Below are 41,012 nucleotides of genomic sequence, written 5' to 3'. Positions count from 1 at the left end.
TTTAGCTATGTTTCTTATGTTAGTGGAAAATGAAGTCTGTTCACTACCCCACAGTTGTAACTACTTCCTGTTGTTCAATCAAAAGTCAGCGAATAAAGGAGTAAATCTTAATGCGTAGAATTTTAGCTATTTTGATGGAGAATGAACCCGGCTCATTATCACGTATTGTTGGGCTATTCTCTCAACGTGCTTTTAATATTGAAAGCTTAACGGTAGCCCCAACTGATGATAATAGTTTATCCCGTATGACCATTGCGACTAAGGGCGATGACAAGGTATTAGAGCAAATTGTTAAACAAGTTAATAAGCTTATTGATGTCATTAAAATCACTGACATTACCGACAGAAAACATATTGAACGTGAATTACTGCTAGTAAAAGTTGGTGCTATGAATGATAAAACTCGCACTGAAGTAAAACGCATAACGGATATCTTTCGTGGCAATATTATTGACCTTGGCAAGCAGGTTTATACCGTACAACTTACCGGTAATGCTGACAAGCTCAATGCCTTTATTGATGCCCTTAAAAATGAGACGGAAATTATTGAAACAGCTCGTTCAGGTTGTGTCGGTATGGCGCGTGGTGATAAAGCGCTCCGGGTATAACCGATAAAGTTATTCACTAAAAAGAGTCTTTCTGGCTAATGCGGCTCAATTAAGAACATGAACCGTGCAGCGATACTTAACGTCTGGGAAAATCCATTACTCCTTCATTGATAATGGATTTTTTATGACCTTGGCAGCTAAGCTGTAAGCCCCCACTTTATATAGGAAAACTAAACAACAAACGCACGGCGCTAAAGTTTTTGCTATAACGATAACTCAAGCCGAGTCTATCAATGCCCGCCCAAGAATAGCCGAGGGTTTTGGCAAATTTCAAAGTAAAACCTAATTCTATACTATTAGTTAGGCTAATATTTTTACCCTCATCAAGGGCCTGAGTGCGCGGCATGAAAAAATCAACTTCGCTAAAATACCAAAAAGCCGTGGCAAAAATTCTTGGCTGAAATTGATAACCTAATATTTGATATTGCACTGGCAACCCTGTGTCTAACCCTATTTGCAACGCGGCATAAGAGTCTTGGGCATCATAACCATTACCATCATAACGAGCAATATAAATTCTATTGGCCCAAATAGAGTCATACTTTTTTATTTCAAAATGATAGAGCGCAGAAACACCTGAAGAATGAATATTAACGCCTTTATTGGTGGTTAGGTTGCGGCCATAGCCGACATCAATATAGCTTTCTATCAGCAAGTTCTTACTGTATTGATAGTTAAAGGCTATGCCGGGAGTAAAGGTTATCGTGCCGACTTCATCGGGTAAATCTAGGTTAGGTAAGTCGGCAAAATCAAAGTCAAAAAAACCAATTGAAACCGGTAAGCGTAAGCCATAACTTAGCTTGCCCTTATGCCCAAGCTCATAGGAGAACGGCATACTGATCAAGCTAGCATTTTGCCCTGTGGTTCGATAGATACCACTGCCTAAATAATTAGCATAGGCATAATGCACTGGCTCTATTTCGTCAGCATTGACGAAGGAATTTGTGCAAAAAAATAGTATGATAAAGGTAAATAGTCTGACGTTCATAAATAATAATACGCTCAAAAGTAATGCCTAATACAGTAAAGATGCTAACCTGTAATGCGAATATAACTTAAATAGCGTTGATGAATATCACGCACATAATTTACTGGCTCTCGGCCTCTAACGTAGCCAAATCTGGCCTTTTGATAATACTGGCGGCGCTGCAGGAGTAACATAGCTTTTTCAACATTGTTAAACCACCGATCACTTCTTAAGCCGAGCTGTCTTGCCAGGCGCTGCGCATCTTTTACATGCCCATAACCCGCATTATAGGATGCCAAGGAGAAAAATATTTGCTCTTGTACCGGTAAGTCCTTAGAAAATCGGTCACGGGTCCAGTTTAAATATTGCACACCGGACGCTATGGCTTGCTCTGGGTCTTTTAAATCCTCGACACCAAGCTCTGCGGCAGTGCGAGGTAACATTTGCATTAAACCAAAAGCACCGGAGGCATTACTGGCGAGTGGATCAAAGCGGCTTTCTTGATACATTTGCGAGACAATCAGACGCCAATCGAAGTTATAGGGTTTGACATAAGAGCGGACAATATCATCATAGGGCGACAAGCTTGAACCTGATAGTAAACGGTGTTTTTTATGACTTTCTTTTGATTTTTTATTGTGAAAATACTTATTTTTGACGACATTGTAAAAAGTCCCGCGGTAGTATTTTCTAACAAACTCATTTAAATTGGCAAGTAATTGCGGATTGTTTTTCCTAACCAAATAGGCATAAGGCACATCTTCTTTAAACGTTAACGGAGTAATAATTTCTGTTCGAAAGCTGCTCTCAATAGCGATTAAATTACTATCGGCTATGGTTAAATCAATTTCTTTATCGGCCACCTGACTGATTAATATCTCTGTGGCGATATTTTCGTTGGCGATAACAATGTTAGCGCCAAAGTCTTGCGCTAATCTTTGCGCCGTTGTCCAAAAACTACTGCTTTTCCTTATGGTGATAGTGCGACCATTAAGATCAGCTAGCTCATTGATAGCTAAACTATCTTGATGAGCCACTAATTGTTCTTTTACCCGGTTATAACGAATACTAATGGCTAAGCCGGCTTGAGCTATTTTTTTTGTTCGTGCTTGTGTTCGAGACAGACCGGCAGCAATGATATCGCCTTTACCCTCGGCTAATAATGTCAGCATTTCGTCATAAGTATCGGCCACAACAATAACCAATTTCACCTTGTTGATATCAGCAAATTTACGCATCAATTCATATTCAAAACCGAGTAATTCACCACGCCATAAAAAATAGGTTTCCGGACTATTTCGTGTGATAACCCGTAAAGTAAGCTTGTCTTTTTTTAACTGATCAAAGTCAATTTTACGTTCTGGCTCAACTACCTGCATAACATGATGAACCGAGATAAAGTCATTTAATTCATGTAAAAAACTATCATTATCTAAATTAACCGCCCAAGCGAGAGTGATTGCTTTCGGTAGGATAAAGACACTTTGAATATCATCACGATATTGCTGCAATGTTTCTAAAGCAAAAACATCAATCAGGGTATATTTCATTGCTCCATCGACAATAGTGTCAGCCATTTCTTGTGAGCTGACTTTCTCCTCAACAATATTAATGTGCCAATGGGGGAACTGTTTACTGACACTGTCGATATAAGCTGAGCCGATAGGGAGAGTAATAGTAATATCGTCTTTGCTATTAAAGCTATCGTTACCCGCTTTAGCGATCACCACTTCTCTATCACGTAACAAGGGATAGGAAAAACTAAATTTTTCTAAACGTGTCGCGGTTATGGTTAAATGCCGAGGAATAATGTCAACGTCAAAAGTGGCTAGTTTGCTAAACATAGCGGCTAAGTTACTCACTCGCAGCCAGTTAATCTTTAAGCCGCGCTCATCGGCAAAACGCTGCAATAAGATAGAATGATAGGCACTGGTCGAGCCTGCGCGAGGTAATGCCGATTCTAACTGCCAATCAAGTTTTACCGCATTAATGTAACCTGAGGCTTTGATTTGGGACCAGGATCTAGCGCTTATACTTTTTTTTGCGACTTTTTGAGCCAGTAAGTTTAACTCATCTTTGCTAGCATTCGGGCTATCTTGGCTATTTAGCGCTGTTTTAGCATCTGCGGCTACTGAGGGCGGCTCTTGACAGCCGGCTAAGGCAAGTAGCAAAAAAACACCTAAAAATACTGATGCAGCTAACTGGTTATTCATTAAATAAGCCCTAATTAATGGAGTATAATTATTTATATAAGGTTAACAGATTTAACAAAAAAAAAGCCAGTAGTAAGTTTAAATAACTTACTACTGGCTTTAGGTAAAAAGAACTCAGCTCAATAACACTCAATACACAGTCAATGCGCGCAATTGCTTTACCCTACTTTGGCTTATGCTTTTAGCAATACGTTCAGGCTATTTACTGATTTTAGCCCAGGTATCTCGCAGACCAACCGTACGATTAAAAATTAGCGCCCCTGGCTCTTTAATATCATTATCTAAACAAAAATACCCCTGACGCTCAAACTGAACAGCAATTTCAGCTTTGGCATCCGCTAATGAAGGCTCAACTTTTACCCCGGTAATCTCGATTAGAGAATCAGGGTTAATTACCGCATGAAAGTCATCTTCTGCGGCTGGGTTTGCTACGGTAAATAATCTATCGTATAAACGCACCGTAGCATCAAGAGACTTAGCCGCATCAACCCAGTGAATTACCCCTTTAGGTTTAGTACCATCTGTTGGGTTTTTACCTAAAGTATCTTCATTGTAAGTACAGTAGACGGTAGTAACATTACCTTGATCATCTTTATCACAGCGTGTCGCTGTGACTACATAGGCGCCACGTAAACGTACCGCTTTATCAATAACCAAACGTTTATATTTCTTATTGGCTTCTTCTCTAAAGTCTTCTGCTTCTATGTAAAGTTCTTTGCTAAAAGGGACAATCCGTGTGCCCTGACTTTCATCACTGGGGTGATTTTTAACAACTAAGTCTTCGCTTTTATCCTCTGGGTAGTTTTCAATAACCAGTTTGATCGGAGCAAGTACAGCCATAGCACGTGAGGCATTATCATTTAAATCTTCACGGATACAAGCTTCTAAAACACTCATTTCAATGGTGTTTTCCATTTTAGTCACACCAATTCGCTTAGTAAACTCACGAATTGAAGCCGGGGTATAACCACGTCGTCGAAAACCTGCAATCGTTGGCATACGAGGATCATCCCAGCCTTCAACCAAGTTTTCTTCGACCAAGGTATTTAGCTTACGTTTACTCATCAGAGTATATTCAAGGTTTAAGCGAGAAAATTCGTATTGATGTGGCGTAGACGGTACGGAGACGTTTTCAATAACCCAATCGTATAAACGGCGGTTATCTTGAAACTCTAAGGTACAAATAGAATGGGTAATGCCTTCTATGGCATCTGACAAACAATGAGTGAAATCGTACATAGGATAAATGCACCACTTATCTCCCGTTTGATGATGATGAGCAAAACGTACTCGATAAATAATAGGGTCACGTAAACAGATAAAGCTTGAGCTCATGTCAATTTTAGCACGTAGTGCACATTCGCCTTCTTTGACTTCGCCATTTTTCATTTTGGCAAATAAAGCTAAATTGTCTGCGATAGACGTTTCACGGTAAGGACTATTTTTACCTGGTTTATTTAAAGTGCCGCGATATTCACGGGTTTCATCCGCAGTTAAGAAACACACATACGCTAAGCCTTTTTCAATAAGCTCAATGGCAAAACCATGTAACTGCTCAAAATAATTAGAGGAATAGCGAACCTCACCTGCCCACTCAAACCCTAACCACAGAACATCTTTTTGAATGGCATGCACATAATCAATATCTTCTTTTTCAGGGTTGGTATCATCAAAACGCAAATTACATTTTCCGTTATAATCTTGGGCGATACCAAAACTCAAACAAATAGCTTTTGCATGGCCAATATGTAAAAAGCCATTTGGCTCTGGTGGAAAGCGTGTTTGTACACTGGTGTGTTTACCGCTAGCCAAATCAGCATCAATGATATTACGAATAAAGTTTGTTGGGCGGTTTTCGGCATCCGACATGAAAATAAACCTCTGAAAAAAACGAATAGCAAGCAGACAAATTTACTGGTCTATTTACTATATAAAGTGCATTTTGCGCACCAAGATAGCCGCATTATAGCAAGTGTTTACTAGGGAGAATAGCGTTAGATAAGAGTATATTGCCTAGGGGCGGTAATATTCACCTGCTGATATTCTGTGGTACTAGGTGCCTATTAACTAGGTAGAAACGCCCTAAATATAGCCGAAATCCATACTGTTCTGAGCAAGATTAGTGGCTATATTAATGTGCATAAATCAAAAAACTTTCTACTTGCTCTTTTTCAATGGCAAGTAGTTTATCAATATGGTACTGCTCTATTTTTGTGCTTTTAGTCAAAGGTGCCTATTAACTAGGTAGAAACGCCCTAAATATAGCCAAAATCCATGCTGTTCTGAGCAAGGTTAGTGGCTATATTAATGTGCATAAATCAAAAAACTTTCTACTTGCTCTTTTTCAATGGCAAGTAGTTTATCAATATGGTACTGCTCTATTTTTGTGCTTTTAGTCAAAGGTGCCTATTAACTAGGTAGAAACGCCCTAAATATAGCCAAAATCCATGCTGTTCTGAGCAAGGTTAGTGGCTATATTAATGTGCATAAATCAAAAAACTTTCTACTTGCTCTTTTTCAATGGCAAGTAGTTTATCAATATGGTACTGCTCTATTTTTGTGCCATTAGTCAACATAGGATTTTTATCGGTATTAACAATATCCTGGGTTAACACCATGCCGACACGTAAATCACTACTATTTAATAAATACTCAACTCGCCCTTCCGTTGAATTTGGCTGTTCATCTAAAAGGGTCAAGTAGTGATCAAGCAACCTTGGGTCAAACATGGTTTTCGCTAATTCTTTAACACGATTTTTGGCCTGTACTGTTGTCATTTTAGCCGGTGATTGACGACCATTGACTAAATTATCGTACATTGAAACAATAGCAATAATACGCGAGCCTAACGGAATTTCGTCAGCCACTAAATGTTCAGGTGCAGTGCTGCCATTAAAGTTTTCCGGGATGTATTTTATGATGTCGGCAACAAACGAAAGCTCATCAACCTTATTGAGTAAATCATAACTTTTTTGATAAAAGCCACTGTAGAGATTTTTTTCATGTTGCGACATAGTATCAATAGGCTTTTTCAGCAAACTTTGCTCGAGTGCTAATTTTCCCGTTTCATACAACAAGCCAGCAATATAAATTTGAAACGTGGTGAGTTTATCACAAGATTGACTTTCTGCGATTAACCTAGCATGGGCGGCAACACGAAAATTATGGCGAGTAACATCTTGAGTATGCAAACAAATGGTTTCAGCATAAATATCAATAAAGGTCGAAAAAGTTTTTTTGAGCCGAACAAAACCATTAGCTTCTCGCGCGGAAACAAGCAGTAATTTTTTTTTGCTTTTATTGGTTTCTAATTCCAGAGAGCTATTAATAAGCGACAGCTCGGCATTTTTAGCCAAATTTATTTTTAATAACTGCTTAGTTTTCCTTTCATTTAAGTACAGTTCATAAGCACTTGTCAGCTCAGTGATCAATTCTTCATTATGCCATGGCTTTGAAAAATAATGACATATTTTCCCTTCATTAACGGCGGTTACCGTTAAATTAATATCGGCATGTCCGGTCAGTAAAAATCGCTTACAGTGAGGGTTTATATCAATAATTTTCCCTAAGAATGTCGCACCGTCCATAATCGGCATTCTCATATCGGTAAGTATGAGCGGAATATTAGGATTATCTTGGAAAAAGCCAATGGCTTCATTCGCATCTGAAAACAAATACAATTGAAAATGTTTACGTAACACACGGTTTAACGCGTTAAGCACTTCCTTTTCATCATCAAGTATTAGTAATGAAGGTTTGTCCATTTATTCTTCCCTAGCTGGTGAATACGGTTTTCAAACCGCTACCGTCTTTATCATAGCCTTAAAATTATAACTATAGTTTAAGCATTTTAAAAAAAGATGCAAATTGCAAATAACACCTATGATATTGCAAATATCTTCTATGATTAAAAGATAAACTTTTTTAATCGGGCATTTATTATGGAAAATGACAATAACACTTCCCCGCTACCAATTTTATTGCTTGTTGATGATGACATCAATATATTACAAGCATTAAAAAGAGCTTTACACAGTGTTCAGGCTACTATCATTGACTTTAACTCACCACTTGCCGCACTAGAGTATTGCCAAGTAAATCAGCCTGATGTCATTATTTCAGATCAACAAATGCCGGAAATGAATGGTTGCGAACTATTAGAGCATATTAAAAAACGCTGGCCTAACTCTCAGCGTATTATTTTATCTGCCTATCAAGACTTTGACCTTATCTCCGCTGCTTTTAGCTCTGGCGTGGTCGAAAAGTACATTTGTAAACCTTGGATAAATAAAGAACTAAAGTTTGTCGTCGATAAAGCCCTTAGTAGACAAAAAAATATTAGTGTGTCTGCTACTAATGACGGAAATGTACCCGTGACTGGCTTAATTAACTTTCACGGCATGGTTGCAGAAGATGAAAGCATGCATGAACTATTTGACAGTATTAGACATGCTTCAAGTACTAATGCGCCCATTTTTATTACCGGTGAAACAGGTACGGGTAAGGAGTTAGTTGCTAAAGCTTGTCATTATGAAAGTTACCATAAAGATCAACCGTTTATTGCGGTTAACTGCGCAAACTTCAGTGAAAACTTAATGGAATCGCAACTTTTTGGTCATACTAAAGGTGCCTTTACTGGCGCAATTTCCAATCAAGAAGGTTTATTTTCTGCCGCAAAGCAAGGCAGCTTGTTTTTAGATGAGATAACCACCTTATCAAAGCCGCTGCAAGCAAAACTGTTACGAGTAGTGCAAGAGCGGGAGTTTTCCCCGCTAGGCACAAATGAAGTAATAAAATTTCATGCGCAAATTATATCTGCCTCCTCGAACTCTATTGGACAATCGGTAATAAATGGCGATTTTAGAGAGGATTTATATTATCGCTTAAACGTTATTACCATGGCTTTACCTCCTTTAAGAGAACGAGGCGGTGACCTGGTCCATATCGCCAGCTTTTTTTTAAAAAAATACAACAAAGTAGAATATAAGCATTTTAAAAAATTCTCTCGTAATGCTATTCAAATTATCTGCTCTTATGACTGGCCGGGAAATATACGTCAATTAGAAAATGTAATTCATGGCATGGTGATCCTCAACAGTGGTGAGCAAATAACCTCCGAAATGATCATTAAGTCGTTATCAACGACGGTAAGGAGCTATAGTGCCATTCAACCAACTTCTCCTATTGAAAATATAAAAAACATCTATAGTGCGGCTAAGCCACAAGTAAGCCAAAACACCGCTATTCAACCACTTTGGCAAGTTGAAAAACAAGCTATCGAAGCGGCAGTATTGCATTGCCAGGGCAATATCCCCAAAGCGGCGGCCTTATTAGAAGTCAGCCCTTCAACCATTTATAGAAAAAAGCTTAACTGGTAAATAATGACTCTGCCAATATATCAAAGCTCATAGCCTCTTTGCCAAGCGATGATAAAGCCGAGACAAAGAGCTGGCTTTGCTCACTTGCATTAAGTAAGGCTGTTGGTTAACACTAACGAACAATGGAGCTGACACTCTATGATGGCGGCGTTGACAAGGTTCTCTCTGGTTATTCTCATAACTAACGCCGCCATAACCAACAGCCTTACGGTTTAAAGAGCAAACTACATGCCAAAAATATAATAATAACAAATCAATTAGTTACGATTAATTATTATTTTGTACATGGCAAATAAAGAACTATTTTGCAAAATAATCCTTTATTGCAATAAATTAAATACACTAGTGATTTTAACGCTGGCTGAGCGCTTAGAACAAAAAATCTAGCTGACTAAACCTTTAAAGACCGGGGTTGCCCTAAGATATATCTTAAAATTTTAAAATAAAAAAACAAACGGATCGCTCCTTGCTTAATTGTTCATAAACAGGGTTGAGGGAGTTTTTCATGATCTATCTGAAAAAAATTCGTATTTTATCTTTCGCGGGTTTAATGATATTTCACTTATCATTAAACGCCGCTCCTTTTGAAAGTTGTCCTTCTAAAGCGTTTTTAATGCAACAGCAAGTTGCGAAACTTTACGGGGTAAACCTAGTGACCGGCAATTACTCACTGCTATCCGATGATTTAGGTACCACGGGTAAAATAAACGCCATTGGTTTTAACTTTCACGACAATTACCTTTACGGCTGGGGCTACGAATGGGGCACCTTAGTGCGTATTGGCAGCGACTACCAAGCGACACCCATTACCTTACTCTATAATCCTGGGGTAAACTTTTATGTCGGTGATATCGCACTCAATGAAAATAGTTATTATTTTTATAAAAAAGGTGCCAGTTATGGTTTATACAAGGTGTCGCTTGATGTGCAATCAGACGATTATATGCAAGTAATTAAAGTCATTGATGGCCAAGCCCTGTCGTTAACCATTTTTGATTTTGCTTTTCATCCTACTAATAACCTGCTGTACACAGTTGATAGAGATGGTCAACTATACCAAATTAATGTCACTAGCGGAGTCGCGACTGCGCTGGCTAATGTCGGCGAGCAAGGTACATTTGGTGCTGTTTATTTTGATATTGATGGCTACTTATATATCAGTCGAAATAGTGATGGCTATGTCTTTATTATTGATGTTGCTGACTCAAATCCACAAGCAACCTTTTTCGCCTATGGCCCCAGTGCCTCGCAAAACGATGGCGCCCGCTGTGCTCTTGCCCCTATTGTTGATGAATCCGTAGCCGCCACCACAGATTACGGTGATGCCCCAGACAGTTATGGTACGACTTTGTTTAGTAATGGTGCTAGACATAGCGTTAGTGATAATTACTTAGGTACTAGTATAACCACTGAGCATAATGCCAAGGTCTACCCTAAAACAGATGAAGATGATGGCATAATTTTCTTAACGCCCTTATTGGCCGGCAGTGATAGCTTGATTCAGGTGCAAGTCACCGGGGCTGGCTACCTTAATATTTGGGCTGATTGGGATCGTGACGGTCAATTTACCGCCGATGAAAAGCTCATCTCTGATAAATATATGGCTGACACCACAGAAGTGATTTTGGTCAATACACCTTTAACGGCCTTAAATGGTTTTACTTGGACCCGAGCGCGATTTACCACAGTAGCGGCTGTAGTTGCCAGTGGCGGTGTCAGTGACGGTGAAGTAGAGGACTACCGCGTACTTGTGACTAATCCAGGCAATAGCCAAATTCAAGATACCCCTTATTACCTTGCTTTTGAGGACAGCTGGCCAGAGCAAGGTGATTACGATATGAATGACGTAGTTATCCTGCAAAACTCATCATTATTATTAACAGACACCTACGCAGTAAAACAAATAGAATTTCAAGGGGAAGTAAAAGCGCTAGGTGCTTCTTATCATAATGGCTTTGCCATTCAACTAGATAATATACTCGCTAGCAATGTCGACACCAGCTTAGTGCGTTTTGAAATCAATGGTGTGTTACAAGAAAGCAGCGCCATTGAAGAGGGCACTCAATATTTAGTGATTAACATTACTGATGATTTACGCAATCACATTCAATTAAGCCAAGACTGCTTATATTATCGGACCGAGAGTAACTGTAGTAACTCATCTCTGATGACCTTTAGCGTAACGGTACCCTTTATCACTGCTATTGCCTTAGAGCAATTCCCTCAAGCGCCTTATAACCCCTTTATATTTGCTCAAGAGGGCACCTATCATGGCGATCTCTTTTTCCATCCAGGTAGAGGGCTAGAGATTCATCTAAAAAATAAAAAACCCACCTCTAAAGCAGATGACTCACTTTTTGGCCTGGCCGATGACAGGACTCAAGTTAGTGGCGAAAACACCTATCAAACCAGCAAGGGTTTACCCTGGGCACTGGCAATAAATCCTGGCTCACAAGAAGAGTGGCAGCACCCCAGTGAAATGGTCGACATTTTACACGCATACCCAGACTTTCAAAAATTCATCGAAAGTAATGGTAATAAAGCCACTAGCTGGTTTGCACAAAGTAATGCGGTTAATTCTAAGCTTTATTAACATAACGATTAACAATACTATTGACAATACCAAGAGGAGTTCACCTGATGAAAACGACTTTAATTACCCTTGTACTGGTAACACTGACAATGTTTGGTTGTGGCGGTGATGAGGCAGACAGTGAAGAAAGTAATGTCGTGCCACAAGAAATCCCCGCCACGAGTCCATCAACAGCTAGTCAACCCCAAACAGTGATAAGCACCAGTGAGTTAATTAGCACGCCAGAGTTTAACTTTATCTCTGTTGTTAAGTTACAGCTAACGTTACCCGCCTCGCCCACCGAAGAAATTAACTACTTTATTAATATATGCACCGACTTTTCTAATGAAAATGATGTTGTTACCATCAATTATAAAAGTTGCAAGTTAAGAGCACGCCTCACCAGACAACAGCAACAATTCACTTTGTCTTTAAGCGTGACCGAGCAAGTATTAATCGCCCAGATTTGGCCCATTGAAAATGACGCCCAACCAATAACTACCTACTGGCATATCGCTGCATCAGGCAATAACTGGCAAATTACTTTCTAAAAAAGTTAGCACTGAGTTCTGCCTCTATCTTTGATTTTGATGGGCAGTATAAAGGACCTGGCTGAGAGGTTATTCCTTAAGGAAATTAGTCGCTCTTACAAAGGCTTTACTTTATTGCCACTAAGGTATTTACCGAGCCTAATTGCATTTTAACAAGCAAAACGCAAAAACGATTCAGTAATCGCGATAAAAAAACAACGCAGCCAGTAAATATCCCAATTAACAACAACTTAAAACATGGCTCGTAACTTGTATATCAGAAGGTATGGTTGCATATATAAGGTGATAGCACATGAATAAAACTTTCTTAAACTGCATTTTTTCGCTTAGCTTACTCACCTGTACTGGCTGTACTTCAACGTTCATCAGTGATTCATTAGCCATAATTGAGCGCGAGGAAAACCGAGAAAATAGCCAAGTGGTTAACACAAAAGTTTTAATGAGTATTCAAGCCTTACGAGCAGCGCAAAAAATGGCCCAGCACACTCATATCACCACTTATACTTTCACTTATGAATTGCATGATAAAGAATTAAACTACCGCAATAGAATCAAACTGGCCAAAATACTAGTACAAAATAAACACCCTATCATCATTAATATCGCCCCCGCTAAAGGAGAAAGTCAACTACAGCAATTAAGCCTTGCGATGAAACGCGCGACAATACTTCGTCAATACGTTGAACGCTGGAATAAAGGGGTAACTATCATCTTTGCCCCTGACCTATCAACTGACACTATTCACTTAAGTATTGGTGCCTAAGATGCAGACATCAATAATTATAAATATTCACCTGATTTTAGCGGCGATATGGCGTCATCGTTATTTGGTTATTTTTCCGATAATAACATTACCACTTATTGCCGTCATCGCCTGCTTCATTACCCCAAGAAATTGGCAAGCGCACACCACAATATTGGTGCAAGAAAGTGCCAAAATGAATCCATTCCTTAAAGACTTATCGGTATCAACAGATTTAGAAAATAGAATAACCACATTAGATACCCTACTTCATAGCCGACATATGTTGATCAATGTTGCGCTAGATTTAGGACTGATTGATGAAGACTCAAGTGACTTACAAAAAGAGAACTTAGTGAAGGAATTGTCTGCGGCGCTTAAGGTAAAACTTATCGGCAAAGATCTGGTTAAACTTATTTACCTTACCGACTCACCTGAAAATATAGTCAATGTTTTACTTATGGTGAGGAAACGATTCTTAGAGACCCTTTTAGCGCCCGAATTATCGGCACTAGACGCATCAGAAACATTTTTAACTGGTCAACTAAAAATAAAAATAGTTGACTTACAAGCAGCAGAATATCGTTTAGCTGAGTTTAAACAATTTAATGCTGAGCATTTACCTCGACTTTATAATACCAATAGCAGCCGTTTTGGCCAATTAAGTGATTTGCTTGAGCAACGAAGAATCGCCTTATCGGGAGCCATTGCCGCCAAAAGAACCATTCGTACCAGACTCGCTCAGGTTGACCCCGTAATGAGTGAGATAGAACAAAGCATAGTGAATACAAAAAGTGAATTAGCCATATTGAGGTCGCGTTACACTGACAGACATAGCCGAGTAGAAATAGCACTGAGAAAATTAACCCAACTGGAAAATGAACGGGTAATTCAAAGTAAAGCATCATACAAAATAAACGAGGTCGACCTAAATCGTTTATGGGAAATAGCCAGCAATATGCAGGATGGCAAGGTTGATAATAATCACCATTTATTACTGGTGTCACAACTGCAAGAACTGCAACTCGCCGATGGTCACGTAGAGCAGATAAAAGAAGAAATACATTCCATCGAAAGACAAACACAACGGTTAAAAGCGTCTCTTGCCGGTACCGGGGAAATGGAAAGACAACTGTTAGAACTAGAAAGAAACCTTACGGTAAAACGGAATCTGTACAGTGATTTACTATACCGCTTTGAAAAGGCAAAAATAACGGGTGCCCTCGGCCGGTTTGAACAGCCTGAGAGAATCAAAATAATCGATGAACCCTTTAGACCTAGCTCTCCGACCAACTTCCCGCTGTCTATTTTTCTCTTAGCCGGCATTATCGGTGGTATTAGTTTAGGTGGTGGCTTAGTGCTATTTGCTGAAATAGCTGACACCTCAATCCGCGGAAAATATCAACTGGAATTAATCACCTCAGCTCCCGTCATAACGCGATTACCCCATATTGGCGTCAACAAAGTATAGGAGAAGCCCGATGAAACCTGTCATTGTTCATGTAGTACAACACTTAAAACCAGGTGGTATAGAAAGTTTTGCGCTAGAATTTCAACGTGCCGCGCAACCCTTTTTTGATGTCCATATTATTTCTCTAGAAAATCACCACGTTAAAGATTATTGGCATAATATTGACTGTGGTAAAAAATTTATCCATATATTAGACAAAAAGCCGGGGTGGCAAGCTAATATTTTCATGCAACTAAAAACATTATTTGAACAAATTAAGCCTATCTATGTGCATACTCATCATATAGGTCCACTGATTTATGGTGGTATCGCGGCAAGACTAGCCAATATTAATCATATTATTCATACCGAACATGATGCCTGGCACCTAGCAGAGTTTCGGCCTAGGTTGCTGCAACAACTTATTATCACCTTGGTTCGCCCTATTTATGTCGCTGATGCCAACTTTGTTGCTAAACAAGTTAAGCGTTTAATGCCGTCATTAAATCCTATCGTCATTACCAACGGCGTAGATACTGATAAATTTAAACCCTCGGTGCTCAATAAAAACAAACTACAGCAACAGGCTGGCTTACCAAGCCAGTTCAAGTTTATTGGTTGCGCAGCAAGGTTAGAGTCCGTTAAATCACATGAAGTTCTTATTAAAGCCTTGGCTAAACTGCCCAATAATATTGCGTTATTACTTGCTGGTACCGGTAGTTTACAAGCACAATTAGAGCAATTAGTGCTGCAATTACATTTAGAAAATAGAGTTTTCTTCTTAGGTCATATTAGTGATATGACCTCATTCTATCCGTTACTTGATGTTTTTTGTCTATCGTCGAATAACGAAGGTTTACCTTTATCGCCGATGGAAGCTCAGGCGTGTGGGGTGCCCGTGGTGTTAACTGATGTTGGTGGCTGCAAGGAAGCCGTTTGTCGTAAAACCGGCATTATGGTTAAAGCCAATAATCCCACTTTATTAGCACAAGCATTAATACGCTCACTAAACCAAAAAAGTAATCATTCACCCAGACAATTCATCCAAAACCACCGTTCTATCAATAATATGATCAAGCAATACCTTTCATTAATCCAACTAGAGTTAAGGTGTAAGCTATGTTAGACATGATAATGATAACTATCTTCGCAATGGCAATATTTTTAGTGATTTATCACCACCTACTGTATCCGGTGCTGCTCAAATTAGCCACTAGAAATAATAAAGTCCGCCCCCCTAGCATAAAAAAACGTCGTTACATTTTTAGTGCCGAGGACCAAAAATTGAATAGTTTTTCAATTGTTATTCCCGCCTTTAATGAAGCTAAATTCATTGCTGAGAAAATTAGAAACTTAAGCTTTATTGACTATCCAAGTGACAAATATGAACTGATTTTATTATGCGATGGTTGCCATGATGAAACTTATAACATTGCCAAGCAAACCCTTTCTGAGCTTGCTTGCCAAGATTTGAACTGCCAATTGATAAATTTCCAAGACAATCGAGGAAAAGTGGCGGTGCTCAAAGAAGGGGTAATAAAAGCCAAGTTTGATAACATTGTCTTTAGTGATGTTTCGGCATTATTGCCGGTGAATTGTTTACTTATGTTAGATAGCCACTTTACCAATACCCTAGTGGGTGCGGTCTCTGGTGGCTATAAATTCATCAAGAAAGGCACCGCAGGTGAGCAATATTACTGGCAATATCAATCCATGGTCAAAACAAGAGAAAGCTCTCTGGCTAGTGTATTGGGTGCTCACGGTGCTTTTTATGCACTAAGAAAATCATGTTATGAAGACATTCCAGCGGACACTATTAATGATGATTTTTTGATCCCCATGAATGTTATTAAGCAGGGCTATCGAGTAATTTACGAACCTCGAGTCGTGGCCATTGAATTAGAGCAAGTCAATTTAGAACAAGATATGACCCGACGTTTAAGAATAGCGGCGGGTAACTTCCAACAACTCATCTATTTACTGCCCTTGTTATCACCAAAGTATGGCTGGAATGCAATAAACTTTGCTTCAGGCAAGGCGTTAAGAGCAATAACGCCTTTTATTTTAGTGCTTATCTTTATCAGCAATATGTACCTAGCTGCCTTTTACAGCTTTTTTCTGGCGCTATTTGTCTGCCAAGTATTGTTATACGGTATGGTCTGGTTAATAAATGTCTTTCACCTAGCACCCAAGTTAAAAGTATTAAAACTACTCTGTTATTTAATCACCGGCTATTGGGTCGCCCTTAAAGGTTGTTTAAAGTTTATCTTTGGGCGACAAGAAAAAGTTTGGACTAAAATTTAGGAGCTACCATGAAACAAACCAGTTTTATTCACCCCGGAATTTCTTTTCTGAAACGAAGTATCGACATAGTTTTTGCCATCATATGCTTGGTTCTCACCTGCCCCTTGGCTGTGGTTATAGCCCTGATGATAAAACTATCAACGCCAGGTCCCATTTTTTATTGCCAATTAAGGGTAGGTAAAGTTAAATCAAGAAAAGTAGAACATTTCTACATGATCAAGTTTCGCACCATGATTAATGATGCCGAGGCAGAAACGGGTGCTGTTTGGGCTATCGCTAATGATAAAAGGCTTACCTATGTAGGCAAGTTACTGAGAAAAACCCGACTAGATGAACTACCGCAATTTATTAATGTCATTAAAGGTGAAATGTCGCTGATCGGTCCTCGACCTGAACGGCCTGAAATAGTCAAAAACCTAGAAAAACAAATCCCCTTTTATTCTGAGAGAACTTATCAGATGACTCCTGGAATTACCGGCTTAGCACAGGTTTCTCAGGGGTATGATACCTGTATTGACGACGTTAAAACTAAAATAGCTTATGACTTTGCCTACTCGCTATCACTCACTAAACTAGGTAGTTGGTTATTGATGGATATAAGGATACTTTTCAAAACCTTGCTTATAATGGTACTGGGACGTGGACAATAATCTAGCCACCACAATAAAAGAGCTTGTTAAGCCTATGACAAAGATTAATGTGACTTGCATTGGTGGCGGCCACGGCTTAGGCCACCTTTTAGCGATTATTGATGATTTTGACTTTGTCAATTTAACCGGCATTGTCAGTACTACCGACAATGGCGGTTCTACCGGCCGCTTAAGGGATAGCTGCGCAACCATTTCCTGGGGGGATATTCGTTATTGTTTATCACGATTAACCAAGCAGGCATCGACTAAATCACTGTTATTTGAATATCGCTTCGATAACCTAGGTGACTTATCAGGACATAGCTTAGGTAATTTGATGTTTTGCGCCGTTGATTCTTTATGCATTAGACCAACAGAAACGGTACAAGTAATGCGAGAGTATTTAGGTATTAAAACAAATATTTTACCTATGTCCGATGCCATAACCCAACTAGTAAGTCATTCATCCGAACATTGCTATATTGGTGAAGTAGAGATTGATGATAATGTTAGTCAAGAGATCAATAAACTTGGTTTAACCCCTATGGTAAAACCAAGTAAAGAAGTATTACAAAATTTGAAAAATGCCGATGTTTTATTTCTTGGTCCTGGCAGTTTCTATACCAGCACTTTACCAAGCCTATTAATGACCGCCGTAGTTGATGTCATTAACCGCAACAATAATTTGACCGTGTATTTTATCGCCAATGTTAAAGATGAATTTAACAATCAATACGATGAAATACATTATCATCTTGAATTTATTCGAAAGCTTGGACTAGTCAAAAAGATCCATTCCTTGATTCCTCGCCATAGAGTACCTAAGTCTATCGAATTATGTCAGCCATACACAATCGCCGAACTGCCTGCCGATATACACGGTAAACACCAATATAGATTCTACCGGAATCAGTTACTTGCCTTACTAAAACCCTAGTATTTCTCCTGATTTTTTTTCGGTTGCAATTTGCAATCTAATTTGCAATTAAAGACAAACATAAAAATCTACAAAACATAAGCCATTGTATTTTAACTTAAAAATACATGGCATAAACATTGCCATTATATAAATGTGTTAACTTAATTTGTGAGATTAGTTATGTTAAATAAAACCTATGAATTCAATAACGATTTTATTATTAAACTACATGATAACTTTGATGCTGAGGCAGTAAAGATCATGAAAGATGATATAGAAAGGTACAGTAAATTCGCTACTAACATCATATTTGATCTTGAGCATGTTAACTTTATTGACTCCTCCGGCATTGGTGCCATTGTCTTTTTATATAAAAGAATGATCACTAAAGGTTATAGCGTATATGTTATTGGCTTAGCACAACAACCTTTGGAGCTCTTTCAAATGTTGTTTCTAGATAAAACCATAAATTGCTATGAAACTCTCGACGATTACCTAGCGAGTACCACAAATATACTCGTTGCCAGCTAATGCTGATTCGGCCTATTTTATTGTTACTCAGCACTGCCATAGCAGTGTCAGCTTGTAGTTCATCAACAACACTTGATAACAAGACCAGCTTACTTTCAGAGGTTACTTATTCAAAGAGCAGTGAGAAAACGCGTATGCATAACTATATTGTTAGCGCTGAGTCTCGGCTATTGGCATTAGAACAACAGGGCTCTAAAAATTGTATATTGGGACAATTAACCATAGCCGAATCATTGCTAGCGCTAGCCACCCAAGAGCATAACGCAGAGATGGAGAAGGATGCTTTTATAACCTTAGTTGAACTCGACCGGCAAATACGCAAGATTCGTTGTATCAATCAATATATTAATGGCCACATAGGCTGCGGTTATACCAATAAAAGCACAGTGCTTAAACGCTGGTATCGTGAAGCAGATTTTGAGCAATGTAAAAACCCATCGATGGCTAAAAGCAGCATTGATATAAAGCACACTTTTATCACCGAAACACTACATGACTTTGACCAAGACAAAATTAAACCGATATATTATCAATCCCTCAATAGGCTTATTGATTTAATTAAAAACTACCCTAGTGCAAAATTACATATTATTGGCCATACAGATAGCAAAGGAAGCACAGCCTATAACAGTAAATTAAGTCAAAAACGGGCCGATAATGTGGCAAAATTTTTTACTGACCATGGCATTGAGGCATCAAAAATAATTATTGAAAGCCAAGGAGAGCGGAGCCTCAGGGAATTAGAACGTAGTGATGTTGCCCGAGTGTTTAATCGCTTTACTTCTATTACCTTAGTTTTTTAAATTGTTAGCGATAAACGCACAATCTAGGAGGTTGCTCATGGGTAAATTATCAATGTTTTTTTTAACCTGCTTATTTGTTATGACGAGTTATGTGCAAGCAAGTGACATTACCATTCGCCCTGGCGACGTACTACAAATTGAAATCCCTGGTGAAATAGAATTTGAAAAGCCCTTCCAAGTGAAAAGAGATGGTACTTTACACTTACCTGAGATAGGTAAAATATCCATTGCCGGTAAAACACTAAAGCAAGCCAGCCTAGACCTAGCTCAGCTATTAGGTCAAGAATATCGGGCCATCAACAACTTTCAACTGTACTTAATTGAAAGACGCATACCTATCCAGGTATTAGGTTTTGTTAATAATCCCGGCATGGTCGATTTACCTGAGGGGGCGAATGTACAAATGGCGCTACAAAAAGCAGGTGGCGCCAGTTCAGGTGCCCAGCTAGACAGATTACAATTAAATCGCCAGGGTGTAATCACCATTTTTGATTATAAAAAATATTTAGACACCGGCGACTTTTCAATTTTACCGGATATAAGCCCATTAGATATTATTTTTGTCCCAGCATCCCCCTTGATTGGTAATGTGCAAATGGATTTTGATGCCGCGACATTATCCGCCAGTGGCGATGGCTCAGCCGCAGAAACGGCAATCAAGGTGTTTGGTGAAGTGATCAAGCCCGGCATATTTTCATATAAAGAAGGCAATACCATTGTTGACATGCTGATGAGAGCTGGTGGCGTCACTCGCTATGCCGGTGTAGAACATATCAGAGTCATTAATAATGGCACTCCGCAACTGTTTGACCTAAAGAGATATTTAGATACGGGTGATGCCTCTCTTATACCAAAAATCACCGCGGGCGCAACTTTATTTGTGCCCATACGGGAAGAAGAAGTTAAACGTGGCTTACGAACCGTCTATGTTATGGGGGAGGTGTTCAAGCCTGGAGCATATGAAGCGCCAGCCGGCACTGAGTTTTTTGATATTCTAGCCAATGCGGGTGGGCCCACTCGTTTCGCCGACTCAAGAAAAATCAGAATTATACGCGCTACGGGTCAAGTGGATGCTTTCGATTTACAGGCATTTACCGAAGGGTTAACCCAAGCAGCTATACCAAAAGTGTACCCAGGTGACGCTATCTTTGTACCTGAAAAAACGGATATGAATGAAAAGTCATGGCTTAAAATCACCCCTGATAGAGCCATAAGAGTGATAGGTGCCGTGAACAAACCCGGCCGATATGAATGGGGCGACGAAATGAGTTTTCTTGATATCCTAGCTCATGCTGGCGGCCCAACGCAAGATGCCGATATGTCGCAAATTAGAATAATAAAAAAAGGCCAAAGTAAACGGATGAAGCCCTTCGACTTGGAACACTTCTTTACTGAAGGTGGTGACTTTTCTCTTTTGCCTAAAGTAAGCGCAGGAGACACTATTTATGTCAGTGAGCGGCCTCGTGATGTTATTGATAACAAGGCACGATGGTTGCGCCAATCTCAAGCATCGTCTATTTATGTTTTTGGCCAAGTAGGACAACCCGGTCGATATGCTTTTAATAATAAAATGCATTTTTTAGATATACTTTCCGCCGCTGATGGGCCAAATCAACGAGCAGATATTCATAATATTAAAATTACCCACCGCAATAGCGTGCAAAGCAAAGTAACAACGCTTGATTTAGGCTTGTACTTTGAAACAGGTGATGAGACCTTATTACCCATAGTCAAATCAGGGGACAGTATCTATGTGCCAGAAAGGGACCGACCCTGGTTAGATTATAAAAAAGAACAAACGGTGCGCATCATAGGTGCCGTGGCGAAGCCTGGCCGTTATTTATTTAGCCCTGATATGACATTGTTAGACTTACTGGCTGAATCAGGCGGTCCGACAAAAACGGCCTATTTAGAAAAAATAATGGTGGTTAATATATCTCGCAGTCAAACACAAGAAAATGTTAGTCATATATTTAACTTAGAAGAATTTATTGAACATCCAGATTTTAACACTTTACCCTTAGTGCGTGCTGGCGATACTGTTTTTGTCCCCGATTTATCGCAAAGTAACTGGAATATATTTATGGCTAATGTCAAAGACATCGTTAGTATCGTTTCACTCGTGGCCATTGTGGGAGCGCTATAACATGTCCGTGCTACCTATTCATTATGCTGAAGTTGAAGCTATCTATAATCAAACAATTGGCTCAGGCTATAAAACCTTAGCCGTCACTTCTGCTATAGCAGGCGAAGGAAAAACCACCATAGCGCAAGCGATTGTTGAACGCGCGCAAATTGTTGGTAAAAAAGTATTACTCGTTGAAATGAACACTTTTAATCCAGCATTGTCTGAACAATTATTGATGTCGATGAACAACCACGTCGCTGAAAATGAAATAATTGCCATCGAAAGTAAAGGTTATAGCTTGCTGCCAGCCCCGCAAAATATCCGCGATGTCTTACAGTATAGGGAAAGCAAATTTCTGCTTGCCGCGATCAAGCGTTGGTTGGTAGATTTTGACTGTATTATTTTTGATACTTCAGCATTAACATCATTAAATCAAAGTAATATAGCCGCAGAGATCATTAGTGAAGTTTGTCAGGGTACCATATTGGTCATAGAAGCGGGCAGAACCCCCGCAAGTTCAATACAAGAGAGCATTGAAAAACTTAAAAATAAAAAAGTTAATTTAATCGGTTCCGTATTGAATGATAAAAGTAACCCTTCGTTATTAGTCGAGTTGCAGCGAGAAAGCCATCGACTTAACTGGCTATGCCCGGTATTGATGAGCAAGCTAAGAAAAAAATTAGCGTCCACCGTTTTACTCAATGTCTCGATCTAAATGTTTATACCCATTCTATTACATTTATTCTGACCTCAAATCTATATCAGAGCGTCAATAACAAGAAAATTTTTAGAACTAGTCATTTAACTGTAATATCAATATTTTAATGACTATTTTATATTATATAATCTAACGTTTACTGGACAATGGGTATTAGCTAAAAATTTTAAAATGAACTTATTTTGTGTTAAATATAGTGATAATAGCGAGAAGTATTTACTCACACGGTATAGCAATGGATACTAAATCCGATGGTGTTATCAAGAAATAGATCTAACAGTAAATTATGAATTTAATAATGATTTTTTGTATCAGTAAAAGTCTACAAGGATACGGAACTGGATACAAGTAAGTTAAAGGACGCAAGTTTGTATAAATAAAACACAAAGTTAGAGCCACTAAATTGTATTTACCAACGACAGTTTTTTCAAAAAATAAAGCAACCAACATAGAGTTTAAATATAAAAATATGAATTTAGGTGAATTAGAAAGATTAATAGACGTTGTTAAAATCAAAATAATTAGAGATCAAAAAGGAACTTGGTCTAAGGGAAGTACTACTTACCTGAATGCATTATTTGATGAAATCAATGAAGTCAAAGAAGAGTTATCCTCAGGAAAGCAATGTTTTCTTGAAGATGAGCTTGGTGACATACTCTGGGTTTATTTATGTTTTGTGCATAACTTAGAAGTAGAGGGTAAGGTGTCAATGTCTAGAGTATTTGAACGATCACTTATAAAATATAGTGAGAGAGTAAATGGGATTAATAATGGTGATTGCTGGGATAAAATAAAAAAGAAACAAAAAATTTATTTAGAATTAGAACAATCCACTTTTACTAGTACTATCCATCAGCAGAATACCGATACGTTATAGAAAAATTAATTGATTGGTTTCAGAATAGCATTTTAATAGAACATTTAGATTTTCAATGTTATCATATACGCACAAATACTGTGTTTACATACAGTGCATTTTGAACTATATTAATTAACTCAATATCAAAAAGAATTTATAATATTATGTATAAAATATCATCTTTTTTTTCAGGTGCTGGTGGACTTGATTTAGGTTTTCAACAATCTGGTTTTTCTATTGTATATGCAAACGAATATGATAAAGATATCTGGGAAACCTACGAAAAAAATCATTTGTCAACACCCTTAGATCGCAGAAGTATTACAAATGTAGACTCTAGTGAAGTACCTGATTGTGATGGAATCATTGGTGGTCCACCTTGTCAAAGTTGGAGCGAAGCAGGAGCACAAAGAGGTATTAAAGATGATAGAGGACAATTGTTTTATGATTTTATTCGTATTCTTAAAGACAAACAGCCAAAGTTTTTCTTAGCGGAAAATGTTAGTGGGATGCTACATCCTAAACATAGTGATGCACTAGAAAACATAAAAAATACATTTTCTGAAGCTGGTTATGATTTGTTTTTTAAATTACTAAATGCAGCTGATTACGGTGTAGGACAGGATAGAAAACGAGTTATTTTCATTGGCTTTAGAAAAGATTTAAATATTAATTTTACATTTCCTGAACCACTAACAGAAAAAATAACTTTAAAGGATATTATTAAAGATTTAGATGGCAAAGAAACACCTGCAATGGAAAAACAAAAACCAAATTTAAACTTATCGATACCTAATCACGAATATATGATTGGTGGTTTTTCTACAATGTATATGTCTAGAAATAGAGTTAGAACATGGGACCAACCATCATTTACAATACAAGCTGGCGGTAGACATGCACCAATACACCCAGGTGTACCTGTAATGAAAAAATCAGAAAAAGATAAATTCTTATTTGCTGAAGGCTATGACTATAGAAGATTAAGTGTCAGAGAATGTGCAAGAATCCAAGGGTTTCCTGATGATTTTACCTTCTATTATAAAAATGTTGCTAATGGTTATAAAATGATAGGTAACGCTGTAGCTGTTGGCTTTGCAAAGGAAATAGCAAAAAGCATCTTAGAACACTTAGAAATGAAAATTTCATATAAAACAGCATTGTAATGATTTAGCCATTAATGAGTGTAAAACACTACTTGATGAAACACTGAAAAATCTATATTTTACATACAATTAAATTAAATATTTATGAATTAAAATAAAAACAACCTTTCAACAAAGAATGGTAAAGCTGTAATTGTGAGAAGACGGACAAAAGGTCTTGCGCAATTAAGTGCTTAATCATCTAAAAAAGTTACTTTAAACGACCACGTGAGCCGCGTTGGTCGTGTTTTTTCATCTTTAATAAAATTTCTTTTTCAATACTAATACCTTGCCAATAGGCAAGATCTAAGACACGCAACACAATATCAGCAAGTTCTTCACCAAAAGCATCTGTAGGTGAATCATTTCTACATTCATTAATAGCTCACCTACATCGGAGGCTATAAGCGCTAGTGCTTCCAAAGGTGTTTTATTATGCCATCCCATTTTCTCAACCCATTCATAATTATTAAAAAACCTATGAAATGAAGGAATTAACTACATACATATAAAAAACACTTGATATACTGATGCCAATTTCACCCTAATATACTAAAGGATTAAAGTGGCAAAAGTAAAATTTTCAGAGACTGAATCATCGCTCATAGCATTATTCAAAGACAATAAAGTATTCGAATTTAATAATAAAACATACAAAATATTACAAATTGGAAAGCCTAGCCCTAGTAAAGGTGAATGCAAAACCGATATTTATATTCTTGCAGAAAGTAACGATAAATACAGAGAATTCAAAATTTCAGTAAAACAAAGTAATGCTGATTTTTTGGAAAATAAAATTAAGCTTGAAAGAGCTATAGAAATATTCGGTAGCCAAGCACAAACCATTATTAAGCAATCTATATTACAAATTAAAAAATCATTCGAAGATGAAGTATTAATCAACTTTGAAAAAAAAGGAAGAACTGAAGCAAAATGTATTACATTGGGTTGGAAATTTGAATTATTTAATAAGCTATCAGGTAAAAAATCAGCTTTGTTGAATTTAAATAAACAACAAAAAATTGATGTTTATTCAGGTACTAATTTAGATTCAAGTAAAACGAACTGTTTGGTAAACGGTACTAGAGTTGTTGATTCCGGTATAGCAGAATATATACTTGAAACAGAGCCTAATATCAATAAACCAGCTAATTATTATATATCTAAACTTGTAGCTATTGATGATTATGTAGTAAATAAAAATATCTATTTTGCATGTAAAGCACTTAACTATAGAGCCAGTAAAGACAAATGGGATGGTGATCGCCCATTAGCGGTTTATGTTGATTGGAAGGTAAAAAACGATAAGTTAACAGGTGATTTGGTTTTTTCTAACCCACTTAGTGTAAAGGGAAATCAATGTGGTAAAAATGTGCAACAAATTTTGAAATCATTAAAAATAAATAAAGACAACTTTGATGATTTAAAACATTATATTAGTTAGGTTATGGCAAGTAACTAATGACATTGATACAAAAATAGTAGTGATAATTGTTGTATTTAACTACCGTAACACAGCTACAAAACATGCTATTTGGTGATTAACACCATAGAGACACTGACTTGTAATCATTTTCTATAGCCAGCACATAAACTGCTATAGAACCACAAAAAAGATATTTAAAAGACATAAGCTTTAGTATTCTTAGTTGTCAGTTTTGGTAAAACTCTATATTTAAGTTTGCAATATAAAATTCTAACAAAACCAAATCAATGCCCGCCTACATGGATGTAGGTGATTTGGTTTAGTCTTGAATTGTGAACCTATTCCACTACTTGCTAAAATCAACCTGAGTTTTAACCGCATAATGATCTGACCAACTAAACTGGCTAATACGCTGTCGAGAGCAAATATTTGCTGGTGCTGAAAGCCAAAAGTGATCAATGGCTAAACCAAAAACAGGCAAACTGTAAGGTATATTAGGCCATGAATTAACAAATTCGCTCTTCATGCCCACCATCAGTTTATCCATTCGTCTTGAATGTTTTGATAAATTCAAATCCCCTATCACTAACGACTTTGTCAAGGGGGTAGTTTTAAGTGATTGCTTTAATTGGTATAAAGTTTTATTCCTGGTTTGCCATAATTTTTCATTACGTGGCGAAGGCGGATGTAAAGTAAGCAAGTTAATGTCGTTAACCGGCAGTTGCCATCGGCTGGTGATTAAAAAAGCACTATGGCCACTTTTATAATATTTAATATGCGTAAATGGGTAGCGACTAAACAATAGCTGATCGCTAAAAATCTGCTGTAGCTGACTTTCACCACTGACAAAATAAGGAAAATACGGCGTTAACTGCGCTATCAGTTGGCTCTTTGCTTGCTGGCTAACGCCTTGTAAGGTAATTAAATGATAGTGTTCCGCCTTAAGATGAGCTATTAACTCAGCTAGCTCATTTTCCCCCTCATGGTACTTGATGTTAAATTGAAAAAAACTAACGGGATCAACACAGGTTTTATTATTAAAGCTGCCGCTGCTATTTAAACAAAGTGCAACAATGAAATTAATCAATAAATAGCCCAGACAATCTTGCCAGGAGAGTAAGCTAATAAGCACGAACATTAGGACAATGTATATTGGCAAGACAATAAAAGGCGTTGAAAAAGTATTCTCAAGCCACCAAGGTGAGTGCGCCTGTTTCAATAAGTACCAAATAATGCTTGGCAAAAATATGAGTATTGACGCAATAACTAGCGTTATCTCCATAGATACTTGCCCTTTTGACTGAATAATTGTGACTTTCATCCTTAAATGTTAGCGCAAAATACCATACTTCACTGGATAGCTCACCCGCTGCTAAGTTAAAGCGAACAATAGAGTCAAATTACTAATTTGCTTTGCAAAGCTCTAACTGGCTATGCATATTGCGATTAAAGTCGTACTTTTAGCCACTAACTATGCTAGTAAGCTGTATTTTAAACTGGTCTGTTTTATGCATTTTAAAGTTATGACACTTTGAATTTTAGGTTTAATATGGCCGCTAAAACCCTAACCATAGCTTTACTGCTTGATAGTAGAAACTATGGTGGCATAGAAACTCATGTAGTCAATCTTGCTAGAGGCCTGCATAAATCAGGTCATAATGTGCAAATTATTTTGCTAAACAATTATGGTAAACATCCGGTATTTGAGTCAGATAAATTCCTGCGTTCAATATTGGTAAAACTAGACGGTAACCCAGCGACACTTTATAAATTAATTAAATATTCAGCCATTAATTTAGTACACACCCATGGTTACAAAGCGGGAATTATTGGTCGACTTACTGGCAAATTAGCGAATAAAGCGGTCGTTTCAACTTTCCACTCTGGCGAGCAAGGTAGTATTAAAATTAGACTATACCGCTGGCTTGACCGTATGACAGCCCATTATAGCCCTTGTATTTGTGTCTCTAAACAAATCAAAAAGTCGGCCAACTTAACCGCCGAGGTGATTGAAAATTTTGTCGAATTACCAGAGAAAACCTTAACAGAGACAACACTCGCTAGCCAGATAGCCTTTGTTGGGCGATTAAGCTATGAAAAAGGTCCTGATTTGTTTTTACGCCTAGCCGAGCAATTACCACAGTACCAATTTTCAATATATGGCAACGGCCCTATGTTAAAAGAAATCAGCATGGCGGCAACAAATAACGTGATGTTAATGGGGCACGTTAATTCCATGCAGCAACACTGGTGCAAGATAAACTTGTTGTGTATTACCAGCCGTGAAGAAGGTTTACCGCTGGTTGCCCTTGAAGCTTTGGTGAGAGGGATACCCGTAATTAGTTATGATATTGGTGGCATCTCAGCTGTCGTTATCAATAATATCAATGGCTGGCTAATACCACCCTTAAACGAAGTAGCCTTTATTGACGCCGTTAAACAGGGACAAATGTTGTCAAGTGAGCAACGAAAAAAAATGTCCTGGTCTGCTTATCAACATATTAAAAACAATTTTTCTTCTCACGCCATTATTCCTCAAATTTTCAAGGTTTACCGTAAAGCCTTAATAGGAGGTTCACATGAACATTAGTCGCTATAAAAACCTATTAAACCAATCGGCACTCTATGGCTTAAGCATTTTTCTGATGAAAGGAATCTCCTTGCTCATGCTGCCTGTATATACCCATTACCTGACGCCCGAAGATTATGGCCGACTCGAAGTGTTAGTAGTATTTTCTAATGTGGTCTCGATTATATTAGGTTTTGGCTTAGTAGAAGCATTATATCGATTTGTTGGCTTAGCCGATGGCATCGAAAAAAAGCAACGCCATGCCGCTGAATGTTTATTTATTGCCGGCATTATAGCGATTCTTTCATATGCCTTTTTTCACTTTTACTCTAAAGACTTGGCCTTGTTTTTACCTGGCATCATTACCGAAAATGAACTCTATTTATTAGGCATTGCGCTTTGTGTCGGTGGTTTAATCAATATTCCTTTGGCTTGGTTACGGATCACGGATCGAGCTGGGCTATTCTTTTGTATCTCCATGTTGAAGGTAGTGCTGCAAGTCACACTCACTTTTTATTGGTTAGTCAATGGTTGGGGCATCACCAGTATTTTAGCCGCAGGAGCTGTGTCTGCTGTGATTGTCGCGCTTATTTTATCGGTTATTCAATTAAAGGAAACAAAAATCAGTTTTTCACTGCAGCAAATGAGCAACATACTCTCCTATGCGGGGCCTATTTTTATTGGTGGTGTCGCCACATTTACTTTATCAGGTATGGATAGATGGTTATTGGCAGATCATTTTGGTGCCACAGAAATTGCCACCTATGCTATAGCGATCAAGTTCGCCTTAGTACCAACTCTGCTTATTCAACCTTTTACCCTCTGGTGGTTTCCTAAACGATTTTCGCTACTAAAAGAGCATAATGGTAAGGTATTAAATGCTCACTTTGCCGTACTTGGTGCCATTATTTCGGTACTCATTTGTGGTGTCATTGGCTTATTAGGCCCGGTATTAATTCAATGGTTAACCCCTGTTAGCTATCACGCTGCCATAGGTATATTACCTTGGCTATTGTTATGCACCCTATTGAAAATGTTAGCCGACTTATTAAACCTTGGCTGTTTTGTCGAAAAAAGCTCCAAAGTGCAAATGAATATTAACTTAGTGGCCAGTGGCTTTGGTGGACTATTGCTTATTATTTTAGTGCCCTTATTTATGATTAAAGGCGCACTTGCAGCGCTCATTATAGCTAATGCTATACGTATGGCACTTTTCTATTATTTCAGTCAACGACAAGTCTATCTACCCTATAAATTGGGTTATTTATTTTCAGCAATCAGTGCCGCTTTTGTGGTGACTTGCATTGGTCAAATAAACTAAGGTGACTTATGACTTATACCCCCTTAAATATTACCGGCCTGGCAATTTTATTAATGCTGTCAACCTTGACATTATACTTATTTCCACACCCTATTATCCTAATTATTATCGGGCTAGCTCCCTTTGTTCTGTGGGGCATGGTCAACTTCTCTTTTGCGATTGTCTTAGCTTTTATTATTTTTTCATTTTTTCGAATTCATGAAGTTTTTCCTATTTTAGAACCGTTGAAACTACCTTTACTATTGGCATTAGCAGCGATATTTATCATTTTTTTACGAGCCAGCATCCTGCAAAACCTTCATGCTTATTGGTGCCCTCAATTTACCTATTTAATTCTCTTTTCTTTGTTGGTAACTATTGCTGTCCCCTTTGCCAGTAATGTCGCGGTGGCAACAAAAGCATGGACAGGGGTTTACAGCAAAATTATATTAATTACCTTTATTATTGCTTGGATGATGCGTAAGGAGAGTCACTTTATTAGCGCAAGCCGTGTCTTTATCTTTGCTGGTGCTGTTGTTGGACTTGTTGCCCTATATAACAAATTCAACGGTATCGGCTTAGTGGAGGGAACGCGGGTCACGATTGGCCGAGATATAGGGTCTTTACTTGGCGACCCAAATGATTTAGCGCTGGTGCTTTTGTATCCTATGGCCTTCGCTATAGCCACTTTTTTAGAGCAATCATTATCTAAATTTGAACGGTTATTTAGCTTGACTACTTTTTGCATTTTACTCTATGCCCTATTAGCGACGCAAAGTCGTGGCGGCTTACTGGGCTTTTTAGCGGTAATAAGTTTATTTGCCTATAAGCGCATACGTTCGAAAGTATTATTGTTTACCGGGGGCGCAATGGCCCTAACTGTTTTATTTACCGTCGCAAAGATCAGTGAAAGAGCATCAGGTGGAGCGGCTGAAGTTGGGATAGACGAGTCGGCCATGGGGCGACTTTACGCCTGGCAAGCAGCATGGAATATGGCGCTGGATAATCCGATTCTAGGAGTAGGCATTAATAATTTTTATTACAATTATTTTTTCTATAGCAGTCATTGGGACGGTTTAAACCATGCCGTTCATTCTACTTGGTTTGGTGTACTGGCCGAGTCCGGCTTTGTTGGGCTAATACTATTTGTTACTTTAATTGTCAGCACTTTACTTATGTCTTTAAAAATGTTGAATACAATCAAGGTTGAAGATCATACTCCTGGCATACGTGTAGCACTCAATGCTGCTCCTGCTGGTATTATTGGCTTTATCGTTTCTGGTACCTTCTTAACTCAAGGCTTTATCTGGCCAATATATTTACAAGTTGCTTTAGTCATTGCTTTAAATCGTTATCTGCAGCCGATGAGTGGCAGCCGAACGACCTGAAGAGGCAGGGTTCAACTGAAATCAGCTTGGCAATCACTGTAATGTTCCGCACATCTGAGGAAATAAACATGACAGCTTTTAGTAGACAAGAGAACAGGGTTAATAGCCGAATTTTATACGTTCACTATGGCGAAAACTGGCTCAGAGGCAGTGAAATTGTCCTGTTAGATTTACTTAACACAGCGAAACAGCATCACTATTCACCCGTATTGTGGTGCAATAGTGAGGTGTTAGCAAAGCAGGCGACAAAACTAGGTATTGAGGTAATTATTGATAACTTCGTTTGTCTTGGTTATTGGACCACACCACGGTGGAACTTCCACCAGTATTTTAAATTACTTTTTAAAGCGAAAAAGTTATTGCTGCACTATAAGATTTCCTTGGTACACTGCAATAATGGTGCACCTTGCCAATGGATGGTACCTGTTTGCAAATTTATGGCTATGCCCTTACTGCTGCATTTACATGCTAGGTATATGTATAGAGACAGGCTAACGTTATTATTTCACGGGGCCGATAGCGTCATAGGTGTTAGCCAATCAGTCATTGACATATTTAAGCATAATGAGTTTAACAGCCAACCAGTGGCAGTTATCTATAATGGCATTAACCCACAGCGAATATTAAGCCCTTGCCCGAGGAATATTAGAGCTGAGTTATCGGCAAAAGATACTGACTTTGTCATATTATACCTAGGCTCATTAATTCCTAGAAAAGCAGTAGAGCAATTACTGTATGCACTAGCTAAATTAAAAAAACACTATCAAGTAAAACTTGCCATTGTTGGCTCTGGCAGTGAAGCAGCCAAGTTAACTCATTTAGTTACTCAGTTAAATTTAACGCATAACGTTAAATTCTTTTCAGCGAGCGATAAGGTCGCTGAAATATACTCAAGCAATGCCGATTGTTTTATTTCAGTGCCGTTGGAAGAGGTTTTTGGCCTAACGCTGGCCGAAGCAAGTTTTGCTAAACTGCCCATCATCACCAGTAATATCCCTGGAATTAATGAAATATATACCGACCAGGTAAATGCGCTATTAGTCTCACCTAACAACACTGATGAGCTCGTTAACGCAATAAAGTCCTTAATTGACAGGCCACTTTTAAGAAAGAACCTCGCTAGCAAGGCACAAAAACATATAATAAAAATGTTCTCTTTAAAGCGACAGTTCATTGCCTTCAATCTTGTTTATCAATCCTTGTTACAGCGTGACAGCAAGCACAGTATGACGAAACTTATATTTTTACACACTAAGACCTTGCTAATAGCATTTTTAACTAAAGGCTATACCCACATACTGTTAAAGCTTTCATCGGGGAAGAGTCATGATTAAACGTGTGTTAATTTATGATCCTGTGCCTTTTAAGGGGGGCTCTAAAATAGTGATGAAAACAATAGTCGCTGAATTACCTAGCTATATTGAGGTATGGGTTATTTCCAATGACAGCGACTCTTGGTGTAACTTCAATGTACACTTCGTTCCATTGTTTTCTCCTCTTTACCTGCAAAATAAAACCACTGGCATGCTTTACTTTCTAAAGCACTTTGTTTATTTGTTTTCGTTAATCACCAAGATGATGAAACTGAAAAGATTCAGCAAAATAATCGGCTTTTCCGGGCCAAACGTTGATTTTTCACTATATCTGCTCACTGAGATAATTAACATAGATATTATTCAACTTATTCAAGGTGATATTGCTAACTCTAAAGTTGCTAGTTTTGGTTTAACGCGAGCAAAACAGGTGTTTTACTTACCATCCACTTATGCCTCCATTTTCCATGCCTTAAAATGCCATAGTAATAAGGAAAATATAGCGAACAATAAGTATATCCCTTTTGTGAATGGTATTAACTGCTCAACCATCAAAGTAAAGGATACTAATAATAAAAGTAGCGATAAAATTGGCTTTTTATGGGCTGCCTCTTTATTAAAATGGAAGCATATAGAACTTTTTATCGCGGCTATAACCAAGCTAAATAGTAGCTATGAAGATGTTAATAAATATTTTGCCAGCGTTTGCTATATTGAGCCAAAAAATGACAGCTATTTAGATATAGCTGACTTTGCTAAGGTTGATAATATTCACTGGTATGCGGACCCTAACAATTTAAATGAAATTAGAGCAAACTCATCGGTATTTATCTCTACTGCTGAACATGAGCCTTTTGGCCTATCAATTTTAGAATCCATGGCTGCTGGACTAGCCATCGTAATTCCCGCTGATAATGCTTATTGGGATCAACAGCTAACAAATAACTACGATTGCCTAAAATATAGTCCTAATAACATGGAAAGTTTAGTGCAAGTGTTAACCCGACTAATAAATGATCCCACTTTATTATTGAACATTGCTCAGCAAGCTAAACTTAGGGTCCAACACTATTCCCATCGTAGTTGTTATGCACACATTCTCAAAAGCATTCGCAATTAACAAAATAGCCTTGTCAAAGTGCAAAAATACAATATTTCCCAATATATCACTTTGATTTTATTGAATATATTCATTGGCATAATAAATGCTTAGTAATCAATAGTAGGATAACAATGTAAAGAGGTATTTGTTATGTGTGGCATTATTGGGGCAGTAGCAGACTCAGCAATAAAACCAGTATTAGAGGGTTTAAGTCGGCTTGAATATCGCGGTTATGACTCTTCTGGTATTTCAATTTTAGCCGATAACGAAATTAAAACACGAAAAGTACAGGGTAAACTTAATCAGTTAAAACGTTTACTATCAGAACAGCCTTTAGAGGGTAAATGTTGTATCGGTCATACCCGTTGGGCTACACACGGAAAAGCCACGGTAAGCAACGCCCACCCACATCAATGTGGGCGAGTGGCTGTTGTCCATAATGGCATCATTGAAAACTACTTACACTTAAAAGAAAAGTTACTGCAATGGGGCCACCATTTTAACAGTTCAACCGACAGTGAAGTGATTCCTCACTTAATAAATCATTATTTATCGCAACACCTGTCTGAAGAAGATGCCATAGCGAAAACCATTTTACAATTAAAAGGCAGTTATGCCTTGGGTGTACTAATCAATGGTGACAGTAATAACCTTTATGCCATCAAACAAGGCAGTCCCTTAGTTATCTCACAGGGGGTTAACGGCGCTTATCTGGCATCAGACGCCATGGCTTTAGGGCCGGATAGCAGTAAAATTTATTATCCTAAAGACAATGAATTAATCAAGCTAACGAGTCACGGCATCAAGCTTTGCAACCCAAGCGCCAATAGAAAAATCCATTATATCAACAATAGCTATTGCTCAAAGATAGTATCCAAAGGTGAACATAGTTCCTTTATGGAAAAGGAAATTTTTGAACAAGTTGATCTACTTAATAGCTTGTCAGTTGACCGTCACGCCAGCGACTATTCAACGATAAATTTTAACGACTTCAATAAAATTACTATCATTGCCTGTGGCTCTTCATATTACGCAGCCTCGGTGGCAAAATTTTGGTTTGAAAAGTACGCTAATATTTTAGTTGAAGTCGATATAGCCTCTGAATATCGCTATCGTTCGCCGGTAATGACCCATAAAGAGTTAGCCATTTTTGTTTCTCAATCGGGAGAAACAGCAGACACCTTAGCGGCATTAAAGTATGCCAAAGCGAATAAAGTACAAACATTAGCGTTAGTCAACGTCGCGAATAGTAGCATAGCGAGAGAAGCCCATTTTACCTTTGAAATTTATGCCGGTCCAGAAATTGGCGTAGCCTCAACCAAGGCTTTTACTTGTCAGTTAGCCATATTTTATAAAATGTGTCTTGAAGCAGCACAACAAAGAGCCTTTATAAAGTTCGATGAGTTAAAACAATTACAACAAAACTTTCTGCAACTACCTTACTTAATTGAAAAAATTTTACAACGCTGTACAGAAATCAAATTACTGGCGATAAAACTCAGCAGATACTCAAATATACTATTTATCGGTCGCGGTATACAAACGCCCATAGCACATGAAGGCGCGTTAAAACTGAAAGAAATTAGTTATATTCATGCCGAAGCTTACGCGGCAGGGGAATTAAAGCATGGACCAATAGCCTTGCTTGATGAGCAAATGCCCGTGGTCGTCATAGCACCTAAGGACAGTTTGACCGATAAATTACTGTCAAACATTCAAGAGGTACAAGCTCGTAACGCGCCATTATTTATTATTGGCGATGCTTCTATCAGGGATTATATCAACTTAAAAGAAGATGAATTTTTTGAGTTACCCCCAGCGCCAGAGTCCATACAGCCCATTATCACTGTTATCCCAATGCAATTGCTCGCATTATACTGTGCTCAAACGCTAGGAAAAAATGTTGACCAACCCAGAAATTTAGCTAAATCGGTGACAGTAGAATGATTACTTTTAACATTAACCACGCAAAACAGTGGGCTAAAACAAGTGATAGTGTCTCAGCTCAACTGATAAAAAAACTTTGGTTCACCATCAAGACCATAGAAATGCCAAACATTCCCGTTATATTTAAGCTGCTTTATATCATTCATATAGTTTTAAAACAGATTATAGCGGATGTACTACGCATTTTTTATTACACACCTTTATTTAAATCTAGGCTAAAAAACCAGCCTAAACAGCTTTATCTGTATGGTGGTTTACCCGTTGTTATCGGCAGTCTAGACATAATTATGGGCGACAAAGTCAGGTTAGCGGCTATGACCACAATAAGTGGTCGAGCCGTTGGTAATACTATCCCGCTATTAGTTATTGGCAATAATGTTGGTATTGCCTGGCGTACCTCAATATCCGTGGGCAATAAAATAACCCTAGGTAATAACGTCCGAATTGCTGGTGATTGCTACTTAGCGGGTTATCCTGGACACCCCATTAATGCCAAATTACGGGCGCTAGGCAAACCAGACCATGAATCGCAAGTAGGCGATATTACTTTACAAGATGATGTCTGGTTAGCCACCGGGGTAAAAGTGATGCCCGGCGTGACTATAGGCCGAGGTACCATAGTAGCTGCAGGCAGTGTGGTCACCAAAAGTTTACCCAGTTTTGTCCTCGCTGCGGGTGTACCAGCAAGAGTTATAAAGTCAATTGAGGCGGATAATCATGATTAATTCAACGTCTTCAGTATCTGCAGGTAAAAATAGACCTATTGTGGTTTTTGGTGAAGATTGGGGCGCACACCCCAGCTCTACTCAACATTTAATTAAGGTACTTGGACAAACTCGATCCATTATATGGTTTAATTCTATTGGCTTAAGAAAGCCAAAGTTTACTCGGCATGACTTGTTCAGACTTTATAATAAAGTGAAATCTTTTTTATTTGCTCAAAACAAGCATGATGAAGTCAATGTGCACAATAGTAGTCATTTCGTTATTATTAATCCTCTGGTGATCCCTTGTGCAGATAGCTGGCTTGCTTTGAAAGTGAGTAAATATATTTTACAGTATCAATTCCGCATAGCCTGCAAAAAATTGGCCATTAGCAATCCTATTATTTGGACATCGTTACCCACTTCGGTCGACTATTTAGAACTATTTGGCAATGCTCCTTGTGTGTATTATTGTGGGGATGACTTTAGTAGTCTTGCCGGTGTAGATCACGAATTTGTGGCAAAAAAAGAGCTTGAGTTAATTGAAAAATCAAACTACATTTTTACCGCCAGTGAAAAACTGCAAGAGAAATTCCCTCGTGATAAAGTAGTCAATATTCCTCATGGGGTAAACTTTTCACTCTTTAGTGAGCGGGTTAATATTACCCCGAGTGATTTACCACAAGGTAAGCCTATAGCCGGATTTTATGGCAGCATTTCAACCTGGTTAGATCAAAATTTATTAGTGCAAACGATCACAGCACTACCCCATTGGAGTTTTGTTTTTATTGGCGAGCTAAGCTGTAATGTAGATAAATTAAAGCACTTTCCTAATGTATATTTTCTTGGGGAAAAACCCCATACAGAATTACCTAAGTATATTCAAAATTGGAATGTTGCCATCTTACCTTTTGTAAACAATAAGCAAATTCAAATGTGTAACCCGTTAAAGTTAAGAGAGTATATAGCTAGCGGCACCCCCATTGTCACCACTGATTTTAATGCTTTAAATGGTTATCGAAAGTATCTGCAAATATCGAGTTCGGCTAAGCCATTTTATCAGGCGATACTGCTAGCAAATGCTGAGATAACTCCAGTAGTTAACTTTGATAAGCTAGAGGATATAAATGACCTGCTTGCGCTGACTCAAGTAAAACAATGCCGAAAGGCATGCGTAAAAGATGAATCTTGGGAGAATAGAGCAATGGATGTGCAACGTTACTTAGTAATGTGCTAGGAAAGCTAACAACGTTGAATTTGTACTGACTAACAGTCTGCATAAATATTTAGCCACTATGGCTTGCTAAAATCAACAGTAACGAGTTTTACCAACACCGGTTGCGCTCAATGCTAATACTAGCGCCCTGCCGGTCAATTTATCGGTAGGTGCACAGAAAAACAACTGCCCTTGCCTATTTCGGACTTGACCATAATTTTACCGTCATGTTGTTCAATGATTTGATGGCTAATGGACAGACCTAAACCAGTTCCCTCTCCAACAGGTTTACTGGTGTAAAAAGGAGTAAATATTTGTGCTATGTTATCGGCATCTATTCCCATGCCAGTGTCTTCAATTTCAATAATAATACTGCTCTCCTCAACAAAACTCCTGACATAGATATCGCCTTTATCCGTTATAGCTTGGCCCGCATTAATCAACAAGTTCATAAATACTTGATTCAATTTTCCCGGAAAAACACGTATGGCTGGCAAAGGCTGTAAGTCGACATGTACCTGACAACAGTATTTAAGTTCATTGTGAACCATATTTAAGGTGGCCCTTAACCCTTCATTGACATCGATCAGTACTTTTTCTGAGTGATCAACACGCGCAAAAGTCTTTAAGCTTTTTACTATCTCGGTCACTCTATCTACGCCAGAAATACTACTCTTGATTAAAGGCGGTGAGTCCTTAAAAAGAAATTCAAGCTCATATTTCTTTGCTAATCGCTTATGGTTTTCTTTTTCTTCGTCACTAGCAAGCGTTTCGTTAAATTCATGATAGTATTTTTCAATATCACTAAAATAATCGGCTAACACCTCTAAATTACTGCGAATAAAACCAATGGGGTTGTTAATTTCATGAGCAACACCTGCGGCTAGTACACCTATGCTGGCCATTTTTTCAGAGTGTACTAATTGTGATTCACTCTGTTTTAATTCCTCATTGGTATTTGAAAGTTTTTCATAACTTTGCCTTAACGCGCGCTCACGTTTGGCTACTTTTTCACTCATATGATTAAACTGTTTAAATAAATCGGCAAATTCCTTGAACCTTAGATCTTCTTGCAAGGCTTGCGGCTCATTGCCTTGTTCAAGGCTTGACGTTAACTGAGAAAGGGCCAGTATAGGTTTAACAAAATAGCGATAACCATAGAAATAAGCCAAGAGTGTCGTCAATACAATGGCAACAATAATAAGGCTGGCTAGCTGAATAACTAATTTTGACAAGGCTTCATTTCGATAGGATTCATCGATAGTAAAGGCAAAGCTCACTCCAGCATCTTGCCATTGCATCATTTGCTTAGTGCCAATGACTTGCTTGCCAAAAGTCGCAATAGTTTGCCCCGCCTGCACCACTTCAATCATTAAGCCATCAAGTAATTCAACATCACCTTGCCTAGCGTGAATAGCTTTTAACGGTATATTGGCTAACAAAACACCTTCAACATACTGATTATAAACAACAGGATAAGCTAAACACCAAAAGTATTTTCCATCAATATTTAAGACTTTGATAGAACTGGAAACCTCGCCACTCAGGATACTTTTAAGCCAGGGGTATTCTCTATAATTAATACCAGATTGCGAGGTGGAATATAACGTACTACCTTCAAAATCGAGTAAGGTTTCATCATATTTTTGACCTAATAATGTTAATCCTGCCATGTAATCTTGTATCTTGCCAAGGTTACTTTTTGGTTGCATCAATGCTTGTATAAACAGCGAAGCACGAGCTTGCTCTTCTAATAAAATTAAATGATGATTAATAAACACTCGGTAATTATTACTTAACGTATTAATTTCTCTATGGGCTATTTTTTCATATTCAGTGTTCACTGATTCAACCACATGATTGACCACTAAGCTGGTAATTATTACCGCTAAAGCTAAGCAACTTATAAAAACAAATCGTGCTAAAGCAAAAGATACCCCAGTCTTAACCATTTATTTCACCCAATATTTTCATTATTATTAGTTTCATCAATATAATTTTCACTATGCCGATTAGGTGTTATTTACTAGTTAAGTAAGACAATTTCATCTTTATGGTTAAATTTCCCCATAGAGTAATCGTCAATAGTTAGTGCTTCATGAGCATTAAATTGTTGCTTATTATAAGGGGAAAATGGTCGCTGATAGTTTTTCAACAGTCCTAGCACCGGCTTGGCTAAATGCTCTAAGGCATGATGAATCAGTATTTTATCTTTATCTTTATCCCCAGTTAATTTAACTTGTTTGATGGCAGATATGACAATTTTAGTCAGATCATAAGCGTGAATAAAGCCTGTTTGTGCCTTTATGTCCCCTTTGTGCTTTAGCTCCTTATTTGACTTAATGGCTAACGCTAACACGTTTTTAGCAAACATTGATAAATCTTCATTTAGAAATGAAAAATTGGTTTGGATAAACTGTAAATCTATTTTTTCCCGCTGACTTGCGGACACTTTTTCAGTAAAATCCCCGCCAGTTATCCCCCAATGGCTCCTAATAGGTAAACGAATGTTTTGTGGTAATTCAACCATGGCATGAGTGAAGGTAGCGCCTTCAGCAGAGTTACCCACAAAAAATATTACATCAGCACCACTGGCTTTAATATCTCGAAGTAAGACTTTGGCATGATTTTTCCCAGTGCCCCAATTAAACCAAGACAAACCCACAGGTGTTATCGATGCTTCCTTAAGGGCTTGTGTCATTGTTTTTTCATTTGAGCGACCCCAACCGGTGTCCTCTAATAATAAGTAAGGTTTACGAAAACCTTGCTCAATGGCTTTTTTGCTAATAAAGCTACCGGCATTACTGTCATCAATCGACAAGCGAAATATCCAGTTTTGCGCTGAGCTGCTGCGAGTGATTGGCCCAGCGGCTGCCCAGGGATCTAAAAGAAGAATTTTATTTTCATTAATGAAATCTTTATTCGCTAAGAGGGGCGGCGAATGGAGACCAGAAAACACCATTAATGCTTGTTTATCTAGCAAGAAATCTTCTAAATTACGTCTACTTCTTAATGAGTTAGCCCGGTGATCTTTAGTAATGACATCAAAATTAATTCCCTGAAGTTGATAATCAACCTCAGCCAATGCAGTATTGATACCTTGCTGTATAGCTAAACTCGAAGCTTTAGCACCACTAAAATCAGCATCAAGATAAATAGTATATTTTTGCTGAGCATGAACCTCTGCAGTATAAGTAGTGAGTAAGATAAGGCAGGAAAAATATAAAGATGCAAATACATATTTACTAAAAAACATAACGTATCCTTTTATTAATTAATGACATACTTGTCTTATTCATTATAGTGAAGTTATCACTTTAACAGATTAATCATACTATTTTATGGCTCTGTTGTAGTTTAGTTTTGCTGAGTAATACCATTTTCATTAAGTTTGTGATCTTGTTGTGTGTAGGGAAAATAAATCAGGGCAAGGCGCTCGATTGACCAATAGCAGGCTATTGGGATTGAGAGCAACGCCGCCTTGGAGTATTTTAACCAGCACAAGTGGGCAATAATTTAATGAAATTGGT

The 41,012-nt window shown here is 38.0% G+C and carries 32 protein-coding genes; 25 read left to right on the top strand and 7 right to left on the bottom strand.

Annotated elements, in window-relative coordinates; all coding sequences use genetic code 11:
• Window positions 1-110: 110 nt before the first annotated feature.
• Window positions 111-608: an acetolactate synthase small subunit gene (gene ilvN, locus MTCD1_RS15150; RefSeq protein WP_057180513.1), complete on the top strand. Its 498-nt coding sequence runs from the start codon at window positions 111-113 to the stop codon at window positions 606-608.
• A 157-nt stretch (window positions 609-765) separates the two neighbouring features.
• Here the strand turns inward: ilvN and MTCD1_RS15145 are convergent, their stop codons facing one another.
• The 4 genes from MTCD1_RS15145 to MTCD1_RS15130 form a co-directional block, all read right to left on the bottom strand.
• The gene (locus MTCD1_RS15145; RefSeq protein ID WP_231732985.1) at window positions 766-1,614 is read right to left on the bottom strand and encodes a hypothetical protein; all 849 of its coding nucleotides are present in this window, start codon (window positions 1,612-1,614) and stop codon (window positions 766-768) included.
• 26 nt (window positions 1,615-1,640) lie between these two features.
• Window positions 1,641-3,788 carry a transporter substrate-binding domain-containing protein gene (locus tag MTCD1_RS15140; protein WP_057180509.1) on the bottom strand — a complete coding sequence of 716 codons (2,148 nt, stop codon included), beginning with the start codon at window positions 3,786-3,788 and terminating at the stop codon, window positions 1,641-1,643.
• Window positions 3,789-3,986: 198 nt separating this feature from the next.
• On the bottom strand, window positions 3,987-5,657 hold the full coding sequence (gene glnS, locus MTCD1_RS15135; protein WP_057180507.1) for a glutamine--tRNA ligase: 1,671 nt from the start codon (window positions 5,655-5,657) through the stop codon (window positions 3,987-3,989).
• A 608-nt stretch (window positions 5,658-6,265) separates the two neighbouring features.
• Complete coding sequence (locus tag MTCD1_RS15130; protein WP_057180505.1) at window positions 6,266-7,552, bottom strand: HD domain-containing phosphohydrolase; 1,287 nt, start codon at window positions 7,550-7,552, stop codon at window positions 6,266-6,268.
• A gap of 177 nt (window positions 7,553-7,729) precedes the next feature.
• On the opposite strand from MTCD1_RS15130, the gene MTCD1_RS15125 reads away from it, so the two are divergent.
• From MTCD1_RS15125 to MTCD1_RS15050, 16 genes are all read left to right on the top strand, one after another.
• Window positions 7,730-9,166 (top strand): sigma-54-dependent transcriptional regulator, encoded by a 1,437-nt coding sequence (locus tag MTCD1_RS15125; protein ID WP_057180504.1) that lies wholly within the window; start codon window positions 7,730-7,732, stop codon window positions 9,164-9,166.
• 505 nt (window positions 9,167-9,671) lie between these two features.
• Entirely contained in the window at window positions 9,672-11,759 is a 2,088-nt protein-coding gene (locus MTCD1_RS15120; RefSeq protein WP_057180502.1) for an LruC domain-containing protein, read from the top strand.
• A 47-nt stretch (window positions 11,760-11,806) separates the two neighbouring features.
• Complete coding sequence (locus MTCD1_RS15115; protein WP_057180500.1) at window positions 11,807-12,289, top strand: hypothetical protein; 483 nt, start codon at window positions 11,807-11,809, stop codon at window positions 12,287-12,289.
• A 292-nt stretch (window positions 12,290-12,581) separates the two neighbouring features.
• Complete coding sequence (locus MTCD1_RS15110) at window positions 12,582-13,052, top strand: hypothetical protein (RefSeq protein ID WP_057180498.1); 471 nt, start codon at window positions 12,582-12,584, stop codon at window positions 13,050-13,052.
• A 1-nt stretch (window position 13,053) separates the two neighbouring features.
• Window positions 13,054-14,502 (top strand): GumC family protein, encoded by a 1,449-nt coding sequence (locus MTCD1_RS15105; protein WP_057180497.1) that lies wholly within the window; start codon window positions 13,054-13,056, stop codon window positions 14,500-14,502.
• A gap of 10 nt (window positions 14,503-14,512) precedes the next feature.
• The gene (locus MTCD1_RS15100; RefSeq protein WP_057180495.1) at window positions 14,513-15,607 is read left to right on the top strand and encodes a glycosyltransferase; all 1,095 of its coding nucleotides are present in this window, start codon (window positions 14,513-14,515) and stop codon (window positions 15,605-15,607) included.
• Entirely contained in the window at window positions 15,601-16,785 is a 1,185-nt protein-coding gene (locus MTCD1_RS15095; RefSeq protein WP_057180493.1) for a glycosyltransferase family 2 protein, read from the top strand. The genes MTCD1_RS15100 and MTCD1_RS15095 overlap by 7 nt, the downstream gene beginning before the upstream one ends.
• An 8-nt stretch (window positions 16,786-16,793) precedes the next feature.
• Complete coding sequence (locus MTCD1_RS15090; protein ID WP_057180491.1) at window positions 16,794-17,435, top strand: sugar transferase; 642 nt, start codon at window positions 16,794-16,796, stop codon at window positions 17,433-17,435.
• A 34-nt stretch (window positions 17,436-17,469) separates the two neighbouring features.
• Entirely contained in the window at window positions 17,470-18,351 is an 882-nt protein-coding gene (yvcK, locus tag MTCD1_RS15085) for a uridine diphosphate-N-acetylglucosamine-binding protein YvcK (RefSeq protein ID WP_143760131.1), read from the top strand.
• A gap of 162 nt (window positions 18,352-18,513) precedes the next feature.
• Entirely contained in the window at window positions 18,514-18,864 is a 351-nt protein-coding gene (locus MTCD1_RS15080; protein WP_057180488.1) for an STAS domain-containing protein, read from the top strand.
• Window positions 18,864-19,667: an OmpA family protein gene (locus tag MTCD1_RS15075; protein WP_057180487.1), complete on the top strand. Its 804-nt coding sequence runs from the start codon at window positions 18,864-18,866 to the stop codon at window positions 19,665-19,667. The genes MTCD1_RS15080 and MTCD1_RS15075 overlap by 1 nt, the downstream gene beginning before the upstream one ends.
• 37 nt (window positions 19,668-19,704) lie before the next feature.
• Window positions 19,705-21,813 (top strand): SLBB domain-containing protein, encoded by a 2,109-nt coding sequence (locus tag MTCD1_RS15070; RefSeq protein ID WP_057180486.1) that lies wholly within the window; start codon window positions 19,705-19,707, stop codon window positions 21,811-21,813.
• Window position 21,814: 1 nt separating this feature from the next.
• The gene (locus MTCD1_RS15065; RefSeq protein ID WP_057180485.1) at window positions 21,815-22,510 is read left to right on the top strand and encodes a P-loop NTPase family protein; all 696 of its coding nucleotides are present in this window, start codon (window positions 21,815-21,817) and stop codon (window positions 22,508-22,510) included.
• 472 nt (window positions 22,511-22,982) lie between these two features.
• Complete coding sequence (locus MTCD1_RS15060; protein WP_057180484.1) at window positions 22,983-23,390, top strand: MazG nucleotide pyrophosphohydrolase domain-containing protein; 408 nt, start codon at window positions 22,983-22,985, stop codon at window positions 23,388-23,390.
• A gap of 146 nt (window positions 23,391-23,536) precedes the next feature.
• Window positions 23,537-24,538 (top strand): DNA cytosine methyltransferase, encoded by a 1,002-nt coding sequence (locus MTCD1_RS15055; protein WP_057180483.1) that lies wholly within the window; start codon window positions 23,537-23,539, stop codon window positions 24,536-24,538.
• A 544-nt stretch (window positions 24,539-25,082) separates the two neighbouring features.
• Window positions 25,083-25,961, top strand: coding sequence for a hypothetical protein (locus MTCD1_RS15050; RefSeq protein WP_088568969.1), 879 nt, complete (start codon window positions 25,083-25,085; stop codon window positions 25,959-25,961).
• A gap of 328 nt (window positions 25,962-26,289) precedes the next feature.
• Here the strand turns inward: MTCD1_RS15050 and MTCD1_RS15045 are convergent, their stop codons facing one another.
• Window positions 26,290-27,225 (bottom strand): endonuclease/exonuclease/phosphatase family protein, encoded by a 936-nt coding sequence (locus MTCD1_RS15045; RefSeq protein WP_159459913.1) that lies wholly within the window; start codon window positions 27,223-27,225, stop codon window positions 26,290-26,292.
• A 267-nt stretch (window positions 27,226-27,492) separates the two neighbouring features.
• Between MTCD1_RS15045 and MTCD1_RS15040 the strand changes: the two genes are divergently transcribed.
• The 8 genes from MTCD1_RS15040 to MTCD1_RS15005 all read left to right on the top strand — a co-directional run bounded on the left by MTCD1_RS15040 (window position 27,493) and on the right by MTCD1_RS15005 (window position 37,503).
• Window positions 27,493-28,533 carry a glycosyltransferase family 4 protein gene (locus MTCD1_RS15040; protein ID WP_057180481.1) on the top strand — a complete coding sequence of 347 codons (1,041 nt, stop codon included), beginning with the start codon at window positions 27,493-27,495 and terminating at the stop codon, window positions 28,531-28,533.
• Window positions 28,523-29,833, top strand: a complete 1,311-nt coding sequence (locus tag MTCD1_RS15035; protein ID WP_057180480.1) for a lipopolysaccharide biosynthesis protein — start codon at window positions 28,523-28,525, stop codon at window positions 29,831-29,833. Before MTCD1_RS15040 ends, MTCD1_RS15035 begins: the two co-directional genes overlap by 11 nt.
• 8 nt (window positions 29,834-29,841) lie before the next feature.
• Window positions 29,842-31,200, top strand: a complete 1,359-nt coding sequence (locus MTCD1_RS15030; protein WP_057180478.1) for an O-antigen ligase family protein — start codon at window positions 29,842-29,844, stop codon at window positions 31,198-31,200.
• Between the two features lie 68 nt (window positions 31,201-31,268).
• On the top strand, window positions 31,269-32,534 hold the full coding sequence (locus MTCD1_RS15025; protein WP_057180476.1) for a glycosyltransferase family 4 protein: 1,266 nt from the start codon (window positions 31,269-31,271) through the stop codon (window positions 32,532-32,534).
• Window positions 32,527-33,633 carry a glycosyltransferase family 4 protein gene (locus MTCD1_RS15020; protein ID WP_057180474.1) on the top strand — a complete coding sequence of 369 codons (1,107 nt, stop codon included), beginning with the start codon at window positions 32,527-32,529 and terminating at the stop codon, window positions 33,631-33,633. Before MTCD1_RS15025 ends, MTCD1_RS15020 begins: the two co-directional genes overlap by 8 nt.
• A gap of 132 nt (window positions 33,634-33,765) precedes the next feature.
• Window positions 33,766-35,562 carry a glutamine--fructose-6-phosphate transaminase (isomerizing) gene (glmS, locus tag MTCD1_RS15015; RefSeq protein ID WP_057180472.1) on the top strand — a complete coding sequence of 599 codons (1,797 nt, stop codon included), beginning with the start codon at window positions 33,766-33,768 and terminating at the stop codon, window positions 35,560-35,562.
• Window positions 35,559-36,287, top strand: coding sequence for an acyltransferase (locus MTCD1_RS15010; RefSeq protein WP_057180469.1), 729 nt, complete (start codon window positions 35,559-35,561; stop codon window positions 36,285-36,287). The genes glmS and MTCD1_RS15010 overlap by 4 nt, the downstream gene beginning before the upstream one ends.
• The gene (locus MTCD1_RS15005; protein WP_057180467.1) at window positions 36,280-37,503 is read left to right on the top strand and encodes a glycosyltransferase; all 1,224 of its coding nucleotides are present in this window, start codon (window positions 36,280-36,282) and stop codon (window positions 37,501-37,503) included. Before MTCD1_RS15010 ends, MTCD1_RS15005 begins: the two co-directional genes overlap by 8 nt.
• 134 nt (window positions 37,504-37,637) lie before the next feature.
• Here the strand turns inward: MTCD1_RS15005 and MTCD1_RS15000 are convergent, their stop codons facing one another.
• Window positions 37,638-39,434 carry a sensor histidine kinase gene (locus tag MTCD1_RS15000; protein ID WP_057180465.1) on the bottom strand — a complete coding sequence of 599 codons (1,797 nt, stop codon included), beginning with the start codon at window positions 39,432-39,434 and terminating at the stop codon, window positions 37,638-37,640.
• 74 nt (window positions 39,435-39,508) lie between these two features.
• Window positions 39,509-40,738, bottom strand: a complete 1,230-nt coding sequence (locus MTCD1_RS14995; protein ID WP_057180463.1) for an ABC transporter substrate-binding protein — start codon at window positions 40,736-40,738, stop codon at window positions 39,509-39,511.
• Between the last annotated feature and the right edge of the window lie 274 nt (window positions 40,739-41,012).

The organism is Colwellia marinimaniae, from assembly GCF_002207865.1.
Taxonomy (GTDB): Bacteria; Pseudomonadota; Gammaproteobacteria; order Enterobacterales; family Alteromonadaceae; genus Colwellia; species Colwellia marinimaniae.
This window is presented reverse-complemented; position numbering and strand designations above follow the sequence as displayed.

Bases quoted from the DNA above. Each gene is read 5' to 3' on its own strand.
- ilvN (WP_057180513.1), top strand. From the start codon at position 111: ATGCGTAGAATTTTAGCTATTTTGATGGAGAATGAACCCGGCTCATTA.
- MTCD1_RS15140 (WP_057180509.1), bottom strand. From the start codon at position 3,788: ATGAATAACCAGTTAGCTGCATCAGTATTTTTAGGTGTTTTTTTGCTA.
- glnS (WP_057180507.1), bottom strand. From the start codon at position 5,657: ATGTCGGATGCCGAAAACCGCCCAACAAACTTTATTCGTAATATCATT.
- MTCD1_RS15130 (WP_057180505.1), bottom strand. From the start codon at position 7,552: ATGGACAAACCTTCATTACTAATACTTGATGATGAAAAGGAAGTGCTT.
- MTCD1_RS15125 (WP_057180504.1), top strand. From the start codon at position 7,730: ATGGAAAATGACAATAACACTTCCCCGCTACCAATTTTATTGCTTGTT.
- MTCD1_RS15120 (WP_057180502.1), top strand. From the start codon at position 9,672: ATGATCTATCTGAAAAAAATTCGTATTTTATCTTTCGCGGGTTTAATG.
- MTCD1_RS15115 (WP_057180500.1), top strand. From the start codon at position 11,807: ATGAAAACGACTTTAATTACCCTTGTACTGGTAACACTGACAATGTTT.
- MTCD1_RS15110 (WP_057180498.1), top strand. From the start codon at position 12,582: ATGAATAAAACTTTCTTAAACTGCATTTTTTCGCTTAGCTTACTCACC.
- MTCD1_RS15105 (WP_057180497.1), top strand. From the start codon at position 13,054: ATGCAGACATCAATAATTATAAATATTCACCTGATTTTAGCGGCGATA.
- MTCD1_RS15100 (WP_057180495.1), top strand. From the start codon at position 14,513: ATGAAACCTGTCATTGTTCATGTAGTACAACACTTAAAACCAGGTGGT.
- MTCD1_RS15095 (WP_057180493.1), top strand. From the start codon at position 15,601: ATGTTAGACATGATAATGATAACTATCTTCGCAATGGCAATATTTTTA.
- MTCD1_RS15090 (WP_057180491.1), top strand. From the start codon at position 16,794: ATGAAACAAACCAGTTTTATTCACCCCGGAATTTCTTTTCTGAAACGA.
- yvcK (WP_143760131.1), top strand. From the start codon at position 17,470: ATGACAAAGATTAATGTGACTTGCATTGGTGGCGGCCACGGCTTAGGC.
- MTCD1_RS15080 (WP_057180488.1), top strand. From the start codon at position 18,514: ATGTTAAATAAAACCTATGAATTCAATAACGATTTTATTATTAAACTA.
- MTCD1_RS15075 (WP_057180487.1), top strand. From the start codon at position 18,864: ATGCTGATTCGGCCTATTTTATTGTTACTCAGCACTGCCATAGCAGTG.
- MTCD1_RS15070 (WP_057180486.1), top strand. From the start codon at position 19,705: ATGGGTAAATTATCAATGTTTTTTTTAACCTGCTTATTTGTTATGACG.
- MTCD1_RS15065 (WP_057180485.1), top strand. From the start codon at position 21,815: ATGTCCGTGCTACCTATTCATTATGCTGAAGTTGAAGCTATCTATAAT.
- MTCD1_RS15060 (WP_057180484.1), top strand. From the start codon at position 22,983: ATGAATTTAGGTGAATTAGAAAGATTAATAGACGTTGTTAAAATCAAA.
- MTCD1_RS15055 (WP_057180483.1), top strand. From the start codon at position 23,537: ATGTATAAAATATCATCTTTTTTTTCAGGTGCTGGTGGACTTGATTTA.
- MTCD1_RS15045 (WP_159459913.1), bottom strand. From the start codon at position 27,225: ATGGAGATAACGCTAGTTATTGCGTCAATACTCATATTTTTGCCAAGC.
- MTCD1_RS15040 (WP_057180481.1), top strand. From the start codon at position 27,493: ATGGCCGCTAAAACCCTAACCATAGCTTTACTGCTTGATAGTAGAAAC.
- MTCD1_RS15035 (WP_057180480.1), top strand. From the start codon at position 28,523: ATGAACATTAGTCGCTATAAAAACCTATTAAACCAATCGGCACTCTAT.
- MTCD1_RS15030 (WP_057180478.1), top strand. From the start codon at position 29,842: ATGACTTATACCCCCTTAAATATTACCGGCCTGGCAATTTTATTAATG.
- MTCD1_RS15025 (WP_057180476.1), top strand. From the start codon at position 31,269: ATGACAGCTTTTAGTAGACAAGAGAACAGGGTTAATAGCCGAATTTTA.
- MTCD1_RS15020 (WP_057180474.1), top strand. From the start codon at position 32,527: ATGATTAAACGTGTGTTAATTTATGATCCTGTGCCTTTTAAGGGGGGC.
- glmS (WP_057180472.1), top strand. From the start codon at position 33,766: ATGTGTGGCATTATTGGGGCAGTAGCAGACTCAGCAATAAAACCAGTA.
- MTCD1_RS15010 (WP_057180469.1), top strand. From the start codon at position 35,559: ATGATTACTTTTAACATTAACCACGCAAAACAGTGGGCTAAAACAAGT.
- MTCD1_RS15005 (WP_057180467.1), top strand. From the start codon at position 36,280: ATGATTAATTCAACGTCTTCAGTATCTGCAGGTAAAAATAGACCTATT.
- MTCD1_RS15000 (WP_057180465.1), bottom strand. From the start codon at position 39,434: ATGGTTAAGACTGGGGTATCTTTTGCTTTAGCACGATTTGTTTTTATA.
- MTCD1_RS14995 (WP_057180463.1), bottom strand. From the start codon at position 40,738: ATGTTTTTTAGTAAATATGTATTTGCATCTTTATATTTTTCCTGCCTT.